This window comes from Streptomyces sp. NPDC048275 (assembly GCF_040652275.1).
GTDB lineage: Bacteria > Actinomycetota > Actinomycetes > Streptomycetales > Streptomycetaceae > Streptomyces.
This window is the reverse complement of sequence record NZ_JBEZLR010000038.1, coordinates 1-57,671: the sequence shown is the minus strand read 5'-3', so window position 1 is coordinate 57,671 and position 57,671 is coordinate 1. Positions and strand designations below refer to the sequence as shown.

Annotated in this window: 47 protein-coding genes and 4 pseudogenes (1 of these 51 running past the window's edge); 32 read left to right on the top strand and 19 right to left on the bottom strand. The window is 68.9% G+C overall.

Annotated features, from left to right (window positions below; all coding sequences use genetic code 11):
• Window positions 1-457, bottom strand: partial view of an NAD(P)-dependent oxidoreductase gene (locus AB0D57_RS22870; RefSeq protein WP_362075825.1) — the 5' portion only. It extends 353 nt beyond the left edge of the window; only the first 457 of its 810 coding nucleotides appear in the window; its start codon is at window positions 455-457; the stop codon falls past the left edge of the window.
• A gap of 280 nt (window positions 458-737) precedes the next feature.
• On the opposite strand from AB0D57_RS22870, the gene AB0D57_RS22865 reads away from it, so the two are divergent.
• Both AB0D57_RS22865 and AB0D57_RS22860 read left to right on the top strand, forming a co-directional pair.
• Window positions 738-1,703: a 5-dehydro-4-deoxyglucarate dehydratase gene (locus AB0D57_RS22865; RefSeq protein ID WP_362075822.1), complete on the top strand. Its 966-nt coding sequence runs from the start codon at window positions 738-740 to the stop codon at window positions 1,701-1,703.
• Window positions 1,700-2,899: a hypothetical protein gene (locus tag AB0D57_RS22860; protein WP_362075819.1), complete on the top strand. Its 1,200-nt coding sequence runs from the start codon at window positions 1,700-1,702 to the stop codon at window positions 2,897-2,899. Before AB0D57_RS22865 ends, AB0D57_RS22860 begins: the two co-directional genes overlap by 4 nt.
• Before the next feature lie 138 nt (window positions 2,900-3,037).
• On the opposite strand, the gene AB0D57_RS22855 is transcribed toward AB0D57_RS22860, so the two are convergent.
• Entirely contained in the window at window positions 3,038-4,261 is a 1,224-nt protein-coding gene (locus AB0D57_RS22855; protein WP_362075816.1) for an MFS transporter, read from the bottom strand.
• 454 nt (window positions 4,262-4,715) lie between these two features.
• On the opposite strand from AB0D57_RS22855, the gene AB0D57_RS22850 reads away from it, so the two are divergent.
• The 16 genes from AB0D57_RS22850 (at window position 4,716) to AB0D57_RS22775 (ending at window position 23,479) form a co-directional block, all read left to right on the top strand.
• Window positions 4,716-5,381, top strand: a complete 666-nt coding sequence (locus AB0D57_RS22850; RefSeq protein WP_362075813.1) for a GntR family transcriptional regulator — start codon at window positions 4,716-4,718, stop codon at window positions 5,379-5,381.
• Complete coding sequence (locus AB0D57_RS22845) at window positions 5,381-6,289, top strand: dihydrodipicolinate synthase family protein (RefSeq protein ID WP_362075810.1); 909 nt, start codon at window positions 5,381-5,383, stop codon at window positions 6,287-6,289. Before AB0D57_RS22850 ends, AB0D57_RS22845 begins: the two co-directional genes overlap by 1 nt.
• On the top strand, window positions 6,286-8,031 hold the full coding sequence (gene araD / locus AB0D57_RS22840) for an L-arabinonate dehydratase (protein ID WP_362075807.1): 1,746 nt from the start codon (window positions 6,286-6,288) through the stop codon (window positions 8,029-8,031). The genes AB0D57_RS22845 and araD overlap by 4 nt, the downstream gene beginning before the upstream one ends.
• Window positions 8,032-8,178: 147 nt before the next feature.
• The gene (locus tag AB0D57_RS22835) at window positions 8,179-9,114 is read left to right on the top strand and encodes a sugar ABC transporter permease (RefSeq protein WP_362075804.1); all 936 of its coding nucleotides are present in this window, start codon (window positions 8,179-8,181) and stop codon (window positions 9,112-9,114) included.
• Window positions 9,111-10,013: a carbohydrate ABC transporter permease gene (locus AB0D57_RS22830; protein WP_362075801.1), complete on the top strand. Its 903-nt coding sequence runs from the start codon at window positions 9,111-9,113 to the stop codon at window positions 10,011-10,013. Before AB0D57_RS22835 ends, AB0D57_RS22830 begins: the two co-directional genes overlap by 4 nt.
• Window positions 10,014-10,033: 20 nt before the next feature.
• Window positions 10,034-11,302 (top strand): pectate lyase, encoded by a 1,269-nt coding sequence (locus AB0D57_RS22825; RefSeq protein ID WP_362075885.1) that lies wholly within the window; start codon window positions 10,034-10,036, stop codon window positions 11,300-11,302.
• Window positions 11,299-12,477 carry a Gfo/Idh/MocA family oxidoreductase gene (locus AB0D57_RS22820; protein WP_362075798.1) on the top strand — a complete coding sequence of 393 codons (1,179 nt, stop codon included), beginning with the start codon at window positions 11,299-11,301 and terminating at the stop codon, window positions 12,475-12,477. The genes AB0D57_RS22825 and AB0D57_RS22820 overlap by 4 nt, the downstream gene beginning before the upstream one ends.
• Window positions 12,474-13,328 (top strand): PmoA family protein, encoded by an 855-nt coding sequence (locus tag AB0D57_RS22815; RefSeq protein WP_362075795.1) that lies wholly within the window; start codon window positions 12,474-12,476, stop codon window positions 13,326-13,328. The genes AB0D57_RS22820 and AB0D57_RS22815 overlap by 4 nt, the downstream gene beginning before the upstream one ends.
• Window positions 13,325-14,860, top strand: coding sequence for a family 43 glycosylhydrolase (locus tag AB0D57_RS22810; protein ID WP_362075792.1), 1,536 nt, complete (start codon window positions 13,325-13,327; stop codon window positions 14,858-14,860). The genes AB0D57_RS22815 and AB0D57_RS22810 overlap by 4 nt, the downstream gene beginning before the upstream one ends.
• Window positions 14,861-14,897: 37 nt before the next feature.
• The gene (locus tag AB0D57_RS22805) at window positions 14,898-16,070 is read left to right on the top strand and encodes a pectin esterase (RefSeq protein ID WP_362075789.1); all 1,173 of its coding nucleotides are present in this window, start codon (window positions 14,898-14,900) and stop codon (window positions 16,068-16,070) included.
• 74 nt (window positions 16,071-16,144) lie between these two features.
• A complete protein-coding gene (locus AB0D57_RS22800; protein WP_362075786.1) occupies window positions 16,145-17,503 on the top strand; it encodes a sugar ABC transporter substrate-binding protein in 1,359 nt (452 codons plus the stop codon).
• A gap of 140 nt (window positions 17,504-17,643) precedes the next feature.
• Window positions 17,644-18,447: a rhamnogalacturonan acetylesterase gene (locus tag AB0D57_RS22795; RefSeq protein ID WP_362075784.1), complete on the top strand. Its 804-nt coding sequence runs from the start codon at window positions 17,644-17,646 to the stop codon at window positions 18,445-18,447.
• Between the two features lie 53 nt (window positions 18,448-18,500).
• Complete coding sequence (locus AB0D57_RS22790) at window positions 18,501-19,820, top strand: pectate lyase (RefSeq protein WP_362075782.1); 1,320 nt, start codon at window positions 18,501-18,503, stop codon at window positions 19,818-19,820.
• Window positions 19,821-20,168: 348 nt separating this feature from the next.
• Complete coding sequence (locus AB0D57_RS22785; protein WP_362075779.1) at window positions 20,169-21,290, top strand: pectinesterase family protein; 1,122 nt, start codon at window positions 20,169-20,171, stop codon at window positions 21,288-21,290.
• 1 nt (window position 21,291) lies between these two features.
• Window positions 21,292-22,317, top strand: coding sequence for a pectinesterase family protein (locus AB0D57_RS22780; protein WP_362075777.1), 1,026 nt, complete (start codon window positions 21,292-21,294; stop codon window positions 22,315-22,317).
• A gap of 49 nt (window positions 22,318-22,366) precedes the next feature.
• Window positions 22,367-23,479 carry a pectate lyase gene (locus AB0D57_RS22775; protein WP_362075774.1) on the top strand — a complete coding sequence of 371 codons (1,113 nt, stop codon included), beginning with the start codon at window positions 22,367-22,369 and terminating at the stop codon, window positions 23,477-23,479.
• Window positions 23,480-23,486: 7 nt separating this feature from the next.
• Here the strand turns inward: AB0D57_RS22775 and AB0D57_RS22770 are convergent.
• Both AB0D57_RS22770 and AB0D57_RS22765 read right to left on the bottom strand, forming a co-directional pair.
• Window positions 23,487-24,114, bottom strand: a pseudogene (locus tag AB0D57_RS22770) (family 43 glycosylhydrolase); the annotation flags it as partial.
• A 215-nt stretch (window positions 24,115-24,329) separates the two neighbouring features.
• A pseudogene (locus AB0D57_RS22765) lies at window positions 24,330-25,665 on the bottom strand (glycoside hydrolase family 43 protein); the annotation flags it as partial.
• A gap of 246 nt (window positions 25,666-25,911) precedes the next feature.
• On the opposite strand from AB0D57_RS22765, the gene AB0D57_RS22760 reads away from it, so the two are divergent.
• Entirely contained in the window at window positions 25,912-27,069 is a 1,158-nt protein-coding gene (locus AB0D57_RS22760; protein ID WP_362075771.1) for a right-handed parallel beta-helix repeat-containing protein, read from the top strand.
• A gap of 145 nt (window positions 27,070-27,214) precedes the next feature.
• On the opposite strand, the gene AB0D57_RS22755 is transcribed toward AB0D57_RS22760, so the two are convergent.
• The 3 genes from AB0D57_RS22755 to AB0D57_RS22745 form a co-directional block, all read right to left on the bottom strand.
• A complete protein-coding gene (locus AB0D57_RS22755; protein WP_362075768.1) occupies window positions 27,215-28,045 on the bottom strand; it encodes a pectate lyase in 831 nt (276 codons plus the stop codon).
• A gap of 102 nt (window positions 28,046-28,147) precedes the next feature.
• Complete coding sequence (locus AB0D57_RS22750) at window positions 28,148-29,017, bottom strand: hypothetical protein (protein ID WP_362075765.1); 870 nt, start codon at window positions 29,015-29,017, stop codon at window positions 28,148-28,150.
• On the bottom strand, window positions 29,014-29,580 hold the full coding sequence (locus AB0D57_RS22745) for a SigE family RNA polymerase sigma factor (RefSeq protein ID WP_362075762.1): 567 nt from the start codon (window positions 29,578-29,580) through the stop codon (window positions 29,014-29,016). The genes AB0D57_RS22750 and AB0D57_RS22745 overlap by 4 nt, the downstream gene beginning before the upstream one ends.
• 259 nt (window positions 29,581-29,839) lie before the next feature.
• Between AB0D57_RS22745 and AB0D57_RS22740 the strand changes: the two genes are divergently transcribed.
• Entirely contained in the window at window positions 29,840-31,288 is a 1,449-nt protein-coding gene (locus AB0D57_RS22740) for an NCS2 family permease (protein WP_362075759.1), read from the top strand.
• A gap of 166 nt (window positions 31,289-31,454) precedes the next feature.
• Here AB0D57_RS22740 and AB0D57_RS22735 read toward each other — a convergent pair whose 3' ends face one another.
• Window positions 31,455-32,906: a penicillin-binding transpeptidase domain-containing protein gene (locus tag AB0D57_RS22735; RefSeq protein WP_362075756.1), complete on the bottom strand. Its 1,452-nt coding sequence runs from the start codon at window positions 32,904-32,906 to the stop codon at window positions 31,455-31,457.
• An 88-nt stretch (window positions 32,907-32,994) separates the two neighbouring features.
• Window positions 32,995-33,768 carry an IclR family transcriptional regulator gene (locus AB0D57_RS22730; protein WP_362075753.1) on the bottom strand — a complete coding sequence of 258 codons (774 nt, stop codon included), beginning with the start codon at window positions 33,766-33,768 and terminating at the stop codon, window positions 32,995-32,997.
• Between the two features lie 131 nt (window positions 33,769-33,899).
• Here AB0D57_RS22730 and AB0D57_RS22725 point away from each other — a divergent pair, with 131 nt between their 5' ends.
• Window positions 33,900-35,429 (top strand): aldehyde dehydrogenase (NADP(+)), encoded by a 1,530-nt coding sequence (locus AB0D57_RS22725; RefSeq protein ID WP_362075750.1) that lies wholly within the window; start codon window positions 33,900-33,902, stop codon window positions 35,427-35,429.
• 41 nt (window positions 35,430-35,470) lie between these two features.
• Window positions 35,471-36,079, top strand: a complete 609-nt coding sequence (locus tag AB0D57_RS22720) for a DUF1349 domain-containing protein (RefSeq protein ID WP_362075747.1) — start codon at window positions 35,471-35,473, stop codon at window positions 36,077-36,079.
• A 394-nt stretch (window positions 36,080-36,473) separates the two neighbouring features.
• Here AB0D57_RS22720 and AB0D57_RS22715 read toward each other — a convergent pair whose 3' ends face one another.
• The 3 genes from AB0D57_RS22715 to AB0D57_RS22705 form a co-directional block, all read right to left on the bottom strand.
• Window positions 36,474-36,770, bottom strand: a complete 297-nt coding sequence (locus AB0D57_RS22715) for a hypothetical protein (protein ID WP_362075744.1) — start codon at window positions 36,768-36,770, stop codon at window positions 36,474-36,476.
• Between the two features lie 231 nt (window positions 36,771-37,001).
• A complete protein-coding gene (locus AB0D57_RS22710) occupies window positions 37,002-38,243 on the bottom strand; it encodes a helix-turn-helix transcriptional regulator (RefSeq protein WP_362075741.1) in 1,242 nt (413 codons plus the stop codon).
• 264 nt (window positions 38,244-38,507) lie between these two features.
• A complete protein-coding gene (locus AB0D57_RS22705) occupies window positions 38,508-39,899 on the bottom strand; it encodes an IS701 family transposase (protein WP_362075738.1) in 1,392 nt (463 codons plus the stop codon).
• A 190-nt stretch (window positions 39,900-40,089) separates the two neighbouring features.
• Between AB0D57_RS22705 and AB0D57_RS22700 the strand changes: the two genes are divergently transcribed.
• The 6 genes from AB0D57_RS22700 (at window position 40,090) to AB0D57_RS22675 (ending at window position 46,866) form a co-directional block, all read left to right on the top strand.
• The gene (locus AB0D57_RS22700; RefSeq protein WP_362075735.1) at window positions 40,090-40,935 is read left to right on the top strand and encodes an IS5 family transposase; all 846 of its coding nucleotides are present in this window, start codon (window positions 40,090-40,092) and stop codon (window positions 40,933-40,935) included.
• A gap of 805 nt (window positions 40,936-41,740) precedes the next feature.
• A complete protein-coding gene (locus AB0D57_RS22695) occupies window positions 41,741-42,172 on the top strand; it encodes a hypothetical protein (protein ID WP_362075732.1) in 432 nt (143 codons plus the stop codon).
• 10 nt (window positions 42,173-42,182) lie between these two features.
• Window positions 42,183-42,815, top strand: a complete 633-nt coding sequence (locus tag AB0D57_RS22690) for a hypothetical protein (RefSeq protein ID WP_362075729.1) — start codon at window positions 42,183-42,185, stop codon at window positions 42,813-42,815.
• 450 nt (window positions 42,816-43,265) lie between these two features.
• Window positions 43,266-45,653, top strand: a complete 2,388-nt coding sequence (locus AB0D57_RS22685) for a glycoside hydrolase domain-containing protein (RefSeq protein ID WP_362075726.1) — start codon at window positions 43,266-43,268, stop codon at window positions 45,651-45,653.
• Window positions 45,654-45,667: 14 nt separating this feature from the next.
• Window positions 45,668-46,180, top strand: coding sequence for a hypothetical protein (locus AB0D57_RS22680; RefSeq protein ID WP_362075723.1), 513 nt, complete (start codon window positions 45,668-45,670; stop codon window positions 46,178-46,180).
• Window positions 46,177-46,866: a hypothetical protein gene (locus tag AB0D57_RS22675; RefSeq protein WP_362075720.1), complete on the top strand. Its 690-nt coding sequence runs from the start codon at window positions 46,177-46,179 to the stop codon at window positions 46,864-46,866. The genes AB0D57_RS22680 and AB0D57_RS22675 overlap by 4 nt, the downstream gene beginning before the upstream one ends.
• Before the next feature lie 387 nt (window positions 46,867-47,253).
• Here AB0D57_RS22675 and AB0D57_RS22670 read toward each other — a convergent pair.
• Window positions 47,254-47,424 (bottom strand): annotated as a pseudogene (locus AB0D57_RS22670) (ISKra4 family transposase); the annotation flags it as partial.
• Between the two features lie 231 nt (window positions 47,425-47,655).
• On the opposite strand from AB0D57_RS22670, the gene AB0D57_RS22665 reads away from it, so the two are divergent.
• The 4 genes from AB0D57_RS22665 (at window position 47,656) to AB0D57_RS22650 (ending at window position 51,338) form a co-directional block, all read left to right on the top strand.
• Window positions 47,656-48,384 carry a DsbA family oxidoreductase gene (locus AB0D57_RS22665; protein ID WP_362075717.1) on the top strand — a complete coding sequence of 243 codons (729 nt, stop codon included), beginning with the start codon at window positions 47,656-47,658 and terminating at the stop codon, window positions 48,382-48,384.
• Window positions 48,385-48,479: 95 nt separating this feature from the next.
• Window positions 48,480-49,529, top strand: coding sequence for an aminotransferase class V-fold PLP-dependent enzyme (locus AB0D57_RS22660; protein ID WP_362075714.1), 1,050 nt, complete (start codon window positions 48,480-48,482; stop codon window positions 49,527-49,529).
• A gap of 95 nt (window positions 49,530-49,624) precedes the next feature.
• A complete protein-coding gene (locus AB0D57_RS22655; protein WP_362075711.1) occupies window positions 49,625-50,212 on the top strand; it encodes a sigma-70 family RNA polymerase sigma factor in 588 nt (195 codons plus the stop codon).
• 25 nt (window positions 50,213-50,237) lie between these two features.
• Window positions 50,238-51,338 carry a maleylpyruvate isomerase family mycothiol-dependent enzyme gene (locus AB0D57_RS22650; RefSeq protein ID WP_362075708.1) on the top strand — a complete coding sequence of 367 codons (1,101 nt, stop codon included), beginning with the start codon at window positions 50,238-50,240 and terminating at the stop codon, window positions 51,336-51,338.
• 16 nt (window positions 51,339-51,354) lie between these two features.
• Here AB0D57_RS22650 and thpD read toward each other — a convergent pair whose 3' ends face one another.
• The 6 genes and pseudogenes from thpD to AB0D57_RS22620 all read right to left on the bottom strand — a co-directional run.
• On the bottom strand, window positions 51,355-52,242 hold the full coding sequence (gene thpD, locus AB0D57_RS22645; RefSeq protein WP_362075705.1) for an ectoine hydroxylase: 888 nt from the start codon (window positions 52,240-52,242) through the stop codon (window positions 51,355-51,357).
• Between the two features lie 5 nt (window positions 52,243-52,247).
• Window positions 52,248-52,652 (bottom strand): ectoine synthase, encoded by a 405-nt coding sequence (locus AB0D57_RS22640; protein ID WP_362075702.1) that lies wholly within the window; start codon window positions 52,650-52,652, stop codon window positions 52,248-52,250.
• Between the two features lie 18 nt (window positions 52,653-52,670).
• Entirely contained in the window at window positions 52,671-53,942 is a 1,272-nt protein-coding gene (ectB, locus tag AB0D57_RS22635) for a diaminobutyrate--2-oxoglutarate transaminase (protein ID WP_362075699.1), read from the bottom strand.
• Window positions 53,943-53,970: 28 nt separating this feature from the next.
• Window positions 53,971-54,510 carry a diaminobutyrate acetyltransferase gene (gene ectA, locus AB0D57_RS22630; RefSeq protein ID WP_362075696.1) on the bottom strand — a complete coding sequence of 180 codons (540 nt, stop codon included), beginning with the start codon at window positions 54,508-54,510 and terminating at the stop codon, window positions 53,971-53,973.
• Window positions 54,511-54,877: 367 nt separating this feature from the next.
• Entirely contained in the window at window positions 54,878-55,402 is a 525-nt protein-coding gene (locus tag AB0D57_RS22625) for a DinB family protein (protein ID WP_362075693.1), read from the bottom strand.
• A 159-nt stretch (window positions 55,403-55,561) separates the two neighbouring features.
• A pseudogene (locus tag AB0D57_RS22620) lies at window positions 55,562-57,577 on the bottom strand (hypothetical protein); the annotation flags it as partial.
• Between the last annotated feature and the right edge of the window lie 94 nt (window positions 57,578-57,671).

The window sequence follows — 57,671 nt, the reverse complement described above, 5'->3', positions numbered from 1 at the left end:
AGTACAACTGGGCCAGATCCTCACCGAAGGACTTGGAGAGGCCGTAGAAGGTGTCCGGGCGGCGCGGGGTGTCGATCGGGATCAAGGGGTCGTCGCCCTGCGGGCGCGGCGTGAAGCCCACGGCGTGGTTGGAGGAGGCGAAGACGATGCGTCGTACGCCCTCCTCCAGTGCCGCCTCGTACAGGTTGTACGTTCCCTCGATATTGGCCTTGAGGATCTTGTCGAACGAGGCTTCCAGGGAGATGCCCGCGAGGTGGATGATCGCGTCGACACCGCGTACCGCCTCGCGCAGCGCGGCCCGGTCGGCGAGGTCCGCGGTGATCGCGTCCGGTGCTCCCTCGATGGGGAGCAGGTCGAGGAGGCGCAGCTCATAGCCGTAGTCCGGCAGCAGTCCGCGCATCAGGGTGCCGAGTCCGCCGGCGGCGCCGGTGAGCAGAACGGTGCGGGGAGCGGGCATGCGGGTGTCTCCTCGTACGGGTCGATGTGCCGCGTCCAGCGGACGTATTCGTGTACAGGGTTCACATCTGTGGACACGCTAGGGAGCCGGGGCCTGCCGCGTCAAGTGTCGCGCAGAGGTGGTGAATTCGCTGCCGTGTTGCGGGTTTGTGTGCTTGACCGGCCCTTAGGTCGCGCTTTAGCGTGGGAGCGTTCAGAAATATAGACATGGATCAGAAACATGCACCGATGTCGTGTGCGTGAGCACCTGCTTTCGTGAGCATCTGCTTTAGGGAGAGTCCGTGACGTCAGCCCCCCTTGCCGCCCGGCTCAACATCCCCAGCGGGCCACTGTTTTTCCCCGTGACGGCGTACGGCCACGACGGCGCCCTCGATCTCGACGTCTACCGCGCGCACGTCCGGCGCGGGGTCGAGGCCGGTGCCGCCGCCGTGTTCGCCTGCTGCGGCACCGGGGAGTTCCACGCGCTCACCCCCGAGGAGTTCCAGGACTGTGTACGGGCGGCCGTGGCGGAGACGGCCGGTCGGGTGCCGGTCGTCGCGGGCGCGGGGTACGGCACGGCGCTCGCCGTACGGTTCGCGCGGCTCGCCGAGGAGGCCGGGGCCGACGGACTGCTCGCCATGCCGCCGTACTTGGTGGTCGCGGATCAGGAGGGGCTGCTGCGGCACTACCGGGAGCTCGCCGCCGCCACCTCGCTGGACGTCATCGTGTACCAGCGCGACAACGCCGTGTTCACGCCCGAGACCGTGGTCGAACTGGCTCGCACGGAGCGGATCATCGGCCTCAAGGACGGGCAGGGCGATCTGGAGCTGATGCAGCGGATCGTGAGCGCGGTGCGCAGCGAAGTGCCGGGAGAATTCCTGTACTTCAACGGGCTGCCGACCGCCGAACTGACGGGGCTCGCGTATCGGGGGATCGGGATCACACTGTACTCGTCCGCGGCCTTCTGCTTCGCGCCCGAGATCGCGTCGGCGTTCCACCGCGCGCTGAACGACGGGGACGACGCTGTCGTGAACCGGTTGCTGGACGGGTTCTACCGGCCGTTCGTGGATCTGCGCTCCCAGGGGCGCGGGTACGCCGTGTCGCTGGTCAAGGCGGGGGTTCGGATGCGGGGACTGGACGTGGGCGAGGTGCGGCCGCCGCTGCGCGAGCCGACCGAGGAGCACGTCAAGCAGCTCGCACAGCTGATCGAGCGTGGGTACGCGTTGCTGGAGTCGGCGGGAGCCGAAGGGGCGGGGGAGGGCGCGTGAAGGCGTCGGCATTCGTCTATCCGTGGGACGTCGTCGGGGATCCGGAGGCGGCCGAGTGGATCGCCGGGCTCGGCGTGCAGCAGGTGACGCTCGCGTCCGCGTACCACTCCACGCGCGCGTTGACGCCTCGTCACCCCCGGCACCGGATCGTGACGGCGTCGCACGCGGCCGTCCTGTACCCGGTGGACGACGCGCGGTGGGAGGGACGCGCACTGCGGCCGTACGCCGCCGGGGACTGGGCGCCCGGCGACGCGTACGGGGAGGCCGCCGCCGCGCTCGCCGAAGCCGGGCTGGACGTCCACACCTGGGTGGTCCTCGCGCACAACTCCCGGCTGGGGGCGGAACATCCGGCCACGTCCGTCGTCAACGCGTACGGGGACCGGTACGAGTGGGCGCCCTGCATCGCCCAGGCCGATACGCGGGCCTATCTGACCGACCTGGCGGTGGAGGCGGCGGTGCGCCCCGGGGCCCGGGGTGCGGAGCTGGAGTCACTCGGCTGGTACGGGGTTTCGCATCTGCACGCCCACGACAAGATCGGCGGGGTGGGGCTCGGGGACGCCGGGCAGTACCTGATGTCGTTGTGCTTCTGCGCGACCTGCCGGGACGGGTACGGGGGGTACGGGCTCGACGCGGACGACTTGGCCTCGGCCGTGCGGGAGGCATTGGAACCGGTGTGGCGGGGTGCGGCGCCCTCGGACGGCGGCTGGCCGGAGATCGAGAAGCTCCTCGGAAGCGAGGTCGCGGGCGCCACGCGCGCGTGGCGTGAGGGCGTGGCCCGTTCACTCCAGGAGACGACCGTCGCGGCGGTACGAGCGGCCGCGCCGGCCGGGTTCCAGGTGCTGCTGCACGCCGATCCCGTGTCCTACCACTGCGGCGCGAACGCCGGGGTCGATCCCGGGCACATTCTGTCCGTGGCGGACGGGGTGGTGGTGCCGTGTACGGGCGGGGCGGGGGTGCTGACGCCGTTCGCCTTCGCGGAGCGGGGGCGGGGTGCTGCCGGTGGTGGTTCTGGAGCTGTGCTGGCCGCCAACTTCACGGTCGTGTCGGGGATGGGGGGCAGCCCGGGCACACTGGCGGAGGACGTCGCTCGGGCGGCTTCCCTGGGGGCGACTGAACTGCGGCTGTATCACGCGGGGTTGGCTTCGGACGGGGATCTTGAGGTGGTGCGGGGGGTGTTGGCGGGGGTGGTGGGCTGATCGCCGTTCTCGTAGTGCGCGGCTCGCCTCGGTGACAAGGCCACGGGGCTTGGGCCGGGCGCCAGGGAGCGCGCCGTCGGTGCGGATGCCACGGGGTACGGCCTCCGGCCCGCCTGCCCCGCTTCGGCCTGAGCCCTTCTACCCGCCATGTGCGACGGATGACGTGTCCGAGTGACCTGGGCCGAACCCCATGCCGCGCAGGAGAGGTGCCGGCGTCATGAGGAGGGTCAGGCCCAGCAGGACCAGCAGCAGCCGATAGTCGACCAGTTCGACCAGACCCGCGCCGACGGCGAGGCCGAGGGCGTTCGGGGCGTATATGAGGGTGTTCGCGGTGGCGGTGGTGCGGCCGAGGAGCGGCGGCGGGGTTGCGCGCTGGACGGCGGTGTAGGCGGCGATCAGGACGCAGGGGAGGCCGACGCCGATCGCCGCGCTGCAGGTCAGGGCCACCGCGTCGGACGGGATCGCGCGGAGGGCGACCGCGACTGCCGTGAGGGCGATGCCGTACGCGGCGAAGCGGCGCTCGCCGAGGCGCCGTAGGAGGTGGCCCGAGGCCGGGCCGATCAGTACCGAGCCGGCGCCCTGGACGACGTAGAGGAGGCCGACGTACGTGGGGGAGTGGCCCAGCCCCTCGGCGACGGCGTAGATCGTGGCGCCGTTGAGGCCCGCGAACAGCATGGTCGTGCCGCCGGCCAGGACGAGCGGCCGGAGCCGCGGGTGGCGCCAGAGGTAGCGGGCGCCCTCGGCCGTCCGGGCCCGCCAGTCCGAGGTGTCCCGGGTGGGCGGGGCCTCGCGGACCCGCAGCAGCGCGCACATCCCGGCCGCCAGTGCGAACGTCGTGGCGTCGAGGAGCGCGACCCGTGCGCCGCCGTACGCCGCGTAGAGGCCCGCCCCGGCGAGCGGAGCCAGCAGCTTCATGCCCTCGTTGGCCGTCATGCGCAGGCCGTTGAAGTCCCCGAGGAGGGTCCTGTCGACCGCCGTGGCCACCAGGGCGGACTCGGCCGCGTCGTGGACGACGCCTACCGCGCCGTAGATCAGGAGCACGGTGAAGAGGATCCAGAGGCGGGCCGAGGTGTTCACGGTGCACAGGAGCGGCAGGAGCGCGGTCAGCATGAGGTTCGCGCCGATCAGGAGCGGTCGGCGGCGGGTGCGGTCCGCCAGGGTGCCCAGGAGGGGGCCGATCAGCGTGGGCGCCCAGAGGGCGAACGCGCACAGGGCCGCCAGGCCGTTCGAGCCCGTCAGGTCCTTGACCCAGATGCCCGACACCAGCCACATCGCCGACGTTCCGAAGCCGGAGACCATCACCGCGGCCAGGTACAACCCCGCGTTGCGGTCACGGAGGACGCGCGCCACTGTCCATGTCATGGCAGGTGATCGTGGTGCTAAGGCGGCGGTCCTGGGATCGGGCAAGTGCCTTAGACGGCGCGCCGCTGCTGGATCGGGTGATCGGGCTCAGCGGCCGCGACCCTGGCCGCAAGCCGTGACGAGACCGCGCGGGCGGAGGGAAACGAGGCCGATGCCGGGACCGGCGCCGGCCTCGTCGAGTTGCGTAGGCACATGAAACCGGCGCCACCAGGACGGGGTGTACGCCGGTCGGCATCGCGATCGTGAACGCGCGGAACACCTCGTGCTCGACGTCCCCGGACAGGGCCCGCGCCGTGAGTACTCCGTGAGTCGTCCCAACTTCTTTTGTCAGAAGCGTTGACGAAACACATGCGTGCTCCTACTTTCATCGCGTCGTACTTCGTACGTCATATATGAGACGCGATATGCGAGATCCCCTACGTGAGATCCGATCCGTGAGATCCGAGAGGCGCGCATGACCTCTGTGCCCATTCCGATCCCGTCCCGCACGCAGTTCGTGCTGGAGGGGATCAAACACCGCATCCTCACCGGGCAGTTGACCCCCGGACAGGCTCTCGTCGAGACCGAGCTCGCCGCGCAGTTCGGGGTGTCGAAGACGCCGGTGCGCGAGGCGCTCAAGACCCTGGCCGGTACCGGACTCGTCATGATGAGCCAGTACAAGGGTGTCACGGTGCGCATGGTGGACGCGGACATGGCGCGCGAGGTGTACGACGTGCGGTTGCTCCTCGAGCCGGAGGCGCTGCGCCGGTCCGTCCGGCGCGGGGCCTCGCTCACCGCCGCGCAGGACGCGCTGACCCGCGCCGACGATGCCTCCGACACCGCCGAACGCTCCCTGGCCAACCGGGAGTTCCACCGCGCGCTGTACATGCCCTGCGGCAATCCGCTGCTCGGCCGGATGCTCGACGAGGTCCGCGATCAGGCCGCTCTGGTGTCGGCCGTCGCCTGGGCCGCCGACCCGTCCTGGGAGCGGGAGGCGAGCGAGCACCGGGAGATTCTGCGCCTCGCCCTCGACGGTGATTCCGACGGCGCGGCCCGCGCGCTGCACGCCCACATCGCGTCGTTCGTGCAACGTGCCTTCCCCCAGCCCCGGGAAGAGGACCAGGAAGAGGATGGACAGTAATGACAGCGACGTACGAGACCCAGCGGGCGGCGCTCGCCGAGGTCGTGGCGATTCCCGTGACCCCCTTCGCGGAGGACGGGACGATCGACCGCGACACTCACCGGGCTTTGCTGCGTCGGCTGCTCGACGGTGGCGTCCGTACCCTGACCCCCAATGGCAACACCGGTGAGTTCTACGCCCTGACCCCCGAAGAGCGGCAGCTCGTCACGGAGTTGACGATCGACGAGGCGGGCGAGCGGGCCACCGTCCTGGTCGGGGTCGGACACGACGTGCCGACCGCCGTCGCGGCCGCACGGCACGCCCGTGGGCTCGGGGCACAGATGGTGATGGTCCATCAGCCCGTTCACCCGTACGTCTCGGAGGGCGGCTGGGTCGACTACCACCGGGCGATCGCCGAGTCCGTGCCCGAGCTGGGCGTCGTCCCGTACATCCGCAATCCGCTGCTTCCCGGCATGCGCCTCGCCGAGCTCGCCGACATCTGCCCGAACGTCGTCGGCGTGAAGTACGCGGTGCCGGACGCCGCCCGCTTCGCCGCCTTCGCCCGGGACGCGGGACTCGAACGGTTCGTGTGGGTCGCGGGGCTCGCCGAGCCGTACGCGCCCTCGTACTTCTCCGCGGGTGCCACCGGCTTCACCTCCGGGCTCGTGAACGTCGCCCCGTCCGTTTCGCTGAACATGATCGAAGCGCTTCGATCCGGCAACTTCCCGGCCGCCATGAAGGTCTGGGAGCAGATCCGCCGCTTCGAGGAGCTGCGCGCGGCCAACGCCTCCGCCAACAACGTCACCGTGGTCAAGGAAGCCCTCGCCTCGCTCGGCCTGTGCCGCCGCGAGGTACGGCCCCCGAGCAAAGAACTGCCCGAGTCCGAGCGCGCGGAAGTCGCCGCCATCGCCGCGGGGTGGTCCATATGAGCGCCCCTGAAGGACGTGAGCCGAAACGTCCGGAGGAACTCCGCAGCCACCAGTGGTACGGCACGGGCGGGCTGCGCTCCTTCAGCCACCGGGCCCGCACGCGCCAGCTCGGCTATCTGCCCGAGGAGCACCTGGGCAAGCCGGTCATCGCCATCCTGAACACCTGGTCCGACATCAACCCGTGTCATGTGCACCTGCGGGACCGCGCGCAGGCCGTGAAGCGGGGGGTGTGGCAGGCAGGGGGCTTTCCGCTGGAGTTCCCGGTCTCCACGCTCAGCGAGACCTTCCAGAAGCCGACCCCGATGCTGTATCGCAACCTGCTCGCCATGGAGACCGAGGAACTGCTCCGGTCGTACCCCGTGGACGGTGCCGTGCTGATGGGCGGGTGCGACAAGTCCACGCCCGCGCTGCTGATGGGCGCCGCCTCCGTCGACCTGCCGGCCGTGTTCGTGCCTGCCGGGCCCATGCTGCCCGGTCACTGGCGCAAGGAGGTCCTCGGCTCCGGCACCGACATGTGGAAGTACTGGGACGACAAGCGCGCCGGGCTCATCGGTGACTGCGAGATGACCGAACTGGAGAGCGGACTCGCCCGCTCGCCCGGTCACTGCATGACCATGGGTACGGCGTCCACGCTCACGGCCGCCGCCGAGGCGCTCGGGGTGACGGTTCCCGGCGCGTCCAGCATCCCCGCCGTCGACTCCGGCCATGACCGGATGGCGGCCGCGTCCGGCCTCAGGATCGTCGAACTCGTCCGTCAGGACCGGAAGTTGTCCGACATCCTCACCGAGGACGCCTTCGCGGACGCGGTGACGACGGTGCTCGGACTCGGCGGCTCCACCAACGCCGTGATCCATCTGATCGCCATGGCCGGACGGGTCGGCGTCACGCTCACGCTCGACGACTTCGACCGGATCGCGCGGACCGTGCCCGTGCTCGCCAACGTCCGGCCCGGCGGCGAGAAGTACCTCATGGAGGACTTCCACTTCGCCGGCGGTCTGCCCGGCTTCCTGTCGCGGATCACCGATCTGCTGCACCTGGACCGGCCGACGGTGTCGTACGACAGCATGCGCGAGCAGCTTGCGGGCGCCCTGGTGCACGACGACGACGTCATCCGGACCAGGGAGAACCCCGTCGCGGCCGAGGGCGGAGTCGCCGTCCTGCGCGGCAACCTCTGCCCCGACGGCGCGGTCATCAAGCACATCGCCGCCGAACCGCAGCTGCTCAAGCACACCGGGCCCGCGGTCGTCTTCGACGACTACAAGACCATGCAGCGGACCATCAACGACCCGTCCCTCGACATCACCGCGGACAGCGTGCTGGTGCTGCGGAACTCCGGACCCAAGGGCGGTCCGGGCATGCCCGAGTACGGGATGCTGCCGATCCCCGACCACCTGCTGAAGCAGGGTGTACGGGACATGGTGCGGATCTCCGACGCCCGTATGAGCGGGACGAGCTACGGCGCCTGTGTGCTGCACGTGGCGCCCGAGTCGTACGTCGGCGGACCGCTCGCCCTGGTGCGCAGCGGGGACACGATCACCCTCGACGTCGAGGAACGGTCGCTCCGACTCAACGTGGACGACGTGGAGCTGGAGCGGCGCAGGGCGGAGTGGACGGCGCCGCCCGAACGGTACGAGCGCGGCTACGGAGCGCTCTACAACGAGCAGATCACCCAGGCGGACACCGGCTGCGACTTCGCGTTTCTGGCCCGGCCGGGCAAGGTGCAGGACCCGTACGCGGGCTGACGGCACGTACGTACGCACGACCGCGCCCTACGTCGGCCGAGATTTCGAACACCGTATGCGAAGCGCTTCACCCATCTGTACCGAGCAAGCGCTTTCTGGAGCACCACAGCAAGCGTTCCACGGCACCCGCTAGAACGGAGAACTGTCATGGCCCAAGCCGCAGCCGTGGCGAAACAGCCCGCGCCACCCCGGCGGCGCCGTGGCTCGGCGACGCCCCGCAGGCTCCCGTATCTGCTGATCGCCCCCGCGGGGCTGCTGATGCTGGGCTTCATCGCCTACCCGGTCATCAGCGTCTTCTACTACAGCCTGCAGAACTACAACCCGACCAAGCCGTGGCGCAACGGCTTCGCGGGCTTCGACAACTTCGTGCACGCCTTCACCGACGACCCGCAGTTCTGGGACACGCTGACCTTCAGCGCCAAGTGGGTCGTCGTGGAAGTCGGGTTGCAGCTCCTCTTCGGGCTGGCGCTCGCACTCATCGTCAACCAGACCTTCGTCGGCAGGGCGGTCGGCCGCGCGCTGGTCTTCTCGCCGTGGGCCGTCTCCGGTGTGCTGACCTCCGCGATCTGGGTGCTGCTCTACAACTCCCAGACCGGCATCACCCGTTACCTCGCGGACGCGGGGATCGGGCAGTACGGCACCAGCTGGCTGTCGGACACCGCCACCGTCTTCCCGGCGGCCGTGGTCGCCGACCTGTGGCGCGGTGTCCCCTTCTTCGCGATCCTGATCCTCGCCGACCTCCAGTCCGTCTCCAAGGACCTGTACGAGGCCGCCGAGGTCGACGGCGCCAGCCGCTTCCAGCAGTTCCTGCACATCACGCTGCCGCACCTGAAGGACGCCATCATCCTGTCCACGCTGCTGCGCGCGGTGTGGGAGTTCAACAACGTCGACCTGCTCTACACCTTGACGGGCGGTGGTCCCGCGGGCGAGACCACGACACTCCCCCTCTACATCGCCAACACCAGCGTCGACGCGCACAACTTCGGCTATGCGTCCGCACTGACCACGGTCGCATTCGTGATTCTGCTGTTCTTCTCGATGGTCTATCTGCGACTGAGCAAGTTCGGAGGCGGGGACAAGTGATCACCGAGGACGCCACGATCAGCGCCCCGGCGGCGCCCGCCCCGATGGCCGACGAGCCCCGGCAGCGCCCGCGCAAGAAGCGCCGCGCCTGGGACGAGGTCCCGCGCTGGCACATCTACCTCCCGCTCGGCATCTATCTGCTCTTCACCCTGATCCCCTTCTACTGGATCCTGCTCTTCGCCCTGCGTCCGGCCGGCTCGACCTCGCTGGTGCCGTGGCCCATGACCTTCGAGCACTTCGACAAGGTGTGGACCGAGCGAAGCTTCGGGACCTACTTCCAGAACAGCGTGCTCATCGCCCTCGCCACGCTGGTGATGACCACCGTCGTCGCCCTCGCCGGCGGCTACGCCCTCGCCCGCTTCGACTTCAAGATCAAGCGCGGCTTCATGCTGGCGCTGCTCTGCTCGCAGTTCGTCCCGGGCGCGCTGCTCCTCGTCCCGCTCTTCCAGATCTTCGCCGAACTTCAGATGATCAACTCGTTGGGCAGCGTCATCATCGCCGAGACGGTCTTCCAGCTGCCGCTGTCGATGATCCTCATCAGCGGGTTCATCAGGAATGTCCCGTACTCCCTCGAAGAGGCCGCGTGGGTGGACGGCTGCAACCGCTTCACCGGTTTCCGGATCGTCGTACTCCCGCTGCTGCGGCCCGGGTTGATCGCTGTCGGTTCCTTCGCCTTCGTGCACGCCTGGAACCACTTCCTGTTCGCCCTGATGTTCCTCAGCGACCAGAGCAAGCAGACGATCCCCGTCGGCCTCAACACCCTGATGAGCTCCGACAGCGTCGACCTGGGCGCGCTCGCCGCCGGTGGCATCATCGCCGCGGTCCCCGTCGTCATCGTCTTCGCCTTCATCCAGAAGTGGCTGATCACCGGCTTCAGTGCAGGGGCGGTGAAGGGTTGAGAATCCATCGATTCGTGCCTGTGGTGGTCCTGGCGGGCCTGCTCACCGCACCGGGTGCGCACGCCGACGTCCGTGACATCAGCCGCGACACCCTCGCGGCCGACGACGGCTGGGCCGCCGCCGACGGCGGTACCACGGGCGGCGCCGCCGCCGACGACGCCCATGTGTTCACCGTACGCACCCGTGCCGAACTGGTCCGCGCCCTCGACGGCGGCAGCGCCACCCCGAAGATCATCAAGGTCGCCGGGACGATCGACGCCAACACCGACGACGCCGGCCGCCACCTGGACTGCGACGACTACGCGCGAGACGGCTACGACCTGAAGAAGTACCTCGCCGCGTACGACCCCCGCACCTGGGGCGCGGCGAAGCCGAGCGGCGCACAGGAGGAGGCCCGTTCGGCCTCCGCCGCCGCGCAGGCCGAGCGGATCGTGCTTCCCGTCGGATCGAACACCACGCTCGTCGGCCTCGGCTCCGGCGCCGTGCTCAAGGGCGCGAGCCTCCAGGTCAAGAACGCGGACAACGTCATCGTCCGCAACCTCGAACTCCGCGACGCCTACGACTGCTTCCCCGTCTGGCAGCCCAACACCGGCGGCCTGGGCGACTGGAAGACGGCGTACGACACCCTCTGGCTGAACGGCGCCACCCACGTCTGGGTCGACCACATCACGGCGAGCGACGAGGGCCACCCCGACGCGAAGGAGCCCACCTACTTCGCCCGCAACTACCTGCGCCACGACGGCCTGTTGGACATCACGAACGGCTCCGACCTGGTAACCGTCTCCTGGAGCCGGTTCGCCGGCCACGACAAGGCGATGCTCATCGGCAACAGCGACTCGGCCACCGGGGACCGAGGCAGACTTCGCGTCACCCTGCACCACAACGAGTTCGACTCCGTCGTCCAGCGCGCGCCGCGCGTCCGCTTCGGACAGGTGCACGTCTACAACAACCGGTACGTGGTCCCCGCCGACGCCGAGTACCGCTACTCGCTCGGTGTCTCCACCGAGTCGGCGCTCTACGCCGAGAACAACGCCTTCACCACCCCCGGCCACGTCGAGGCCGCCGACCTCGTGAAGAGCTGGAACGGCACCGCCCTGCACCAGACCGGGACGCTCTTCAACGGCTTCCCCGTCGATCTCCTGGCCATCTACAACGCGTACAACTCCGGCAGCGAGCGGGACCTGACGGCCGATGTCGGCTGGACACCCACGCTGCACGGGACCATCGACAGCGCCCGACAGGCCGACCGCGCCGTGGCGCGCGGCGCGGGCGCGGGGAGGATCCGATGAGCACCCGAGCACTGGACATGCCCCTGCCCGTCGTCCTCGCGGGCGCGCGAGGACACGGCCGCTGGCATCTGCAGAACATCCGCCGACTCCAGGACAAAGGGCTGGTGCGACTGGCGGGCATCTGCGAGCTGACGCCGCTCACGGACGAGGAACTCGACGGACTGGGGTCACCCGAACAGTCCGCCGACTTCGCCTCCCTCCTCGACTCCACGGGCGCCGCGATCGCCGTGATCTGCACGCCCATCCCGACCCACACCGACCTGGCGCTGATCGCCGCCGGCAAGGGCGTACATCTGCTGCTGGAGAAGCCGCCCGCGCCGTCGTACGCCGAGTTCCGGCGGATGGCCGACGGGGTCGCGGCAGCCGGGATCGTCTGTCAGATCGGCTTCCAGTCGCTCGGCTCGCACGCCGTGCCGGCGATCCGGGAGCTGATCGCGCAGGGCGTGGTCGGCACGGTGGCCGGGGTCGGCGGGGCCGGGGCCTGGGCGCGTGACGAGGCGTACTACCGGCGTGCGCCGTGGGCGGGCAGGCGCCGGCTGAACGGCGTGGACGTGGTCGACGGCGCGCTGACCAACCCCCTCGCGCACGCCGTCGCCACCGCCCTCGCGCTGGACGGTGCCACCCGGGCCGAGGACATCACCGCGATCGAGACCGAGCTGCTGCGCGCCAACGCCATCGAGTCCGACGACACCTCATGCGTCCGCGTCACCACCGCGCGCGGCCGCCGCGTCACCGTCGCCGCCACGCTCTGCGCCGAGCGGCCCGACGAGCCGTACGTCCTGGTGCACGGCAGCAGCGGCCGCATCACCTTCTGGTACAAGCAGGACCGCGTGCTCGTGCAGCGGTCCGGGCACGGTCCGCAGGAGATCGAGTACGGCCGCACGGACCTGCTGGAGAACCTGGTCGCGCATCTGACGGACGGCGCGGAACTGCTGGTCACGCCGGAGTCGACGGGCGCCTTCATGAAGGTCGTGGAAGCGATTCGACAAGCGCCCGACCCCCTTGCGCTGCCCGTCGAGGCCTGGGACCTGATCCCCGAGGAGAACCGCCGGGTCGTGCACGGCATCGACGGACTCGTCGCGGCCGCCGCCGACACCCTCGCCCTCTACTCCGAGCTGGGCGCCTCATGGGCGGTACCCGGTGAGGCACTCTCGAACGAGGTGAGCACCCGATGAACCAGACGATGAGCAATGACGCACTGGTCCTGCGTGTCGCGGGCCGCCCCGTCGGCCGCTACATCACCCGGCCCGAACTGCCGCCCCGGCTCTCGCCGCGTCCGTACGTCCATCCCGTCACCACGCTCGCCGGCACGGCTGTCACCGAGCTCAGCCCCGCCGACCACGCACACCACCTCGGCGTCGGTGTCGCCGTTCCCGACGTCGAGGGGCACAACTTCTGGGGCGGGCGCACCTATGTGCGTGACCAGGGGCCCACCGAGCTCGTCAACCACGGCGCGCAGCGGCACGCGGGTTTCCAGCTGCGCGACCCGGACGGCTTCGTGGAGGAGCTGCGCTGGGTGGCCGCGGGCGGCGAGCTGCTGCGCGAGCGCCGCACGGTCGCCGTGACCGAACTGACCGACACGGCATGGGTGTTGGACTTCACGTTCTCCCTCACCAACACCACAGACCACGGGCTCTCCATCGGCAGCCCCGCCACCAACGGGCGGCCCGGCGCGGCCTACGGCGGCTTCTTCTGGCGGGCCCGCAAGGAGGCCGAGGCGCCTCGTGTCTACACCGCCGACACCGAGGGAGAGGAGGCGGTGCACGGAACCCGCGCCGACTGGCTCGCCCTCGCGGGAGCCGACTGGACCCTGGTCTTCGCCGGGGCCACCGAGGCGACCCGCCGCGACCCCTGGTTCGTGCGCACCACCGAATACCCGGGCGTCGGCTCGTCCCTCGCGCACGACGAGCGGCTGCCGGTCGCGGCCGGCGAGACGGTCGTACGCCGTGTCGTCACCGTCGTCGCGGACGGCGGCCTCGACCGGGTCGAGGCCGCGGCCCTGGTCCGCAAGGCGGTGAGCCCGTGATCCCCTCCTCCGACCTCGGCGACGGCACCTACCGCAACCCCGTCCTCGACGCCGACTGGTCCGACCCCGACCTGCTCCGTGTGGGCGACGACTTCTACCTGACCGCCTCCAGCTTCGGCCGCGCCCCCGGCCTGCCGCTGCTGCACTCCCGCGACCTGGTCAACTGGACGCTCGTCGGCCACGCGCTGCAACGCCTGGAGCCCGCCCGCGAGTTCAGGAAGCCCCGGCACGACTGCGGGGTGTGGGCGCCGTCCCTGCGCCACCACGACGACCGCTTCTGGATCTTCTGGGGCGACCCCGACCACGGGATCTTCCAGGTCAACGCCCCCGAGATCAGAGGACCTTGGACCCGGCCGCACCTGGTCAAGGAGGGCAAGGGGCTCATCGACGCCTGCCCGCTGTGGGACGAGGAGAGCGGCGAGGCCTATCTGGTGCACGCCTGGGCCAAGTCCCGATCGGGCGTGAAGAACCGGCTCACCGGGCACCGTATGCGCCCCGACGGCACCGGGCTGCTCGACGAGGGCAAGGTCATCGTCGACGCCGACCGGATTCCCGGCTGGTTCACCCTCGAAGGGCCCAAGCTCTACCGGCACGACGGCTGGTTCTGGATCTTCGCGCCCGCCGGTGGAGTGGAGACCGGCTGGCAGGGCGCCTTCCGCTCGCGCGGCTTCTTCGGCCCGTACGAGGAGCGGATCGTCCTCGAGCAGGGCGAGACGGACGTGAACGGCCCGCATCAGGGGGGCTGGGTCCGCACGGCGGTCGGCGAGGACTGGTTCGCGCACTTCCAGCAGCGCGGCCCGTACGGGCGTGTCGTCCACCTCCAGCCGCTGCGCTGGGGCCCGGACGGCTGGCCGGTGCTCGGCGACGAGGGCGCCCCCGTCGCCGTACACGGGAAACCGAATCTGCCGCGCCAGCCGCTGTCGGCACCGGCCACCGACGACGACTTCCCCGGCGGCCGGTTCGGGCGGCAGTGGCAGTGGACCGCCAACCCGCAGGACGGCTGGGCCACCCAGCACTCCGGCGACGGGCTGCGACTGAGCTGCGTACGGACGGTGGACGCGCACGATCTGCGCAAGCTGCCGAACGTCCTCACCCAGCGGCTGCCCGGGATCGCCGCCACCGTCGAGGTGGAGTTGCGACTCGACAGCGCGGAGCCGGGTGCACGGGCGGGGCTCGCCGTCCTCGGGGACGCGTTCAGCTGGATCGGGCTCCAGCGTGAGACCGACGGCTCGGTGCGACTCGTGCACCGGTTCGCCGAGTCCGTCGCCGAGCAGGAGCGCGACGCGGCGCATCCGCAGGTGGCCCCCGACGGGCGGGCGCGGCTGTGGATCGAGACCGGCGCGGGAGCGCGCTGCCGCTTCTCCTACGACGTCGGGGGCGGCCGGCAGCCCTCGGGCCCCGTCTTCGCCGCCACCCCCTGGCGCTGGGTCGGCGCCCTGCTCGGACTCTTCGCGCTCGCGCCCGTCGGCGGGGGACACGCCGGCGCGGCCTCGTTCACGCAGTTCCGTATCACCGCAAACCCGGCCCGCTGAGGGGCCGTATCCACTCGTCCGCCTGTTGGGAGCCGCAATGACGCACCTCCATAGCAAGCGCTTGCCAGGACCGGGGTACGGGAGGGTCCTGGCCGCCGTCGTGGGCCTCGTCGCCGCCCTGTGCCTCGGAGCCGTGGGAGAGGCGAGGGCCGGGACCCCCGCGCCGAAGGAGTCCCGCTGGAGCGACCGGCCGCACGGCTTCGCCTCCCTCGCCGGAGGCACCACCGGCGGCGCGGGCGGCAAGGTCGTCACCGTCACCGACCCGGTCTCGCTGGCCCGGTACGCGGCGGCACCGGAGCCGTACGTCATCCGGGTCTCGGGGGCCATCGCCGTCGAGCCCTTCGGCTCCGACATCGTCGTGACCTCGAACAAGACGATCATCGGCGTCGGCGACACCGGCGAGATCGTCCACGGGGAGCTGCACCTGAACCCCGGTACGCACAACGTGATCATCCGCAATCTGACGATCCGGGACTCGTACGTCGAGGGCGACTGGGACGGCAAGACCCAGGACTTCGACGCGATCCAGATGGACACCGTCGACCACGTGTGGATCGACCACAACCGGCTCACGCACATGGGCGACGGGTTGCTCGACATCCGCAAGGACAGCCAGTACATCACCGTCTCCTACAACCAGTTCAGCAACCACAACAAGGCACTCGGCATCGGCTGGACGACCGACGTCAAGACGCAGATCACCATCGACCACAACTGGTTCAGCGGCACCAAACAGCGCAATCCGTCCGCCGACAACTGCGCCTACGCGCACCTCTACAACAACTATCTGTCGGCGCAGGTAGCGGATGGCGACCCGGTCTGGACGTACGGCAACTGGTCGCGCGGGCAGACCAAAATGGTCATCGAGAACAGCTACTACGACGGGGTCCAGCATCCCTATCAGGCCGATGCCACGGCCGAGTTGGTGCAGCGCGGGTCCATTCTGAAGGGCACGAGCGGGCGCCACGACGCGTGGGGTACGGCCTTCGACCCGCGCGACTTCTACGCCTACCGGCTGGATCCGGCCGCGGCCGTCCCGGCCCTGGTGACGCGCTACTCCGGGCCGCAGAAGCGGATCGGCGGCACCGTCGAGCCGCACGTACCCGCCGAGTACCCCACGGTCCAGGCCGCCGTGGACGCGGCCACGTACACCGTCGCCGACCACCTGGCTGGCACGGACGGTTGGGCGCCGCACGCCCAGCACCGCTGAGCGCCGTCGCTCGGCGGTCCACAGACCCCCACCACTTCACCACCTCGTTGAATCCAGAAGAAGAGAGCCGACCAATGAAGATCAGCATTCGCAGAAGCAGCACAGGCGGGCGCCGCATACCGGTCGCCGTCGCCCTGAGCGCCGTGCTCGCGCTGACCGCCACCGCCTGCGGTGACGACGGCAGCGGCGCGGGCGGTGACGCGGGCGAGGAGGGCAGCGGCAAGGGAGAGATCGTCTTCTGGGACAACAACGGCGGTGTGCGCACCGACATCTGGAAGGAGGTCATCGCCGACTTCGAGAAGGCGAACCCGGACATCCACGTGAAGTACGTCGGGGTCTCCTCCACCGAGGTGCAGTCCAAGTACGACACGGCCATCCAGGGCGGCGGGCTGCCGGACGTCGGCGGCGTCGGCGCGGCGATGCTCGCCGGGATCGCCGCCCAGGACGCGCTGGAGCCGCTGGAGGACCGCCTCGCCCAGTCCCCCCTGAGCGGCAAGCTCAACGAGAGCATGATCGAGTCGGTGAAGTCGGCCGGAGGCTCCGAGGAGCACATGTACTCGATCCCGACCTCCGCCAACAACGGTGTCCTCTACTACCGCACCGACCTGTTCAAGGCGGCGGGCCTTGAGGCGCCGACGACCTGGGACGCGTTCTACGAGGCCGCCGACAAGCTCACCGACGCGGGGGACAACAAGTTCGGCTATACGATCCGCGGCGGCGCCGGCTCCATCGCGCAGGCGCTGGACGCGGCCTACGGACAGTCCGGCATCACGTCCTTCTGGGACGCGAGCGGTGAGAAGACCACGCTCAACGACCCGAAGAACGTGGCGGCGCTGGAGAAGTACGCGGCCCTCTTCAAGAAGACCACTCCGTCGGCCGACCTCAACAACGACTTCACCAAGATGGTCGCCCAGTGGGACTCCGGCACCATCGGCATGCTCAACCACAACCTGGGCTCCTACCAGGACCACGTGAAGGCGCTGAGCACGGAGAAGTTCCGCGGCATTCCGCAGCCCACGGGCCCCGGCGGCAAGCGCGTGCAGGTGTCCAACCCGGTCGACGGCCTCGGCCTGTTCAAGAGCTCCAAGAACAAGGAGGCCGCCTGGAAGTTCATCGAGTTCGCGTCCTCGCACGCCGAGAGCTCCAAGTTCAACGAGTCGGCGGGCCAGATCCCGGCCAACAACGAGGCCGCCAAGGACGAGTGGATCAGCAAGGCCGAGCCGACCAAGCTCGCGGCCGGGGCCCTCACCGACGGCTCCACCACGATCGTCCAGCTGCCGTACTACCTGCCGGACTGGAACACCCTCTCCAAGACCGACAACGAGCCGAACTTCCAGAAGGTCCTGCTCGGCGACATGAGCGCGAAGGACTTCCTGGACACGATGGCCGAGCAGCTCAACACGGCGCAGGAGGAGTGGAAGCAGCAGCAGTAGCTCCGCGGGATTGGCTGTCATTCGGCTGCGGGCCCGCTGTGGCTGGTCGCGCCCACGCGGCGGAGCCGCATATGTGAGAGCCCCGCGCCCCTGACAACGGGGCGCGGGGGACCATCCCCTCTTCTGAAAGGCACACCGTCGTGTCATTAAGTCGCAGACAGGTCACCTCGGCGGCGCTTGCCGCCGTCCCGCTCGCTGTCGCCGCGTCGGCACCCGCGTTCGCGGCGCCCGCCCCCGGAAAGCACCGCACCCTCTACATCGCCGGTGACTCCACCGCCGCCCAGAAGTACGCCGACGCCGCGCCCGAGACGGGCTGGGGGATGGCACTCCCGTTCTTCTTCCGGGGGGACCTGAAGGTCTCCAACCACGCGCTGAACGGCCGCAGTTCGAAGAGCTTCATCGACGAGGGGCACCTCGACGTCATCTTCGAGGCGATCCGGCCCGGTGACTTCCTCCTCATCCAGTTCGCCCACAACGACGAGAAGTCCGCCGACCCGACGCGCTACACCGAGCCCTGGACGACGTACCAGGACCATCTGCGGCAGTACGTCGACGGGGCGCGGGCCCGGGGCGCGCGGCCGGTGCTGGCCACCGCCGTGGAGCGCAGAAAGTTCGACGTGGACGGCAACGCCGTGGCGACCCACGGCGACTACCCGGCGGCGATGCGCGCCCTGGCCGAGGACGGGCTCGTCGCGCTGCTCGACGTCCAGGCCCTGTCGCTCGCGCTGTGGCAGAAGCTCGGCGTCGAGGAGACCAAGGCGTACTTCAACTGGACAGCGACCGAGCAGGACAACACGCACTTCAATCCGCCGGGTGCGATCGCCGTGGCCCGGCTCGTCGTGGCCGAGCTGCTGCACCGGAGGGTGCTAGCGCCCCGGGATGTGCGCCGGCTCGACGAGGACGTCCCGGAGTCCTGGATCACCTGGCCGGACGCCACCGCGTAACCCCCGTTCCGCGCTTTCGCACTTCCCCGCTTCCGCAGAAGGAGAGCCGCACAGTGAACACACACATATGGCATGGGCATGCCATGGCAAAGGTGGGGGTGCTGATCGGGTGCACCGCGCTCGTGCTCGCCGTCACCGGTACCACCGCTCAGGCGCAGCCCCGCGACCCCGGCCGCCAGACGCTCGCCGCCGGTGACGGCTGGGCCTCCGACGGCACGGGCACCACCGGCGGTGCGGCCGCCGACGCCGCGCACGTCTACACCGTCACCACCTGGGCCGAGTTCAAGGCCGCGCTGGAGGACGGCGGCACCGCGCCGAAGATCATCCGGGTCAAGGGCACGATCGACGCGGTCGCCGAGGGCTGCGACTCCCTCGCGGCGCCCGGCTACGACTTCGACGCCTACCTGGCCACGTACTCCCCGGAGAGCTGGGGCCTGGACACGGACCTCAGCGCCGAGCCGGACGACAGCCCCGAGGGGCTGCGCCGGGTCTCCGCCGCCCACCAGTCCACGTCCATCAAGGCGAACGTCCCCGCCAACACCACCATCATCGGCGTCGGCAAGAACGCCGGGTTCAAGGGCGCCAGCCTCCAGATCACCCGCGTCGACAACGTCATCGTCCGCAATCTCACCTTCGAGAGCCCTGTGGACTGCTTCCCCCAGTGGGACCCCACCGACGGCTCCACCGGCAACTGGAACTCCGAGTACGACACCGCCGTCGTCTACGGCTCCACCCATGTCTGGCTGGACCACAACACGTTCACCGACGGCGCCCACCCCGACAGCGCGGCGCCGACCTACTTCGGCATGCTCTACCAGCAGCACGACGGCGAGCTGGACATCGTCCGGGGCGCCGACTACGTCACCGCCTCCTGGAACGTCTTCACCGAGCACGACAAGACGATCCTGATCGGCAACAGCGACAGCGAGTCGACGGCCGTGGGGGACCGGGGGCACCTGAAGGTCACCTTCCACCACAACCTGTTCTCGGGCCTCGTCGAGCGCGCACCCCGGGTCCGCTTCGGCCAGGTCGACTCCTACAACAACCACTTCGTGGCCGACGACACGTACGCCTACAGCTTCGGCATCGGCAAGGAGTCCCAACTCGTCGCCGAGCACAACGCGTTCACGCTGCCGGACGGGATCAGCGCCGCGAAGGTCCTGAAGAAGTGGAACGAAGCGCCGGTCACCGCCGCCGACAACTACGTCAACGGGGCGCCGACGGACCTGATCGCCGTCCACAACGCGGGAATTCCCGCGGAGACGCTGCAGTCCGGGGCAGGATGGACGCCGACGCTGCGGACGAAGGTCGACTCGCCGAAGGCCGTGCCGCGGATCGTCGATCGCGGCGCCGGCGCCGGAAAGATCTGCTGACCCGCCTCCGGCCCGCTTCCTGGTCGGGCCGGAGCGGTTCCGCACCCGCCCGTCACCCACGGGCACGCCGCTCCGGCCCCTGGGGCCTGTCCGGCGGATCATGCCGCAGACGCGGGGCTTGGCACGCCCATCTGCGGCGTTGTCGTCGGTCAACGACTCCCCCACTCTCGACTTCGCTCGAGCGGGGGGACCCCCATCGCGTCGCCTCCCTCCTCCGCCTTGCAGCTGCACGCACCAAACCCCGCTCACCGGCACCTACGAGGTGCCGGTGCTTCCCTGCAACCTGATCCGCCGGACAGGCCCCAGCCCCGAGGCTCTTGAGCCGCCGTACAGCGAAGGAGCATCGCCATGCTCTCCCGCACCACCACGCCCAACCGCAGAACTTTCCTGATCGCGAGCGCCGGAGCCGCCCTCGCGCTCGGGCTCTCCGCGACTTCCCCCGCCCACGCCGGCGCGCGCAGGCCCTTCGGGCGCTACGGTTCGCCCTCGGCCCGCCTCAACGAGCGGACCCTGTACGTCCATCCCGACGGCCTCGGCGACCACACCACCGTCCAGGCAGCCGTGACCGCGGCGAGCGGCAGTGGATACACGCTGGTCATCGCCCCGGGGGCGTATCGCGAGACGGTCGCCGTCAGCGTCGCCCGCACCGAGATGACCTGGATCGGCGCCTCCGAGAACCCGCGTGACGTCGTCATCGTGTACGACAACGCCAACGGCACCCCGAAACCCGGCGGCGGCACCTACGGCACCACCGGGTCGGCCACCACGACCGTGCAGGCCGACGGCTTCACCGCCCGCTGGATCACCTTCGCCAACGACTTCCTGCGCGCCGACCACCCCGAGATCACCGGCACCCAGGCCGTCGCCATCAAGGTCCAGGGCGACCGTTCGGCCTTCGTGGAGTGCCGGTTCCTCGGCCACCAGGACACGCTGTACGCCGACACGACGGCGCTCGGCACGTTCGCCCGCCAGTACTACCGCGACTGCTATGTGGAGGGTGACGTCGACTTCGTCTTCGGCCGGGCCACGGCCGTGTACGAGCGCTGCCACTTCCGCACCATGAACCGCACCGACCTGGCCGGGGCCCCGTACGGCTTCGTCTTCGCGCCGTCCACCGCCGGCGCCAATCCGCGTGGCTACCTGGTCACCCACGGCCGGATCAGCAGCGAGGCCCCGGACGCGTACTACAAACTGGCCCGCCCCTGGGTGCCCAGCTCGGACCTCACCGCCCGGCCGATGCTCACCGTCCGCGACACCCGCCTCGCCGCAGGGATCGACGCGGTGGCGCCCTACACCAACATGTCGGACAGCTACCCGTGGCAGGCCCAGCGCTTCGCCGAGTACCGCAACACCGGGCCGGGGGCTGCGATCAGCGTCGCGGAGAACAGGCCCCAACTCACCGACGCCGACGCCCGGTCGGCCACCCGCGAGGCCTATCTCGGGGACTGGACTCCGTGGAAGGGGTGCTGAGATGCGCCGACGCGCCTTTCTCACGGCAGGGGCAGCGGGCGTCGCACTGACGGCTCTCGGTGCGACGCCCGCCTTCGCCGGCGGACGCCGGGTGACGCACGTCCGCCCCGGCGACTCCGTACAGGCCGCCGTGGACGCGGTGACCGGCCCCGGCCGGACGATCGTCGTGCACCCGGGCACGTACCGCGAAGTCGTCAACATCCCGGCGGACAAGGAAGACCTGACCCTGCGCGGCGCCACCCGCGACCCGCGCGACGCGGTCATCGTCCACGACCGTGCCAACGGCACGCAGAAGCCGGACGGTTCCGGGACGTACGGCACCGCGGGCTCCGCCACCTTCACCTCGGCGGCGCCCGGGCTGACCGTCCACGGGCTGACGCTCGCCAACGACTGGCTGCGCGCGGACCACCCGGAGATCACCGGGACGCAGGCGGTGGCGGCGTACATCACCGGAGACCGCTCGCACTTCTCGCGGGTACGGCTGCTGGCGCACCAGGACACCCTGTTCGCGGACACGACGGCGCTCACCGCCTTCGACCGCCAGTACTACCGCGACTGCTACATCGAGGGCGACGTCGACTTCGTCTTCGGCCGGGCCACGGCCGTCTTCGAACGCTGCCACTTCCACACCCTCGACCGGGACGTCACCTTCAAGCCCGAGGGGATGGTCTTCGCGCCGGCCACGGCCCGCGCGAATCCATACGGCTTCCTGGCGATCCGGAGCCGGGTCACCTCCGGTGCCGAGAACGGGGCGTACAAGATCGCGCGGCCGTGGGTGCCGTCGTACGAGACGACGGCCTGGCCGTCGCTGGTCGTACGGGAGACGGAGCTGGGTCCCGGCATCGACGCGGTGACGCCGTACATCAACATGCGGGAGGCCTATCCCTGGCAGACCATGCGCTTTCGCGAGTACCGCAACTCGGGCCCCGGCGCGGAGATCACCGTGCCGGAGAACCGTCCCCAACTCACGGATGCGGAGGCCGAGTCGCACACCCGTGCCACCTACCTCGGCGACTGGTGTCCGTGACGCCCCACCGGTAGCTCCCCGAACCCCGTCGACGAAAGGACCGCACTCCATGACTCGTCGTACCACTCTCACCCTCGGCGCCGCCCTGGCGCTGGGCGCCGGCCTGGCCGCACTCCCCACCCAGGCCCAGGCCGCCACGGTCGTCGTCAGTACCTCGGCCGACCTCACCAGCGCACTCAAGAACGCCACCGCGGGCACCGTCATCCAAGTGCGCGGCGGCACCTACTACCCGACGGCCACGCTCCAGTCGACGGCCAACGGCACCTCGTCGAGCCCGGTCACCCTCCAGCCGTACGGCTCGGAGACGGTGAAGATCGACGGCTCGTCGCTCCCGGCCGGCGACTGGATCTTCAAGCTGACCGCCGACTACTGGAACGTCTCCAACATCACCTTCCAGAACTCCCCGGACAGCGCCGTCGTCTGCCAGTCCTGCACCGGCACGAACTGGAACAACATCAAGACCATCAACGGCGGTGACTCCGGCTTCACGCTCACCGGCGACGGCACCGTGAACAACACGGTCAGGAACATCGACTCGTACGGCCATTACGACGCCGCCACTCATGGCGAGAACGCGGACGGCGTGGCCGTGAAGTTCGGCTCCGGCACCGGCAACCTGATCACCGGCGCGCGCCTCTACAACAACTCGGACGACGGACTGGACTTCTGGTCCTTCTCGTCCCCCGTCACCATCGAGCACACCTGGGCCTTCGGCAACGGCAAGAACCGCTGGTCCGACTCGGCCTTCGCGGGCGACGGCAACGGCTACAAGCTGGGCGGCGACGGCGAGGTGGTCGCGCACGTCGTCAACAACTCCGCCGCCTGGGACAACGCCGGCAACGGTTTCACCGAGAACAGCAACACCGGCGCCATCGTCATCAACCGCACCACGGCGTACGCCAACGGAAAGTACGGCTACTACTTCGCCACGGGCGCTGCCCGGCTCGGCAAGAACCTGGCCGTGTCCAACGGCAGTGCCCTGGTCAGCAAGGGCTCCTCGGTCGTCTCGGCGGGCAACAACTGGGACTCCGGCATCGCCACCCCGTCCTTCGTCTCGACCAACGCCGCGACGACGTACAACGCCCGCCAGTCCAACGGCGCACTGCCCGTGACCACCTTCCTGACCACGGGCAGCAGCACCATCGGCGCCACGATGAACTGATCGGAGGCTATCCCCGCACGGGCCTGATCGACCCCAGCGTCGGCACCACCGGCAGAATCGAGCCGTCGGCCGCGAACTCCATGCGGTCGATGGTCGTCTCGCGGTGGGTGCCGTCGCCGCCCGCCGTCTTGGGGCCGTTCAGTGCGAACCGGTGGTAGACGATGTACCAGTCGTCGGTGCCGGGGACGTTCACCACGGAGTGGTGGCCGGTGCCCTTGATGCCGTACTCCGGGCGCTTGGACAGGATCGTGCCCCGCTTGGTCCACGGGCCGAGCGGGGACGGTCCCGTGGCGTACGCGACGTGGTAGTTCTCACTGCGGGTGTCGTCCTCGGACCACATGAAGTAGTACGTGCCCTGCCGCTCGACCACGAAGGATCCCTCGCGGAAGTCCGCCTGGGTGATGTCCTGCACCTTCGTCGCGTCGAACGACACCATGTCGTCGTTCAGCGGGACGACGTATCCGCGCCTGTTGCCCCAGTACAGGTACGTCTGGCCGTTGTTGTGTGTGTAGACAGCCGGTCATCATACGGCGCCCGTGACTGCCCCTTGACGCCTCAAGGGCTTGTCGAAGCGTCCTTGAAGGCCTGGCGGGGCAGTCCACGGCGGCGATGCCGGTCTGCTGCTCGGCGCAGAATTGAAGTTCTCTCCTGGACGAATCCGGGAGATTCTCCCCTGGATCGCTCCGGGGAGTTTGACAGGTCATGCCTGTCCAGCGACGACCCTTCCGGCCGCCGGAGCAAGTGCGAGACTCGCTCGGATAGTTGAGGACGTGGCTGCCACCCTCGACCATGACCGAGTGTAGCAGGTTCTTCACGTACAGATATGGCGGTGCTCTTCTGAAGGCAAGTCGCGGGTGCGCACCGCCTCGACCGTCCAGGTGCGGCTCGTACCGTCGGCGGCCGTGACGGTGTACGTCTGCGGCGTACGGAAGTCACGCCGCGTACCCGACCGCGGGCTGGCCGCCGCGCCCTCGTACACCCACAACTCCGTTGCCAGGTGGGCAAGATCGGCGTGCGGGTCCATCGGCAGGACCACCCTCGACGCGGACTCGGTGACGACCGCGTATCCCTTCTGTCCCTTCGCCGTCGCGTCCACGACCGAGGTTCCGCTCACCGGGTACGCGGCGAGCAGGCGGTCGTACTCCGCCTGTGTCACCGGCATCACGGTGCCGTGCCGCGGGCTGGCCGGCAGTTGGTAGTCGGTCGACATCGTCCACTCGCCGGAGTCGAGGTCGGTCGTCTCGAAGGGGACATAACCGCGGCCGCCGTACTCGTCGATGAACAGGTACCACTTGTTCTCGGTGTTGGACTTGAAGACCGTCGGGCCCTCACCGCGGTCGATCGAGCCGCTGCCGATGCAGTCGGAGACGAAGTCGTACGACGTGTCGGTGAGACTGGTCGACTTCTCCCCGGTGATGAACTTCGAGCAGGGGCTGGACGAGCTGGGGTCGCGTTCGTCCTTGGTGTAGCGGTAGTAGCTGCCCTTGTCCTTGATGACCGTCGAGTCGATCACCGAGTAGCCCGGGTCGTCCCAGACCTTCGGCTTGCTGAAGGTGCGGAAGTCCTTCGTGGTGGCGTACAGAATCTTGTTGTACGTCGATCCGGTGTGGTCCGGGTCGTCGTCCGCGTAGAGCTTGGAGGCCCAGAAGACGACGTACTCACCGAGCGTGTCGTCCCAGTAGGCCTCGGGCGCCCACGTGTTGCCCGCCGAGTCGGGAGCGACCTTCACCAGGCGCTGGTCGGTCCAGTTGACCAGGTCGGTGGACTCCCAGATCATGATCGACTTGCTGCCGTGCCGCTGGACGTGGTCCCAGCTGCCGCTGGAGCTCTGGTACATCTTCAGGTCGGTGGCGATCAGATAGAACTTGTCGCCTTCGGGGGAGCGGATCACGAACGGGTCGCGCAGCCCCTTCTCGCCGATGGTGGAGGTGAGCACCGGCTGCCCGGCGTTCAGCTCACGCCAGTGCAGCGCGTCGTTGCCGCGGCTGAGGGCGTAGCGGATCTGCTCGCCGTCGGCGGTGCCCTCGCCGGTGAAGTAGGCGAAGAGATAGCCGGCGTACTTCTGCTTGTTCACGGGTGGTGCTCCGGAGTGTGCGGGGCTGGGCGGCGCCGCGAGCAGGCCCAGCAGCAGGGCGAGGAGGGGGGGCCAGGGGGATCAGGAGCGTGCGGGCGGTGCGGGATCGCATGACACATCCTGTGGGAGTCTGGTGGATTCTGTGGGGTGAACTGGCTCCGGAGTGTTGTCACTTGGGGACCGTGCGTCAATTGGTGCGGGCGGGGTGCGGGCGATCGAAAATTTCGATCGCTTTCGTGCGGGCCTTGGCAACCTTTCCGTTCGAGGCGGCGACCAGGAAGCAGAAGCGGGCCGGGGCGGCCCCTCCGGCCCGCTTCGCTGCAGCAGCACCCCCATTTGCCTAGGAAAGGAACGCCCCGTGCGTCAGAGCATCGGACGCCACCGCAGGACCCGCACGCTTTCGATCGCCGCCGCGGTGGCCGTCGCCGCGGGGGCGGGTGGCGTCTTTCTCGGCCTCTCGGACAACGGATCGGCGCAGGCCGCCTCCACCACGGTCACCGTCTCCACCACCGCCCAGCTCCAGACGGCCGTGGCGGGCGCCGCAGCCGGTACGACCATCCAGGTGCGCGGCGGCACGTACTACCCGACGGCCACCCTCAAGTCCACGGCGAACGGCACGAGTGCGGCCCGGATCACGCTCGCCGCGTACGGCAGTGAGAAGGTGAAGATCGACGGCTCCAAGCTGGCCGCCGGCTCCTGGCTGGCCGGGATCTACGGCGACTACTGGACCGTCCAGAACATCACCTGGCAGAACTCTCCGGCGCAGGGCTTCGTCGTCACCTCGTCCGTCGGTGGCGTCTTCAAGAACCTGGTCACCGCGAACAACGGCGACTCCGGCTTCACCTTGCGCGGCGACGGCACGACGAACAACCTCGTGCAGAACCTCGACAGTTACGGCAACTACGACGCCGCGGGCCACGGCCAGAACGCCGACGGCATCGCCGTCAAGTTCGGCTCCGGCTCCGGCAACAAGATCACCGGCGCCCGCCTGTACAACAACTCGGACGACGGCCTCGACCTCTGGCAGTTCTCCTCGCCCGTGACCATCGAGCACTCCTGGTCCTACGGCAACGGCAAGAACCGCTGGAACGACAGCGCCTTCGAGGGCAACGGCAACGGCTACAAGCTCGGCGGCGGAGGCGTCACGGTCGCGCATGTCGTCAACAACAACGCGGCCTGGGACAACACCCTCAACGGCTTCACCGAGAACTCCAACCCCGGTGCCATCGTGCTCAACCGCAACACCGCGTACGCCAACGCCGAGGCCGGCTTCTACTTCGCCACCGGCAAGGCGCGCCTCGCGCGAAACCTCGCCGTGAGCAACAAGGGCGGCCTGGACAAGCTCGGCCCGTCCACCGTTTCCGCGGCCAACAACTGGGACAGCGGCGTCTCGACTCCGTCCTTCAAGTCGACGGACGCGACGACGGCGTACGGGGTCCGCTCGTCGAGCGGTTCGCTGCCGGCGACGACGTTCCTGACGACGGGCTCCACGACGATTGGCTCCACGATGAACTGACGCCCGCCGCGATTCGGCGAGTGAGCCGAAGGGGCGCGCCGGTGTCGAGGGGGCGAACGCGCGGAGGCCCGAAGGGCTGAGCACGATCGGCCCCTCGACACCGGCTGTAGCGCCCCGGAGGCGAACCGAGCCCTAAAAAGAGGAGTCACTCGTAGCTGATGTCGGACGTCGTGAACTTGCAGGTCTTGCCGTCCGGGCCGGTGCTGAGTTCGGTGGGCTCCTTGCCGGTGTTGTTGCCCTGGAAGCTGACGCATGTCTTGATCTTCTTCTTGCTGTCCCCGTGGATGCGGATGTTGCGCAGCGCGGCCGTGTCGCCGTAGTTGGCGTTGACGCCGACGATCGCCTTCATCGGCGCCGTCACATCCACGTCGTTGATGATGATCGTGCGCTTGTACTGGGTCTTGCAGTTGCCGCAAGAGCGCACCAGCTTGCCGGAGTTCTCGACCTGGAACTTGCTGACGACGAGCTTGCCCGCGCCGTTGAACTGGAGCACCTTGTCGTCGGCTCCCTTGGCACCGCCGCCGTAGACCGTGTACACGGCCGACGACGACTTGCCCTTGAAGCTGGCCGCGTCCTCGCCGACATCGAGCCACCACACGTTCTGCAGCGTGCAGCTGCCCAGGCAGTGGACGCCGTCGGCGGCGGGGGTGCCGATGATGACGTTCTTGAGGGTGGCACCGTCGGCGAGCTCGAAGACCGGGTCTTGGCTCTCGTCCTGGCCGGAGGTACCGAGGGCGCCGCTGCCGTAGAACTTCGTCAGCTTGCCGTCGTACGTGTCCGACACCGGGATCGTCTTCGAGACGGCCTTGCTGCCCTTGGCCGTGGGCCAGACGGAGCTCGCGCCCGCCGTGGTCAGCATCGACGTGGTGACCAGCGCTGCTCCGGTGAGGCCGAGGGCGGTGACGCCGCCGATCACGGCACGCCGCTTGGTGACCCGGCGGCGGTGTCGGACGCGCTGTTCAACTCGTGCAGTCATGACGCGGTTTCCTTGCGTGGAGGAGACAGGTGCGTCTGATGGTTGCCGCAGGTGAGGAAAGGGTTGCCGCGTCCGAAGATTTTTTACCGAGGTGACCGGTGGCTACGAGTCGCCGTCGTCGCTGGTGTTGGTCGCGAAGTTGCCCGCCACGCTCCGCTGTTCGTCCGCCGTCCGCGCGCTCGCCGAGTAGCTGTCGTCCTTGGCGTCCCGGCCGCCGCGCGTGTGGTCGTACTGGCCCGCGAACACCCACTCGCCGGCAGCGAGGGTGCGGCCGTCCTTGAGCACCCAGGTGTAGACGAGGAAACCGTCCCGCTCGACGACCGTCGTCGTGAAGTCGCTCTCGGGCGCCGAGCGCCAGGAACCCGCGTCGCTGACCCCACCGGTCTGCTTGATCTTCAACTCGACGGTGAGCGAGGTGACTTGCTCGGTGTTCTTGAGGGTCACATTGGACTGCGCCCAGAAGTCGTTGCTGTGCGGATCGATCGAGCCGTCGGACCACAGCGAGCCGTCCTGATGACCCGAGGCGGGTGCCTGGGGGGTTGCGGCGGGCGCGGAGCTGGGGGCTTTCGGGGTGTCCGAGGGGGGCGAACTCGGCTTCTCCGAGGGCGACTTCGACCCACCCGAAGTGTGGGTCGGCTGCGGTGGGACGGGCGCACGGCTCGTCGCGTCCGGCGAGTCGACCGGGGTCGGCGGCACCGAGACCGTCTGCTGCGGCCGCTGGTCCTCCTTGACCGCCGAGGCGACCGCGTAGCCGCCCACCGCGAGGACACCCGCGACCGCGGCCGTGGCGCCCACGACCCGCGCCCAGCCGAGCATCGGCAGACGCGCCGCACGTCGGGGGCGATACTCGGTGGCGCCGGACATCCCGCGCTCGACCCGGGCCAGGATGCGCGCGCGGTCGGGCTCGTGCGCCTCGGCCGCCTCGTGCAGCCTGGCGCGCAGCTCGTCGTGCACGTCCTGCGCCTTCCTCATCGGGCCCTTCCTCCGGCTCCACCCGTGGGCAGCACCCCTGCGTGCACCCGCATCGGGGCCTCTTCGGTGCCGAGGAGCCGCTTCAGTTCGGCCATGCCCTTCGACGTCTGAGACTTAACCGTACCCACGGAAACACCGAGGGCGAGAGCCGTGTCCTTCTCCGAGAGATCGAAAGCATGCCGTAGCACGACACACGCACGCTTACGGAACGGCAGTCTGCGCAGCGCTTCCTGAACATCGACCTTGCCCGGTACGTCGGGGTTCTCGGTCTTGTCCTCGCGCTGTGACCAGAACAGCGTGATCCGTCGGCGTTCGCGCACCGCGCTGCGGATCCGGGTTTTGGCCAAGTTGGCGACGACCCCACGGGCGTACGCCACCGGGTGGTCGGCCGCGCGCACCCGGTCCCAGCGGTGCCACAGGGCGAGCAGCGCGTCGGCCGCCAGATCGTCGGCGGCGTCCGCCTCGCCCGTCAACAGGTGGGCCAGACGCGAGAGTTCGGCGTAGTGCTGCTCGAAGAAGGCGTGGAACTCCACGGAGGCTGCGTCGTCGACGACAGTGCCCACGGGCTACCTCTCCTTGCTGCGGCTCTGAGCAACCGGTGCGGGTGCGTGCGTATACGGCCCCATGCGTCACCTGTGAAGAAAGGGTTTTCCGGTGGGGCAAGATGCGAGAGCGTACCAGCGTTCCGTACAGGCCTTCGAACGACGTGGGGCAGGCCGAACTCGATTCCGTAACACGGGGAAAACCTGCCCGCGGTTCAACGCGGGAACAATCCAGCCAACATCCGCACACCCCAGCACGCAGGTTACGAGGAGTATCGCCATGTCCGAAACCCAGAAGGTGGCCGACCGGCCAAGTGCCGCACCACCAGCGGCGAACAGCGTCGACCGGTTCTTCAAGATCTCCGAACGGGGCTCCACCTTCGGCCGGGAGATACGCGGCGGATTCGCCACGTTCTTCACGATGGCCTACATCCTTGTCCTGAATCCCATCATCCTCGGCAGCGCCAAGGACAAGTTCGGCCAGCAGCTCGACGCCGTCCAACTGACCACCGCCACCGCCCTGGTGGCCGCGGTCATGACGATCATCATGGGCGTCGGCGGCAACCTCCCGCTCGCCCTCGCCGCGGGCCTCGGCCTCAACGCGGTCGTGGCCTTCCAGATCGCCCCGCTGATGAGCTGGGACGACGCGATGGGCCTGATCGTCCTGGAGGGCCTGCTCATCTGCGTGTTGGTGGTGACGGGCCTGCGGGAAGCGGTGATGCACGCGATACCGCAGCCGCTGAAGCAGGCGATCAGCGTCGGCATCGGCCTGTTCATCGCCTTCATCGGCTTCGTCGACGCCGGGTTCGTCACCCGCATCCCGGACATCGCGAACACGACCGTACCCGTGCAACTCGGCGGAACGGGAGCGCTGGCGGGCTGGCCGGTGCTCGTCTTCTGTCTCGGCGTGCTGCTGACCATCGGGCTGCTCGCGCGCAAGGTCAAGGGCGCGATCCTGATCAGCATCGTGACCATGACGATCGTGGCGATCGTCATCAACTCCATCGCCGACATCAAGAGCTGGGGCCTGACCACGCCGGAGGTCCCCGACGACGTCGTGGCCTCGCCGGACTTCGGACTGCTCGGTCACTTCAGTCTGTTCGGCGCGTTCGGCGAGGCCGGCGCGATCACGGTCGTCCTGCTGATCTTCACGCTGATCCTGTCGGACTTCTTCGACACCATGGGCACGGTCGTCGGCATCAGCGCCGAGGCGGGGCTGCTGGACGAGGAGGGCAAGGTCCCCCACCTCGGCCGCGTGCTGCTCATCGACGGCGCGGCGGCGGTGGCCGGCGGCGCGGCCTCGGCCTCGTCCTCCACCTCGTACATCGAGTCGGCGGCTGGCGTCGGCGAGGGCTCCCGTACGGGCTTCTCGAACCTGGTCACGGGCGGCCTCTTCGCCCTCGCGCTCTTCCTGACCCCGCTGCTCACGATCGTCCCGCTGCAGGCCGCCGCCCCGGCCCTCGTCGCGGTCGGCTTCCTGATGATGACCCAGGTCAAGCACATCGACTGGGACAAGTACGAGATCGCCATCCCCGCGTTCCTGACGATCGCGGTGATGCCGTTCACGTACTCGATCACCAACGGCATCGGGGCGGGGTTCCTGGCCTACGTCCTGATCAAGACGGTGCTGGGGAAGGCGAAGGAGATCCACTGGCTGCTGTGGGGGGCCTCGGCGCTGTTCCTGGTGTACTTCGCGATCGATCCGTTGCAGCAACTGCTCGATGTGTAGGGAGTAGCGGTCGGCTGCGGATTGTTCGTGGCTGACCGCGCCCACGCGGCGGAGCCGCACATGTCACAGCCCCGCGCCCCTTACGGGGCCCGAGCACCCGATAGGGGCGCGGGGAACTGCGCGACCAGCCACAGGCGACCCGCAGCCGACCGACGACCCGCGCCGCTCAGTCCGCCAGCGCCACCCGCATCATCGCCTTGGCCACCGGCGCAGCCAACCCGTTGCCGCTGACCTCCGACCGGGCCGCGTCCGACTGCTCGACCATCACCGCGACGGCGACCTCCTTGCCGTTCGAGTCGGACTTCGCGTACGACGTGAACCAGGCGTACGGCGTCTTGCTGTTGTTCTCGCCGTGCTGGGCCGTACCCGTCTTGCCGCCGACGGTCGCGCCGGCGATCTGCGCGTTCGTCCCGGTGCCGTCCGTGACGACCGTCTCCATCGCGGACTGCAACTGCTCGGCGGTCGAGGAACTGACGATCTCCTTCGTCTCCGTGCTGTCGTCGTAGTCCTGCACCACATTGCCGTCGGAGTCACTGGTCTGCGACACCATGTGCGGCGAGACGAGCTTGCCGCCGTTGGCGATGGCAGCCGACACCATGGCCATCTGGAGCGGGGTCGCGGTCACGTCGTACTGGCCGATGCCGGTCAGCGCCGTGAACGCCTTGTCCATGTCCGAGGGGTACACGCTCGTGTACGCCCGCACCGGCACGTCCTGCGTCTTGTCGTTGAAACCGAACTTCTCGGCCATCGCCTTGACTTTGTCCTGGCCGAGGTCGACGGCCATCTTCCCGAAGACGTTGTTGCACGAGTACTGGAGCGCCACGCGGATCGAGGCGTTCTCGCAGGGCGCGTTCGGGTTCTCGTTCGTCAGCTCCCGGGTCGTGCCGGGCGGCGTGTACGGGTTCGGGCTCTCCGTCTCCGCATCCACGTCCGAGTACAGCCCGTTCTCCAGCGCGGCCGCCGCGACGACCAGCTTGAACGTCGACCCCGGCGGCAGCGGCTGGCGCAGCGCCCGGTTCGTCATCGGCTTGTCCGAGTCCTTGGTCAGCTTCTTCCAGGCGGCGCTGTCGCCGGTGCTGAGCCGCGAGGGGTCGTACGACGGCGTGGAGACGACCCCGAGGATCCTGCCCGTGGTCGGGTCGATCGCGACGGCCGCGCCCTTCTTGTCCCCGAGCGCTTCGTACGCCGCCTTCTGCACGTCCGGGTCGATCGTCGTGACCACGTCACCCGCGGCGGCACGCTTGCCCGTGACCGTGTCGAGGGGGTCCTTCAGCTGGTTGTCCGTGCCGTCGAGCAGGTCCTGGTAGATGCCCTCCAGCTGGGTCGCCCCGAACACCTGTGAGCTGTAGCCCGTGACGGCCGCGTACAGACTGCCGTCGGTGTACGTGCGCTTGTACTTGAGGTCGCTCCCCGTCGTCTGCGCGGAACCGGTGATCGCCTCACCGGCCACGATGATGTTCCCGAGCGGGTTCGCGTACTGCTCGATCGCGTTCCGCCGGTTGTCCTTGTCGTCCGCGAGTGCCTGGCCGTTGTAGAACTGCACCCAGGTCGCCCTGATCAACAGGGAGAGCACGAGCAGCAGAGTGAAGACGGCGGCACGCCTGATCGTCTTGTTCATCCCATTCAGGGGGACGAGCGGGGCCGGGCGAATCGTTCCCGGCCCCCGGATTTCTCATGCGCCCTTCATGAGCCCTGCCTACGGCTGGTCACAGTCGCCGGGTCGCGAGCGTCAGCCGGTCGCGGGCGTCGAAGAGGGCGTCCTTGACCATCTGCTCGTGCGCCGGCGTCAGCCGGGCCACCGGGACCGAGCAGCTGATCGCGTCACGGGCGGGGGTGCGGTAGGGGATCGCGACGCCGAAGCAGCGCAGCCCCAGCGTGTTCTCCTCACGGTCCACGGCGAAGCCCTGCTCCCGCACCTGGTGCAGCTCCTCGATGAGCTTCTCCCGGTCGGTGATCGTGTGCTCGGTGAGGGCGGGGAGCGTCTCGGGCAGCATCTTGCGGACCTGCTCGTCGGTGTGCGTGGCGAGCAGTGCCTTGCCGAGCGAGGTCGAGTGGGCGGGAAGGCGGCGGCCCACCCTGGTGAAGGGGCGCAGATAGTGCTGGGACTGGCGGGTGGCGAGGTAGACGACGTTCGTGCCGTCCAGGCGGGCGAGGTGGATGGTCTCCGTCGTGTCGTCCGAGAGCCGGTCCAGGGTGGGCCGGGCCGCGGCGACCACCTCGTCGCCGTCGATGTACGAGGTGCCGACGAGCAGGGCCCGTACGCCGATGCCGTACCGCGTGCCCGTCGCGTCCGTCTCGACCCAGCCGAGCTCCACGAGGGTGCGCAGCAACATATAGAGGCTGGACTTCGGATAGCCGACGGCTTCCTGGACCGCGGCCAGGGAGTGCATTCCGGGCCGGCCGGCGAAGTACTCGAGCAATTCCACGGTCCGCACCGCGGACTTGACCTGCGCCCCGCCGCCTGTCTCGGCTGCCGACATCGCCCTTGACCCTTTCGTTCGACGGGAAATAGTCTCCAACAGCATATTCACCATCAGAGACAGTGTTCAGCATATCGAACGCGCTGGTGAGTGACACAAGAACTGCGGCATTACATCTGGAGGGACCCGCGGTGTCAGCAGCACCAGTCTGGAGTGTCGACCCCCGAAACGGGAAGCAGCGCGAGCAGGTTGCGGTGGAGGCCACGGCCCAGGAAGTGGACGAGGCCGTCCGCGCCGCGCACGCCGCCCGAGGCGCCCTCGCCGACCGCACCGTGCGTGCGGCCTTCCTGCGCACCGCCGCGGACCTGCTCGAAGGGGCCAAGGAACAGCTCGTCGAGGCCGCCGACGCGGAGACCGCGCTCGGCCCGGTCCGGCTCACCGGCGAACTCGCCCGCACCTGCTACCAATTGCGCGCCTTCGCGGGCATCGTCGACGAGGGTGCGTTCCTCGACGTCGTGATCAACCACCCCGACGACACGGCGACCCCGCCGATCCCGGACCTGCGCCGCTACAAGGTGCCGCTGGGCGTCGTCGCCGTCTACTCCGCCTCGAACTTCCCCTTCGCCTTCTCGGTCCCGGGCGGCGACACCGCGAGCGCGCTGGCGGCCGGGTGCCCGGTCGTGGTCAAGGCGCACCCCGACCACCCGGGGCTCTCCGAGCTGGTCGCGGCCGTACTGCGCCGGGCCGCTGCCCAGCACGACATCCCGGCGGGTGTCGTCGGTCTCGTGCACGGCTTCGAGGCGGGCGTCGAGCTGGTCAAGCACCCGCTGATCACGGCGGCCGGCTTCACCGGTTCCGTCCGCGGCGGACGGGCGCTCTTCGACGCGGCGGCCGCGCGCCCCGTACCGATCCCGTTCCATGGCGAACTCGGCTCGCTCAACCCGGTCGTCATCACCGAGGCCGCGGCGGCCGAGCGGGCCGAGGCGATCGGCGCCGGGCTCGCGGGCTCGATGACGCTGGGCGTCGGCCAGTTCTGTGTGAAGCCGGGCCTGGTACTGGCACCCGCGGGCGCGGCGGGGGACCGCCTGCTCAAGTCCCTCACGGATGCCGTCAGCGACACCGACGCGGGCGTGCTCCTGGACCACCGCATGCGCGACAACTTCATCGCCGGGGTCGCCGAGCGCGCCGAACTCCCCGAGGTGGAGGCACCGGTGACTCCAGGCTCGGGCGGTGACCACACGGTGAGCCCCGGCTTCCTGACGGTCCCCGCGCAGAAGCTCGCAGCCTCCGGTGAGCACGACCTGCTCCTGGAGGAGTGCTTCGGCCCGCTCACCGTGGTCGCCCGCTACGAGGACGAGTCCGAGGCCAGCGCGGTCCTCTCGCGCCTCCCCGGCAACCTCACCGCGACCGTCCAGCTCTCCACCGAGGAGGCGGCGGGCGAGGGGCGCGGCGCGGAGATCCTCGCCGAGCTGACGCCGCTCGCCGGGCGCGTCCTGGTCAACGGCTGGCCGACGGGTGTCGCCGTCGCCCCGGCCCAGCACCACGGCGGGCCGTACCCGGCGACCACGTCCACGTCGACCTCCGTCGGCGGGACGGCGATCGAGCGGTGGCTGCGGCCGGTGGCGTATCAGGGTGCCCCCGAGGCGCTTCTTCCGCCGGAGCTGCGGGACGACAACCCGCTGGGGCTGCCCCGCCGGTACGACGGCCGACTGGAGCGGTAGGGGTCGTCAAGGGCGCGGCACTGACCTGAGAGACTCACTCAATGGATGTCGAACTCCCCGAACTCCCTTTCCCTCTCCGCACGTACGGGCCCGACGGGCACTGGTCGTACGAGGACGGGATGCTCACCGGCTGGGCGGGTCCTCGCCAGGACCGCTTCGTGCCGCCCACCGGTGAGGCGCTGGACCCGGCCTCCGACGCACCGCGCCTCCTTGGTGCGCCGGAGGGCGACTTCCAGCTGATCGCCCGCGTCACGGTCGGCTTCGCGGGTTCCTTCGACGCGGGTGTCCTCTACGTCCACGTGGGGGAGCGGGCCTGGGCGAAGCTCTGCCTGGAGTACTCCCCGGATGTGGCCACCGTCTGCACGGTGGTCACCCGGGGGCACTCCGACGACGCGAACTCCTTCACGGTGGAGGGCAGTTCCGTCTGGCTGCGGATCAGTCGGACCGGCCGCGCGTTCGCGTTCCACGCCTCCCGCGACGGCGAGAAGTGGACCTTCATCCGCCTCTTCACCCTGGGTGACGAGAAGGAGACCTCCGACGCGCTCGTCGGCTTCATGACGCAGTCGCCGTTGGGGGAGGGCTGCGTGGTCACGTACGACGGAATCGAGTTCCGCCCCAACTGGCCGAAGGACTTGAGGGACGGCAGCTGATCTCGCCCCCGCCGCCCCTACCCGTCCTATCCCTGGGGGCTCCGCCCCCAGACCCCCGCCTTCGCCCGAAGGGCTCGTCCTCAAACGCCGGACGGGCTGGATATCCCCGGCCGGGGTGTGATCTTTCAGCCCGTCCACCGGATACTCGTAACTGGTAGTTCTGTGACAGGGCTGAAGGGACCCCGCCCGCCACATGGCCGAACGTCACGACTCGGCGGAAGAGGCCATGACTGGTGCGTCCGGTGTGGCGCAGACACCAGTCCTGCGCCGTTTCTTGCTCTTCCCGCGAGCCAATTTTCGTCGCAGCCAGGTGTCACGCAGAAGGCTTCGAAGGTGACTCCGCCTTCCGGTTCATGACGGATCGTGTGGGGGGCGTAGCGCAGAACGGCACGGCTCATGCGGACGCCTCAGCGGGTTGTACGGAGCTGTCGTCGGCTTCGTCGTCCTCTTCGTCTTCGCTGCTCTCGGGCACGGACAGGCGAAGTCCTCGGCTCTGTGCGATCCGCAGTGCGTCAGTCAGACACTCCGTCAGACGCAGCAGCGTGTAGCGCACCTCGGCATGTGTGGACATGGGGTCGTCCAGCACCTTGGATGCTTCCGTGAGTGTGTCCGCGCCCAGGGCGAGCTGCGCGGCTTCGAAGTCGTCGGCAAGCCGGGACATGAACCCGCCTTCGTCGTCGGTGCTCAGCAAGCATCGCTTGCCGTCCTCTGTTGTCCAGGGCAGTAACCGGGGTCGGTGTCCCGACGACACATCGGCAAGGTCACGCCGCTGCTGCCGGTCGCTGTCCGTTCTCTGCATCGCTTCGGCCCCCTCTACTGGTTACTCGGTAGAGGGAACCTACGGGCGCTCGGAAGCTCAATCCATGTGCTCGCAGCGGTAGTTCAGCGCCTTGCGCGACCGATCTACCACGCTCCGTAGCGTCTACCCGGCAACCCGAAGATGAGCCGCCATGCTGCGTATGTCTTCCGTCAGCGTCCGCTTGCGGGTCTTGAGGATGTCCGCCATCACGCGCCGGGCCATGGGCTGATGGGTCATCCACTCGCTGGACGTACGGCGGATGCGGGTCAGCTCATCCATGGCGTCTTGGTGCGACCCGAGCACGACGTGAGCGCGGGCAACGTCCAGCCGGTGACGGCCCCAGTTGTTGGGGCTCAACGTCCCGTAGTTCCGTACCGCTTTGGCGCTCAGCGGTCCGTCATCGGCCCGACGGAGCACGCCCCGCGAATCGCCGATCAGCGACAGGTCTTCTACGGCTTTCGCCTCAACGGTGACGGGACCGAACGCACCCCAGTGAGAAGGGAAGTCGAGGTGTTCACCGTCCAGCGCGCCCCCGGCGGTTCGTGCCATCCTGCGGGCTTCCTGCGCTACGTCCGGCCGGTTGTTGCGCACTGATGCCGCCGCAACCCTCAGCCACAGTTCACCCCACACAGCGAGGTTCGCGGGTGTTGCTCCGGACATGCGCGGTTCGATCTCCGCTGCCGTCTGCGCTGCAAGCTGTTCGGACTCGTCGAATCGGTCCTGTCGTAGCAAGAGCCAGCACAGCCCCACAACTCCCGTTGCCGCCAACTGGGTCTGGCCGGTCTCGCGGGCAAGGCGGATGGCCTCAGCGAGCGCGAAATAGGCCATGTCGTACTGCCGGACCTGAGTCAGGTACTTGCCTGTGAGCAGCAGCGCATGAGCCCGCGCGATCGTGGCGTGCTGTTGCTCCTCGCCTTCGAGGGCGGCAACGGCGGCCTCGGAGGAACGCAGCAGGTCGGGCAACTTGCGTGCTACAGACGTGTACCGGTCCGCCTGGTAGAGCGCGTGACCGTCCTGCACGCCTTGGCGGATGGCGGACAATTCCCCGGCATCACCGGGTTCAGAAAGGGGCACCGAAAGCCCGACGGGAGGCATGAGAGCCCGCCTCAGCTCCGCCAGGTAGCGACGGTTCGCCTCATCCTCCTTGCCAAGTACGGACTTCGGGGCTTCCGTGGCGAACAGGGCAGACGTCGAGACCCCCAGCGCGCGGGCAAGGGCAGCAAGCGTGTCCATGCTGACGTGCCCGCCTTGCTCTGCCTTGCGCACGGTGCTCAGCGAGAGATCCGCCGCTTCAGCCAAGCCCTCTTGGCTCAGTCCAGCCGTACGGCGGAACTTCCTGACGTTGTCTGCCAACCCTGTGGACATCGACACTCACCTCACGTCAAGCGTATGCCCCCGCCGTCGACGGGCAACTCTGATCAGTCAAGCCGGACCGCTCGCCAGATCATCTGATGCGCCGCCAGAAACGGAGAAAGCCCCGCACTCAACTCCCTCGGACAGGGAAGTGAGTACGGGGCTTTACTGTCAGCGCTGTCAGCCGTTCACAACACCTGTCAGCCGTGCGGCGGCCTTCCCGCCGAACAGTGCGAGACCGCAGTACCGGTAGTTCGTTAAATCCGGCAGTAGAGGTCAAGACCGTGTCCGGTAGTGACCGCGTTGATCAGGGACTGGAGCTCGGAGGGCGGGTCCGTGTCCGTCCAGGCTCGCTACCACCGGTTGAGGGTGATGGCGGGGGTGAGCCAGGAACGAACGGCCCATAAGGCCTGGGGCCAGCAAGGAAGTTGGGGCTGTTGGGGTATGGCTGGGCCCCCTCTCTGGCCCCTTGTGGGGGCACGGGTCCGGCGCGGTGGCATCCAGGGGCCCGGGTGGTGCGAACCACTGGTCCCAGCAGAAGGAGAAGGCACAGTTGACCAGGGTCTGGTGGCGGCGGATGGCGCGGTCGGTGCGGACCTGGAAGTCGGCCCAGCCGAGTTCGTCTTTGACCTGCTTGTAGCTCTGCTCGATCCACGGCCGCAGTCCGTAGAGGCGGACGGTCTCGGCGAGGTCGGCCGGCGGGTGCGGGCTGGTGGCGGCGTGGGGGGCTTCAGGGTGGGGCAGGTTGGTGGCCAAGTACCAGGTGGCCTTCTCCGGCAAGCCGGCCGGGTCGGTGGTGGCCACGACCAGCCGACAGGGTGAGTTGGGGCCGTAGCCGCCCGGGCGGGCGTCAGCGGCCCACCAGGTCTCGGTGTGCCCGTCGCGGAAGTGACGCTCCACGGCCGTCCAGTCGCCGGGACGACCGGCATCCCTCCAGGCCAGGGCGTGGGCGGCCTCAACGGGGGTGTGCGGCTGGTCGACCAGGGCCCAGACACCGTTGCGAGGCTTGAGCGTCACCACATAGGCCAGGCCGGCCTCGCGCAGTGCGAGATACCAGTCGTCGCTGACCGAGTAGGCGCAGTCGGAGACCACAGCCCGGCAGTCGAAGCCCGCCTCCTTCCCGCGGGCCGCGAGCGCAGCGGCCAGCTGCGGTTTCGTGCGAAAGGCCGGATCGGACCGGCCGCGGGCGAAGTGGTGGGCGGGGGTGTAAGGAGTCGCGTGCAGCGGGTAGTACACGCGGCCGTCGGTCCACACCGTGGTCACCGTGACGATGCCATTGTCGGTCTTGCCATACCGGCCCAGCCACTGCCGGCCCACGTGCGCGGTGGCTGTGCCGTCCTTGCGGTCCCCGGAGTCGTCGATCACGATGACCCCGCCGTCGTGCGGAGCCGTCGCCGGCTGCTCGCGCAGCAGTTCAAGCAGCCGGTCGTTGACCTGTTCGGCGTCCCAGGGGGGACTTGGACAGGAGGCTGCAGCCGCTGCACCCCCGGCATCCCCACGCCTGTCACCGGCTCCGCGCCTGCCAGGCAGGTGATCGTCTTGTTGCGCTCCCGCGGCGCCAGCAGCCCGGTCAGATACTCGCGAAACCCCCGCCGCTGCGCGAGACTGAAGAAGAGGTCGTCGAACCGGTCCGCGTACTCTTCCAACGGCCCCGGCGCGGGCGGACACGGACGGCGAGCGGTCATCTGCAGCCTCCAGCAGAGCAGTTGACTCCTAACACCGACCTACGACCAACCCGACCTGCCGTCAACCCGCACCACCGCCGGATTTAACGAACTACCGGTAGAGGGCGTCTGAAAAGCCTGTCAGCGGGCAAGTTGCCTGGTAGCCGGGCGGTGGCGCATTTTCGGGGGCTGGGGTGTGCGGGCTGCGTACCCGTCACTCGACGGATCTTTCTGATGCGGAGTGGGAGATTCTTTTTCCGCTGGTTCCGGCGGTCAAGTCTGGTGGGCGACCAGCGAAGCACTCGCGGCGGGAGATCCTCAACGCGCTGGCCTACTGGCTGCGGGCCGGCTGCGCCTGGAGACTCTTGCCGCATGATTTACCGCCGTGGCAGACGGTTTACCACTACTGGCGGCGCTGGCAGAAGGATGGCGTGTGGGAGCGGATGTTGACGGCACTGCGTGAACGCGAACGGGTGCAGCTTGGCCGTGATCCCACTCCCAGTGCCGCCATTGTGGACAGCCAGAGTGTTCGGGCCAGTGAGCGCGGTGGCCTGCACGGTTACGACGGCGCCAAGAAGGTCAGCGGCATCAAGCGCCACCTGCTCGTCGACACCCGCGGCACCGTCCTGGTCACCTGCGTGAGACCGGCCAACGTCGGCGACCGCGATGGTGCTGTGGTGCTGTTCTCCCGCGCTGCCGATGCCTTTTCGCGTCTGCGGCACGTGTGGGCGGACCAGGGCTACCGCGGCGCTGACTTCCACGCGTGGGCACTGGAAGCCACAGGTATCACTGTGGAGGTCGTGCAGCGCCGCGACGGTGGATTCCGCTCAACCTGGGCCCGGGTGGGGGCACCGCCACCGGCCGTGCCCCAGTTCGCGGTGGTCCCCCGGCGTTGGGTGGTAGAGCAGACGTTTGCCTGGCTGGGGCGATGCCGTCGCCTGTCGAAGGACTACGAATACCTGCGCGTCTGCTCGGAGAACGCCATCTACCTCTCCATGGCCATGCTCCTCGTGCGCCGCCTCGCAAGACCAGCCCGCTGACAGGCTTTTCAGACGCCCTCTAGTCACTCGGCGGACGAGATCGTGCCATGTCTTCCCAGTGTGCGGAGCGCTCGCTCGTTTGAGATAGCGGAACTGCGTCCCAGTCAGGGTGTTGCTTACCCTCCGGTGTCTTGACGCTCCCCTGCAGACTACTGTGGCGAATCCTCCGAAATTCCAGCCATATGCAGATTAATGCGCCCGAACCGCTGCCACTTCGGGGCATTACTCGCAGCGTGAGAAGTGCGTCGAGTCTCAGCCACATTTTGGTTCCGCGGGAATCATGGGAAATCCGTGCATCCCTTGATTCCCGGCGGTTTTCGGATGTTCCCCGCGCTGTGCCGTTGACCGATGTCACGCCATGCGGGTCAAGGATCACTTTCGCAAGCTTGATCGAACAGGCATGGGTCTATATAAATGACGAGGGCTGCGTGGTCTGAACCACGTGGCATGGGGGCGCTGCTTGGGCAAGCATTCGACGCCACATGTCCGGCGCGCTGAAATCGGGCATTTCGCGTGCAATCGCGTACTGCCCGAAAGGCACTGGCAAAGGATCGCAAGCGCTGACACCCGCAGCGCTGTCCCGCCCGAAACCGTTTCCCGACGCAAGCCCATGAAGAAAGGGCCTCCCGGCCTGGCCGTCAACCGATGACCGGGGAGCCCTTTCAGGTTGGAACACCCAGATTTCAAGAGGAGAATCATGCGTTCCACTGCCACTATACGCAGAGTTGTTGCCGGAGCAGTATTCGCTGGTGCTGTTCTGGCGACGAGCCCGTACTCGGCAAGCGCGGACTCGACTCCCGACGTCATGATCGCATCCACCGTGGGCGTCGATGCCAGGGCGTACGCGGAGGCCCACCCTGGCGAGATGCAGACGATGGCTTCACTCTGCGGATCCTCCTACGACGTGATCGTCCTCGGCCTGCGTCTCCCGACGGACGCGAGTCGCCTGGGCACCCTGTGGGTCTACTCGAACACATCGGCGCCCAGCAACGGCCAGAACACCTGCGCCCTGTTCGACAACAACACAGGCAGCGCCAAGTGGATGAAGCTCGAACTCTGCGACAACTACACCGCCACTCCTTGCGAGGTCGACCAGGGCACGTTCAGTCAGTACGCCGGCCCGGTGTGGCAGGAACCCGGCGGCTGCGGCAAGGTGACCGCGCTCATGAAGGACTCCTCCAGCTCCACCACCTACATCATCAACCGTGTGATCACCAACGTCACCGGTTGCAACTGAGGAAGAATCCGTGACAGATCGAACTACCGCTGTGCGTCGCCTCGGGGCGGCGCACAGCGCCCCACTGGCGTCCGCGCTCGGTGCCGCCCTGCTGTGCGCCCTGATCACCTCCTGCGGCAGCGACACAGGGCGCCCCGCCGAGGCCGGAGCGTCGGTGTCGGCCCCGGCCGCGGAGCCGTCCCCGTCCGAACCGCCCCCCTCCGGACCGGCGGTGGCCGTCGGCCCTGGCGGAGAAGACAAGGAGGCTCAGGAGGAGGCGGCCCGTGAACGGGCAGCCGCTGCGGCGAGCGGTGACCCGGTCTCGCCCCAGCCATATGACCCGTCCAGGGAGGATTTTCAGGACCCGGTTCTGACGGAAGGCGACGTGACCGTCTACCGCCCCACGGTCACGGACTCGAGGGTGACCGTCCCAGTCGCCGTCGTCAACCGGGGCACGGAAACGTCCTTCTACGACGTCGCTTTGAAGGTCACCGGCCCCGGCGGGTTCGACGCCGATCTAAACGTCCGTATCAGGGGCGCCGGACTCGCCCCCGAAGCATCCTGGCCCACCGAACTCACCGCCACCGACCCGGGCAAGCCCGTCCCCGCCAAGCCGGTCATCAGCATCAAGAGGATCGACAAACGACCGTACGGCAGTGACTGAGGCCCGTCGGCCGGGTTGGCCATGAGGCGCTGCGCCTGCACCTCGGCTGCCGCGCTTGCGGACTGGCACATACCGGCTCAGGTGATGCTCGGCATCACCGCGGAGGGAGTCGAACATGCGGCAGGCGACCCGGTTAGTCGTGCCGGGTGTCACGGTTAACCCGCTGGTCGGAAACTTCTACGCGTCTCGTACTGAGCGACCGAGGGCTTCCCATGTGATTTCTGCCCATCGCACACATTGAAGGGGAACTCGAATGCCGATCACTGTCAGGACCGCCCCGCACGCGGCTCCAGCCGCCGCCACCGCGCGCTGACCAGAGCGTTTCATTTCCTCCGGTGAGGTCGGCCTGAGCGCCGCCCAGAGCCCGGCCACTGTTCCGGCGGATCGGCAATCTTTGTCGCCGGCTCTTGTTTAACACCGCGCACACCACACGGAAAAGGATGCCCTGCCATGGCTGACGAGATGGTCCTGAAGGCTCAGAAGTGGGTCAACTCGACCTATCAAGGTGTCTCCGGATACAACGCGTGTCCGGAGAACGGCAAGACCGGCTGGTCCACCATGTACTCCCTGATCCGTGGCCTCCAGCATGAATTGGGTATCACCACACTGTCCGACACCTTCGGACCCACCACGCTGGCCAAGCTCACTGAGCACGGCGGCTTCGCCGACAGCGAAGAGAACACGAACATCATCAAGATTGTTCAGTCCGCATTCTTCTGCAAGGGCTATCACGCGGGGGACATCGACGGATATCAGGGATCCGCCACTTTCTCGGCCATCGAGGACATGCAGTCCGACATGGGCTTGGAGGGAGCCTCCGGGGGCTATATGCCTCCCAAGGCCGTGAAGGCCCTGCTGACCATGGATGCCTATGTGCTCGTCTCCGGTGGCACCGACAAGGTTCGCGGAATTCAGCGCTGGCTGAACCTGAGGTACTGGCAGAAGTCGACCTTCTACTTCATTCCCTGCGACGGAATTTACTCCCGCGACGTACAGACAGCCCTCATGAAGGCCATTCAGTACGAGATCGGTATACCGGAGGACTCCGCCACCGGCAACTTCGGGTCGGGCACCCAGGCTGGGCTGAGGGCGCATCCCCTCTCCGCGGGAAGCACGGGAATTTTCGTCGAGCTGTTCTCCGCCGCCGCCGTATTCAACGGACCTGCCTGGTACAAGACCAGTGAGGGCGAGGATGCGACCCGTGAAGCGTCCTCCACCAGCACCTACGACGACCAACTGCAGTCCTACATACGGGCGTTCCAGGAATTCTCCCAGCTCCCCAAGAATGGCGACGGCAACTACCAGACCTGGGCGCAGCTGCTCGTGTCCATGGGCGATCCCGACCGGGCTGCCACGGCCTGTGACACCCGGTTCACCATCACCGCCTCACGTGCCGCCGCGCTCAAGTCAGCCGGATACGACTGCGTGGGCCGCTATCTGGACGAGGAGCCGAGCGGCACCCTGAACAAGGAAATTCAGCCGGGCGAACTCAGCGACATCTTCGGGGCGGGAATGCGCTGCTTCCCCATCTTCCAGTACGGGGCCCGCGTACTCGCCGACTTCTCGTACTCCTCCGGGTATCAGCATGGACTGAAAGCCCACGAGCGTGGCAAGTACTACGGCTTCAACCGTGGCACCGTGATCTATTTCGCGGTCGACTACGACGCCACCGACCCCGAGATCACCAGCAATATCCTGCCGTACTTCTACGGTGTGCGGTCGGCGCTCGCCTCGCAGGGCGGGCACTATGTGCCCGGCGTCTACGGCTCACGGAATGTCTCTGGCCGCGTCACCAACGAGGCGTATGTGCGGTGGGCGTTCGTCTCCGGCATGTCCTGGGGTTTCTCCGGCAACCTCGGCTTTCCGCTGCCGAAGAACTGGGCGTTCAACCAGATCAAGGAGTTCCAGTTCACGGCGGGGAGCGACACCTTCGACCTCGACCGCGTCGTGCACAAGACGGGCGCCGACTTCGGGGTCTCGTCGGTCAATGCCGCGAGCACTCCCACCGACGATTTCATCAGCTATATCGCCGAGCTGTACCGCCTGGCCCAGGCCTACGGGTCAGGTGACCCGAACCTTGCTGTCATGGACTTTGTCCGGCACGAGGAGTACAACGACATTCAGTGGAAGGCACTGATCGGCACCGCGGACGCGGGCTTCATCAGTTACGCCAAGTCCAACGGCATGAGCGTCAGATCCAGCTTCGTCGACAGCTTCACCGGAACCGAACTCGGCGCGGAGCATCTGCTCGCGACCATGTGCGGTCACTACAAGAGCGTCCAGCCCGGCGGCAATCTCACCAACCGCGGCGATGTGGCCGGGTGGGGCGGGGATCTGGCGACCTTCTACGGCGAGTGGCGGCGCGACGCGGGCGAATACGCCGACGGCCGCTCCTACTGCGCCGCCCGGCTGGCCAAGCCGGACGTCCTGTCGTCCTTCGGTTACTCCGACCTGATCGAGGACGCCGACGGATACCTGATCGCCAAAGCGGTCAAGGGCGGCAAGGACATTGTGACCGCGTTCCGTGACCATTACGTCTACGGCGGCAACCTCACCCGGTTCAAGCGCTACTACAGCGAGCGTTTCCACGGATCCAGCCAGGGAGTCGTCGACGTCTCCTACAACATGCTGGCCCAGCAGGACGACAGCCTGATCATCGCGGGTATCACGTACCTCATCAACAGCACCGGTGGCTACCCCACCGTCGCGCCCGGGGCGCTCGCCTACGCGAAACTTGAGTTGTACCTGCTGGGCTTCGCCGACGCGGTACAGGAGCGCGTCGGTTCCGAGAACCGTCTGCGCGCCGCCTACGTGGCCCGTCACGGCGACCCCCGTTAAGAGAAAGCGGCCCATTGAACGTCGACCCCGGGAGCGCGCTTGTCGTCGTAGCGTTCGTCGCCCTTCCCCTCGGCATCGGACTGCTCGTGGTCAAGGCCCTCCATCTGCTCGCCGCACGACGCTGGTTCTTCTCCCGTACCGCCGAGGGGCCCGGGCGCGGGCTGGAGCTGATCGCTCTCGGTCTCGGCGCGGGTCTGCTGGCCTACGCGGCGGGACTGTTCGTCGGCTTCGACACTGGCGGATCCCATGACGCCTGTGTGCGAGCCTCGGGCAGCCCCCCGAAGGGCGAGGGCCCGCAGGGCGACCTCACGCTCGTCGAAGGTTTCCTGCCACTGTCACGCGACTGCCGCTGGAGCGACGGCACGCATATCGACCTCGTCCCGGTCTGGGTGAACGTCGTGATCTTCGCGGCCCTCGCCGGGATCGCCGTCGGCACCGCCCTCGCCGTCCGAGGAAGCATGCGCCGTCGCACAGCCCGTACCACCGCACCCCGAACCCGTCACCAGGCCCAGGAGCGAACACGATGAAGAGTCTGACCAGACGCCGCGTCCTCACAACCGGACTGGGCCTCGCGGGAGGCCTGGGACTGGCCGTCACCGGAGGCACCGGGGCGGCCCATGCGGCGGGCCGCTCGCAGCCCTCGGCGCAGACTGAGGAGTGGACGCGGAAGACCACCGCCAACGGCTGGGCCGTCACCGGCTACGAGGGCATCGCCCCCCACAAGGTCGAGGGGTCCCCGGTGACGGTCGCCCTGCGCGGTGGAGCGGTAGCGACGGTGCTGACCTATGTCGCCCGCCGGTTCTTCTACGAGATCGACTCCAGCCTCTCGTCCGAAGACATCACCGGCCATACCTCGCGTCGCGACATCGCCGCCGCGTTCGAAAGCAACTATCTGTCCGGCACCGCGATCGCCATCCGGCCCGGTGCCTACCCGCTGGGGGTCAAGGACGGTCTGTTCCCTCACGAGATCGTCGTGGTGCGTGACATCCTCGCCGAATGCGACGGCGTGGTGCGCTGGGGCAGGGACGAAGAGGTGCCGAAGGAGTCCCACTTCCAGATCGACCTCGCGCCCGGGGACAAGCGCCTGAAGGCCCTCGCCGCGAAGATCGACCAGTGGAACCGGACCCCCGGCCAGGGCGCCGGCTCCGTGGACGCCTCCCTCCCCGCCCGCCGCCAGGCCGCCCGCGCCCTGGAACGGCGTCAGGCCCGCTGACGCGGAACGCGCCCGGGCACGCAGGGGGCGGCGAAACCCCTGCGCTCCAGGTGAGAACAGCTGCTGGACCAACGAGGAACATCGGCGGGTACCGGGCTGAGAATGTACAGTCCGGTACCCGTGAAATCACCGGCCAGTAAGGTCACTCGGACCGCAGCCCTCCGGCCGCATCATCCGCCACAGCGGAGGCATGCCGGCCAATGGCACCAGCAGAATCATCGCGGCGCCCGCGCCCGCGAAGGGCGCGAAGACCCACCAATCCTTGACCGGTTTGACGATGGGTGCAGATCTATTGAGGCTTCCAGTGATCAGGCCCCGGCGTGTCTCGGAGCGGGCCTGGTGGTTGCGGGTGAACTCCTGTTCCTCGTGCCAGGCCCAGTTTGCACCGAAGTCGCCGTTGCTGTGCAGGGCACGGAGATTCAGAACAGCCTCGGCGCCGGAAGGGCCCGAGCGGGCTCCGGTGATCTTGAGTCGTTCTTTGACCAGGTGACAGCACGCCCCCTCGGTGATCCCGGTGGCGATCGGGAACCCCTCGTTCAGAGCAAGGTCGTAGCGCAGGGAGGCGGCCTTGTTCTTCAGTAGCCGACGGCGTCGTCAATGCCCTTGCGTAAGCAGGGCCTGAGTCCGGTGTCGCCAGCAGTCCGCGCGCCGGTACTCATCTGGTGCTGCGCCTTGCCGTGGCCGAGCTGGGCGTGGGGAATCAGTAGGTGCGGTTGAACGTTGAACAGGATAGTGGAGGGTCGCTTAGGGTCCCTCCGTAGTGCCGAGATCCTGGAGAGAAGAAGAGACATGCGCGTCGAGATCTGGAGCGACATCGCCTGCCCCTGGTGCTACGTGGGCAAGGCCCGTTTCGAGAAGGCGCTCGACGCCTTCCCGCACCGCGACGAGGTCGAGGTGGTGCACCGTTCCTTCGAGCTCGACCCGGGCCGGGCCAAGAGCGACATCCAGCCCGTCCTCACGACGCTGACCAAGAAGTACGGCATGAGCGAGGCACAGGCGCAGGCCGCCCAGGACAACCTGGGCACGCAGGCCGCCGCCGAGGGCCTGAAGATCCGCACCCGGGACCGCGACCAGGGCAGCACCTTCGACATGCACCGCCTCCTGCACTTCGCCAAGGAGCAGGGCCGCCAGGGCGAGCTGATCGGCCTGCTGTACAAGGCGAACTTCGCCGAGGAGCGGACCGTCTTCGGCGACGACGAGCGGCTCGTGGAGCTGGCCGTCACCGCCGGGCTCGACGCGGACGCCGCCCGCAAGGTCCTCGCCGACCCGAAGGCGTACGCCGACGACGTGCGCGCCGACGAGCGCGAGGCCGCGGAGCTGGGCGCGAACGGCGTGCCGTTCTTCGTCCTCGACCGCAAGTACGGCGTCTCCGGCGCCCAGCCCGCCGAGGTCTTCGCGCAGGCGCTGACGCAGGCGTGGGGCGAGCGCCCGCCGCTGAAACTGATCCAGGACGCTTCCGCCGACGGCGCGAACGCGGAGGTCTGCGGCCCGGACGGATGTGCCGTACCGCAGCAGTGAAAGCGCAGGTCGGGGCGGATGTATAAGCGTTCCTTAGCGGAACCGGGCAGAATTCCGCAATGGACGAGGGGTTCGCGGGGCAGCACAGTGGTCCCATGGAGACCTTCGAGACCCTCGTCCGTGCTGAGTTCGCTCCGAAGAACACCTACCTGAACACCGCGAGCACCGGGCTCCTGCCGGCCCGCGCGGTGGCCGCGATGCGCACCGCCGTGGAGAGTGTCGCCGCCGGGCAGCCGTCCGACATGTTCGCGGACGTCGAGGCCGCCCGCGCCTCGTTCGCACGTCTGGTCGGGGTCCCGGGCCGCCGGGTGGCGGCCGGGGCGTCGGTCGCCGTCTACACCGGACTGATCGCCGCCTCGCTGCCCCCGGGCGCCGAAGTCCTCACCGCCGAGGCGGACTTCAGCTCCACCGTGAACCCCTTCCACATCCGCGGCGACCTCAAGGTGCGCGCCGTCCCCCTGGAGCGGCTCGCGGACTCCGTACGCCCCGGCACCGCGCTCGTCGCGGTCAGCGCCGCACAGTCCGCGGACGGCCGGGTCGCCGACCTGCCCGCGATCCGCGAGGCGGCGCGGGCGCACGGGGCGCGTACCTACGTCGACGTGTCCCAGGCGGCCGGATGGCTGCCCCTGGACGCGGACGCGTACGACTATGTCTCCTGCGTCGCCTTCAAGTGGCTCGTCTGCCCCCGGGGCGTGTCCTTCCTGGTCGTCCCGGAGGACCTCGGGGGGCTCAATCCGGTGTTCGCCGGCTGGATCGCGGGTGAGGCCCCCTGGGACAGCTGCTACGGCCCGGTCGAGGAACTCGCCCACTCCGCCCGGCGCTTCGACGAGAGCCCCAGCCTCTTCTCGTACGCGGGTGCCCGGCATTCGTTGGAGCTCGTCGAGCAGCTCGGCGTCAAGAACGTACACGCCCACGACCTCGCCCTCGCCGAGCGCTTCCTGGCCGGCCTGCGCGAACTCGGCCACGCACCGGTGCCCGCCCCCGGCTCGGCCATCGTGTCGGTGCCCGGACTCGGCCACCGGCAGCCCGGTCTGAGCGAGGCGGGAGTCGAAGTGTCCGACCGCGCGGGCAACTTGCGAGCGGCCTTCCACCTGTACAACACGCCGGCCGATGTCGACCGGCTGCTGGACGTCCTGTCCGGATGAGCCCGGTTGGCCCCGGATGACTCCGGTTGCCCTCTGGCGCGGACTTCGGCGGGGCGCTAGGAAGGCACCACGAGGTGGTGGTGCCGGTGGAGCCGATGCTCGAAGAACCTCCCGTGGACGCGGAGTTGCATCGACGGCTGGTGTACGGGGACGAGTCCGCGCTGAGCGAGGCCTACGCCGCGTACGGCGGTCTGGTGCGGCGCGTCGCCGTCCGCGTCACCCGTAGCCCGGCCGCCGCCGAGGACGTGGCACAGGAGGTCTTCGCGCAGTTGTGGAGCAGGCCGTACGCCTTCGACGCGCGCCGCGGCTCGCTGCGCACCTGGCTGTCCATGCTCGCCCACCGACGGGCCGTGGACTGGGTGCGCAGCGAGGCCCGGCATCGCAAGGACACCCGTGCGGACGACTCCGCGCTGCACGCCATCCCCGACACCGGACCCGGCCCCGACGAGACGGTCGTCGACCGCGAACGCTCGCTGCTGCTGCACACCGCCCTGGCCGAACTCCCGCAGCCCCAACGGGAGGTGGTCCACCTCGCCTACTTCGCGGGCCGCACCTACCGCCAAGCCGCCGTGGAGTTGGGTATCCCGGAGGGAACGGCGAAGACCCGGCTGCGCTCGGCGCTGCGTAAATTGGCCGAGTCTTTGGCCGACCCGCCCGATCCGGCACTGGAAAGAGGCGCATGATGGCGACAGGGGAAGGAGGCGCGGCGTGAGCACCGACCACGACGACGTACGTGACCTCCTGGCGGCCTGGGCCTTCGGGGCCCTCCTGCCGGCCGACGAGAAAACGGTCCCGCCGCACCTGGCCGAGTGCGAGTCCTGCGCCGCGGAGGCGCGGCGACTGCGCGAGACGGTACGGCTGCTGGACGGGACGCCGGGAGCACCGAACGCTTCGCTCAACGGGACCCGCGGGCACCGACGTGATCCAGCCACCGACCCGCGACCGGCCGGGACGAGCGCAGGCTCACCCGCCCCCGCCCTCCTCGCGCTCGCCCTCCGCTCCCGCCCCGCTGCGCCCCGAGTCGCCCCGCATGCCGCCCCCTACGCCGCCGCCGTCGCCGGCCTACGGGCGCTGCTGCGGGAGCTGGACGGGGCGGACGGGCACGGACCGTGGGGCACGCCGGTCGTGCACGACTGGGATGTGCAGAGCACGCTCGCCCATCTGATCGCCGCCGACGAGCCGCTGGCGGGCCGGCTGGGCCTCGCCGCCTGCGTTCCGGCGGAGCCGGTCGCGGAGGGGGCGGGGTGGGAGGACGCCTGGGCCGCTCGGACCGCCGAGGTGATCGCGTACGAGCGGCGGCGCCCGCCCGAGGAGACGGCCGCCGCCTGGACCGCGCAGGCCGGGGCGCTGCTCGCCACGCCCGAGGCCCAGGACCTCGAACGGGCCTCCCACGCCACGACGTTGATGGGCGTACGGCTGCCCGTCGCCGACCATTTCCTCGTGCGCGCCTTCGAGACGTGGATCCACACGGACGACATCGGGCGGGCCCTCGGACTCGCCGTACCCCCGCCGCCCGACCCCCACCTGTGGCAGCTCGTCCATCTCGCCGTGCGGATCCTCGGCACGGCACTGGGGCCCACCGCGCCCCCGGTGCTCCTCGCGGTGACCGGGCAAGGAGGCCGGGACGCCCAGTGGGTGCTGGGCTCCGAGGACGAGCCGGTACGGGCCGAACTCGTCCTGGATCCCGTCGACTTCTGCCTCCTGGTGGGCGGCCGGTACGCGCCCGACGAGGTGCCCCGGGGTGCGTCGGGCGACGACGGCGCCGTACGCGACGTACTGGAGCGGGCGGCCTCGCTGGCGTGGCTCTAGGAGGGGGCAGGGCCCGTCACCGCACCGGTGTGAAATCCCTCGACCCGATGAACGAGGGCCGGGGTACCGGTGCCGCGAACGGCTCCACCGCCGCGTTCTCCACGCTGTTGAACACGATGAAGACGTTGCTGCGCGGGAACGGGGTGATGTTGTCCCCGGAGCCGTGCATGCAGTTGCAGTCGAACCAGGTCGCCGAACCGGCCCGGCCCGTGAAGAGCTTGATGCCGTGCCGGTCGGCGAAGCGGGTGAGCGCCTCGTCGGACGGGGTGCCCGCGTCCTGCATCTGGAGCGACTTCTTGTAGTTGTCCTGCGGGGTGGCGCCCGCACAGCCGAGGAACGTCCGGTGCGACCCCGGCATGATCATGAGGCCGCCGTTGGTGTCGTGGTTCTCGGTCAGCGCGATCGACACGGACACGGTCCGCATGTTCGGCAGGCCGTCCTCGGCGTGCCAGGTCTCGAAGTCCGAGTGCCAGTAGAAGCCGCTGGCCCCGAAGCCCGGCTTGACGTTGATCCGCGACTGGTGGACGTACACGTCCGAACCGAGGATCTGCCGGGCCCGCCCGACGACCCGCTCGTCGCGTACGAGCCGTGCGAAGACCTCGCTGATCCGGTGCACCTCGAAGACGGACCGGATCTCCCGCGACTTCGGCTCGACGATGGAGCGCTCGTCGGCGCGGATCGCGGGGTCCCGTATCAGACGCTCCAACTCGGCGTGGTAGACCGCTACTTCGTCCGGAGCGAGCAGTTCCTCCATGGCGAGGAAACCGTCCCGCTCATACGTGTGGAGGTCGCCCGCGGTGAGGGGGCCGGGCGTGTCCGGAGTACCCCAGACGACCGGGTCCTGACGGGGAATCGCCACTTCGGTGGTGCCACGGCTCGGGTACAGGTCGGTGATCGTGGTCATGGACCTCAGACCTCCTCGGGTTCGGTCAGCAGCGGGTAGACGCCGTTCTCGTCGTGGTCCTCCCGTCCGGTCACGGGCGGATTGAAGACGCAGAGACAGCGGAAGTCCTCCTTGATCCGCATGGTGTGCCTCTCGTGCCCGTCGAGGAGGTACATGGTTCCGGGCGTGATCGTGTACGTCTTTCCCGTCTCGTTGTCGGTGAGCTCGGCCTCGCCCTCGACGCACACGACGGCCTCGATGTGGTTCGCGTACCACATCGACGTCTCCGTACCCGCGTACAGGATCGTCTCGTGGAGGGAGAAGCCGACCTTCTCCTTGGCGAGGACGATGCGCTTGCTCTCCCAGGTGCCCGATGCCGACCTGACGTGCCGGTCGGTGCCTTCGATGTCCTTGAACGAACGGACTATCACGGTGCTGTTGCCTCCTCGTCAAACGGTTTCGCGTAGGGCGCGGGCGAGGGTGCGCAGCCCCTCGTCCAGTTCTTCGGGGGTGATGGTGAGCGCGGGGAGCAGTTTCACGACCTCGCTCTCCGGCCCGGACGTCTCGATGAGCAGTCCGAGTTCGAAGGCGCGACGGGCCACGCGGTCCGCACGCTGCTTCTCGTGGAACTCCAGGCCCCAGACGAGCCCCCGCCCCCGGTACTCCTTGGTGTCGGCGAGGTTCTCCTCGGTGATGGAGATCAGGGCCTGCTCGATCTGCTCGCCGCGGGCGCGGGTCTGCTTCTCCATGGCGGACCCGTCGGACCAGTACGCCTCCAGGGCGGCGGTGGCCGTGACGAACGCGGGGTTGTTGCCGCGGAAGGTGCCGTTGTGCTCGCCCGGCTCCCAGATGTCCAGCTCGGGCTTGAACAGGCACAGGGACATGGGCAGTCCGTAGCCGCTGATGGACTTGGACACGGTCACGATGTCGGGCACGATCCCCGCCTCCTCGAAGGAGAAGAACGCGCCCGTCCGCCCGCAGCCCATCTGGATGTCGTCGACGATGAGCAGCATGTCGCGCCGTTTGCAGAGGTCGGCGAGGGCGCGCAGCCACTCGGGCCGGGCCACGTTGATGCCGCCCTCGCCCTGCACGGTCTCGACGATGACCGCGGCGGGCTGGTTGAGCCCCGACCCCTGGTCCTCCAGCAGCCGCTCGAACCAGAGGAAGTCCGGGACCTTGCCCTCGAAGTAGTTGTCGAACGGCATCGGGGTCCCGTGCACGAGCGGGATACCGGCGCCCGCCCGTTTGAAGGCGTTGCCGGTGACGGCGAGCGACCCGAGCGACATCCCGTGGAAGGCGTTGGTGAACGACACGATCGCCTCGCGCCCCTTCACCTTGCGCGCCAGCTTCAGCGCGGACTCCACGGCGTTGGTGCCCGTGGGTCCGGGGAACATGACCTTGTACGGCAGGTCGCGCGGCCGCAGCACGAGACTCTGGAAGGTCTCCAGGAAGGTGCGCTTGGCGGACGTCGACATGTCGAGACCGTGGGTGACGCCGTCGCGTTCGAGATAGTCGATCAGGGCGCGTTTGAGTACGGGGTTGTTGTGGCCGTAGTTGAGGGAACCGGCGCCGGCGAAGAAGTCCAGATAGGCGTGGCCGTCCTCGTCGTACATCCGGCTGCCCCGGGCCCGGTCGAAGACGGTGGGCCAACTGCGGCAGTAGCTGCGTACCTCCGACTCCAGGGTCTCGAAGACGCTCAGGTCGGGCTGGGTGATGGTCACGGCGTAACTCCTCGGAAGCGTGGGGGGTTCAGAGCGACAGGGGGCCGATGCGGTACAGCACTTCGGGGTCGTGCCCGCCGTCGGGGAACTGCCCTGTCTCGAACAGGACTTCGCGTTCCACGGGTGCGCCGTGGCGCCGCGCGAAGGAGGTGAACAGGCGCTCGGACGCGGTGTTGTCGGGGGTGATGGTCGTCTCGACGACGGACAGCCCGCGCTCGCCCGCGACCCGCGCGGTCAGTCCGTCGAGCAGGGCCGCGGCCAGCCCGCGCCCGCGGTACGCCGCGTCGACGGCCACCTGCCACACCAGCAGGGTGCCGGGGCGCTCGGGTCGTACGTACGCGGTGATGAACCCGACAGGCCGGCCGTCGGCGGCGCGTGCCACTACCGAGGTGCCGGCGAAGTCACGGCACCACAGCAGATAGCTGTACGAGGAGTTCAGGTCGAGGGTCTCGGAGTCCTTGGCGATGCGCCAGAGCGTGGCCCCGTCAGCCACCTCAGGACGGTCGATCCGTAGTCCCTCGGGCATTTCCAGGAATTCCGCTTGCAGGTCTGCTTGTGCGGCGGTCATGCGGATTGAATTTACCGAGAGAAAAGTGAAATTGCATCGCTGGACGGGGTTACGTGCGGGCCGGCCATGTGTTATCACGCGGGTGCATGCGCCCGCGCGAGGGCATACCGAAAGATCCCGGTATGCCCGGCATGAAAGGGATGAAACGAGCGCGGTGTGGAGTCGATCACATGCACGTAACCGTCACGAGATCTGCCCGAATTACCATGGTTGGCGTTCGCGAAATCTTGGCGTTTAGGGCCGAGGAAAGCGGGCAGACGAATACGGGAAGCTGCGTTGAATTAATAGCGGAATGAGAAGGGCTGAATGGGGAGGCGGAATGAGGGGGTGGAATGAGAAGGGTGGAGAAGCCCTGTGATTCCCGGAATCAGGCGCCGGCGACTCCGTCGATACGCTCGCGGACGATGTCGGCGTGTCCGTTGTGGCGCGCGTACTCCTCGATCATGTGGAGGTAGATCCAGCGCAGGCTGACCTCGATGCCGGCCATCGGCATCCCGTCCGGGATCCGCCCGATGTCGTCGAGCGACCGCCCGGCGCACACCTCCTGCCCACGGGCGATCTCCCGCCGCCAGACCGCGAGAGCGTCGTCGAGCCCCCGCTCGGGACTGAGCCGGTAGCCGGACTTCTCGTCGTACACCGCAGGAAGCTTCTCGCCGCCGGCCACCCGCTGGAACCAGGTGCGTTCCACCTCGGCGAGGTGCTGGACGAGCCCCAGCAGGGTGAGCTGGGAGGGCTCCGCGGAGGCGCACCGTAACTGCTCGTCGTCGAGCCCCCCACACTTCTGCTCGAGGGTGGCCCGGTGAAAGGCGAGCCAACTCTCCAGCATGGGCCGCTCGTCGGCGGTCAGGAGGGGGATGGGGCGGCCGTCGGGAAGCGTGGCGTAGGTCGTCATGGGGGGAGTCTTGCACGGTGCGGTCGCGCTTCGGGGAGTACTCGGTCCCCTCCGGCGGACGCGTGTCCTTCCGGTCCCCGCGGTTTGCTCGGGCTCACCTCACGAGGGCGCACGTAGGGGGCATGGACCGTCCGGTCCCTGCCCCCTACGCAGGGTGGTTTACGGCGCGTCCACCACCGTGCCCGTCAGCATCGGGTGGCCGGGAAGCGGCTCGCCCTCGTAGTCGGTCAGCGCGACGCCCACCGACTCGGCCGGCTCGGCCAGCTGGTCCTTCACCGTCGGCAGGGAGAATTCGGCGGTGGTGCTCCCGGCCGAGATGTCCGCCCATGCCCACAGGTTCGCCTGGGAGAGCGGGCGCTCGGGGTCGGCGAGTTCACCGAAGTAGTCCATCAGCCACTGCGGGTCCACGTCCTTGGTGGACAGCTCGGCGCCCTCGGTGACCGGAAACACCCGGACCGGCTGCCAGATGTCCGCGTCGGCGGGCTCGGAGAGGGAGATCTGCCAGGTCAGCGTGTCTCCCTCGATCCCCTGGTCCTTGACCGGAGTCAGGGTGACCGCGGGCTCGGGGTCGTCGTTCAGCGCGGTGACCCCGCCCCGGTACGAGCCGATGACGGCGCCGCGCACGGCCTTCGCGATGACGTCGTACTGCTCGTCGTAGCCGAAGCGTGTGTCGCCCTTCACCTCCACGGGTACGTCGATGGGCTTGCCGCCGGGCCGGACCGTGACCACTTTGTCCGTGGACTCTCCGGTGTCGGGGTCGAGGACGGACAAGCGGACCTTGCCGCTGCCGCGTCCGGAGACCTGGACCGGGACGTGGTACGTGAGGGTGCCCGAGTCGCCTTCCTTGGCGGTGAGCCGGCCGATGTCGACGCGGGGCAGCGCAGCGGCCTTGACCGCCGGGGTGCCGGGGGCCCAGCCCCAGGCATCCATCAGCCAGGCCTGCCCGGACGATGAACGCGGAGTCAGCTCAAGGGACTTGACGTGCCCCAGGTCGAGTCGGGCGCGGGTGGCCGCCGTCAGCGGGACACGCAACTCGCGCGCCCAGTAGGAGGAGGTGCGCGCGCTGCCCGGCAGCCCGTCGACCTGGACCTGGCCGAGCTCGGCCCGGCGGCCGGAGGAGTCGGTGATGGTCACGTCCAGCTTGGTGCCCGTCGTGTTCGGCGGCACGAACACCCGCAGCGCCAGGCTCTTGGCTCCGGAGAGGGAGACCGGAGCGGCAGGGCTGACCTTGGTCGCCGTGCCCGGCGCCGACCACTTCAGCGCGACCGCGCTGCGGCCGGCCTCCTTGTCCTTCCACCACCACGCGAAGTGCGGCGACGAACCCTCGGTGTCCGGGCCCAGGCAGGCCACGGCAGGGTCGGGGTCGAGCGCCGAGCACAGCCTGCCGCCGGTCACCTTCACCGGGGCGTCGGGCAGGAAGCCGCCGGTGCGGCGGGCGCCGACCGCGTGGGTCAGCACGCGGGCCGGGTCGGCGGACGGGGCGCGCCGGCCCGAGCCGTCGAGCAGCGGGCGCACCCGGTCGTCGCCGGCGACGAACAGCCGGGCCGCGGCGGCGATGTAGGTGGCGCCCGCCTGGTGCTGCTGGTCGGCGGTCAGCCGGGTGCGGGTGCCCGTGGAGCACACCGGGTCGGGCCCGTCCTCCGGGAACTCCCAGAAGTCGTCGTAGGAGGGCGCCTCGGACTGGCCCGGCGTCCACTCGGTGTTGAAGAAGTTGTGGTTGGCGCCGACCATGTAGACGGCGCTGTGCAGGGCGGTGCCCCGGCTGACCCCGCGCGTCCCGTCGACGTACACCTCGCCCTGGAGGTCGGAGACGTCACCGTCGCAGCCGGGCAGGATCGTCGTGGACGGCACGTCGGCGACCGGATTCTGGCCGAAGATCGTCGGTCCGATGAGGACGGTGCCGCGGATCTTCCAGCGCACGGGGCCCCGGTAGCCGTCCTGTGCGGCGGGTGGCGGGTAGAGGCTGTCCATGGCGGCCCGGTTGACGCCCTCGCCGCCGCGCGAGTGGCCGACGAGCAGGACGCGGGACAGGTCGGCCTTGGCTGCGTCGGGCACGGTCGCCGGGGCGGTGCCCGGGTGCGCTGCCCAGCCGGCCCACTGGGCGAGGTGCTGCCTCACCAGCGAGGAGCGCGCCTGCGCACCCGCGTCCTCGGCGTCCGCGTCCTGGCCGTTGACCTCATGTGTTCAGCTGAGGCCGTGACCTGACGCTCCGGCGGAAGAAGGGTGCCTCCCACCTGCGATGATCTGGACTGTCTAGATCAAAACCGTC

Coding starts and splice junctions, on each gene's coding strand:
- araD (WP_362075807.1), top strand. CDS start 6,286: ATGAGCGCCCCTGAAGGACGTGAGCCGAAACGTCCGGAGGAACTCCGC.
- AB0D57_RS22780 (WP_362075777.1), top strand. CDS start 21,292: ATGCGCCGACGCGCCTTTCTCACGGCAGGGGCAGCGGGCGTCGCACTG.
- AB0D57_RS22720 (WP_362075747.1), top strand. CDS start 35,471: ATGGATGTCGAACTCCCCGAACTCCCTTTCCCTCTCCGCACGTACGGG.
- AB0D57_RS22850 (WP_362075813.1), top strand. CDS start 4,716: ATGACCTCTGTGCCCATTCCGATCCCGTCCCGCACGCAGTTCGTGCTG.
- AB0D57_RS22730 (WP_362075753.1), bottom strand. CDS start 33,768: ATGTCGGCAGCCGAGACAGGCGGCGGGGCGCAGGTCAAGTCCGCGGTG.
- AB0D57_RS22775 (WP_362075774.1), top strand. CDS start 22,367: ATGACTCGTCGTACCACTCTCACCCTCGGCGCCGCCCTGGCGCTGGGC.
- AB0D57_RS22710 (WP_362075741.1), bottom strand. CDS start 38,243: ATGTCCACAGGGTTGGCAGACAACGTCAGGAAGTTCCGCCGTACGGCT.
- thpD (WP_362075705.1), bottom strand. CDS start 52,242: ATGACCACGATCACCGACCTGTACCCGAGCCGTGGCACCACCGAAGTG.
- AB0D57_RS22785 (WP_362075779.1), top strand. CDS start 20,169: ATGCTCTCCCGCACCACCACGCCCAACCGCAGAACTTTCCTGATCGCG.
- AB0D57_RS22685 (WP_362075726.1), top strand. CDS start 43,266: ATGGCTGACGAGATGGTCCTGAAGGCTCAGAAGTGGGTCAACTCGACC.
- AB0D57_RS22845 (WP_362075810.1), top strand. CDS start 5,381: ATGACAGCGACGTACGAGACCCAGCGGGCGGCGCTCGCCGAGGTCGTG.
- AB0D57_RS22835 (WP_362075804.1), top strand. CDS start 8,179: ATGGCCCAAGCCGCAGCCGTGGCGAAACAGCCCGCGCCACCCCGGCGG.
- AB0D57_RS22815 (WP_362075795.1), top strand. CDS start 12,474: ATGAACCAGACGATGAGCAATGACGCACTGGTCCTGCGTGTCGCGGGC.
- AB0D57_RS22625 (WP_362075693.1), bottom strand. CDS start 55,402: ATGACGACCTACGCCACGCTTCCCGACGGCCGCCCCATCCCCCTCCTG.
- AB0D57_RS22750 (WP_362075765.1), bottom strand. CDS start 29,017: ATGAGGAAGGCGCAGGACGTGCACGACGAGCTGCGCGCCAGGCTGCAC.
- AB0D57_RS22655 (WP_362075711.1), top strand. CDS start 49,625: ATGCTCGAAGAACCTCCCGTGGACGCGGAGTTGCATCGACGGCTGGTG.
- AB0D57_RS22675 (WP_362075720.1), top strand. CDS start 46,177: ATGAAGAGTCTGACCAGACGCCGCGTCCTCACAACCGGACTGGGCCTC.
- ectA (WP_362075696.1), bottom strand. CDS start 54,510: ATGACCGCCGCACAAGCAGACCTGCAAGCGGAATTCCTGGAAATGCCC.
- AB0D57_RS22820 (WP_362075798.1), top strand. CDS start 11,299: ATGAGCACCCGAGCACTGGACATGCCCCTGCCCGTCGTCCTCGCGGGC.
- AB0D57_RS22805 (WP_362075789.1), top strand. CDS start 14,898: ATGACGCACCTCCATAGCAAGCGCTTGCCAGGACCGGGGTACGGGAGG.
- AB0D57_RS22665 (WP_362075717.1), top strand. CDS start 47,656: ATGCGCGTCGAGATCTGGAGCGACATCGCCTGCCCCTGGTGCTACGTG.
- AB0D57_RS22740 (WP_362075759.1), top strand. CDS start 29,840: ATGTCCGAAACCCAGAAGGTGGCCGACCGGCCAAGTGCCGCACCACCA.
- AB0D57_RS22755 (WP_362075768.1), bottom strand. CDS start 28,045: ATGACTGCACGAGTTGAACAGCGCGTCCGACACCGCCGCCGGGTCACC.
- AB0D57_RS22695 (WP_362075732.1), top strand. CDS start 41,741: ATGATCGCATCCACCGTGGGCGTCGATGCCAGGGCGTACGCGGAGGCC.
- AB0D57_RS22735 (WP_362075756.1), bottom strand. CDS start 32,906: ATGAACAAGACGATCAGGCGTGCCGCCGTCTTCACTCTGCTGCTCGTG.
- AB0D57_RS22855 (WP_362075816.1), bottom strand. CDS start 4,261: ATGACATGGACAGTGGCGCGCGTCCTCCGTGACCGCAACGCGGGGTTG.
- AB0D57_RS22660 (WP_362075714.1), top strand. CDS start 48,480: ATGGAGACCTTCGAGACCCTCGTCCGTGCTGAGTTCGCTCCGAAGAAC.
- AB0D57_RS22800 (WP_362075786.1), top strand. CDS start 16,145: ATGAAGATCAGCATTCGCAGAAGCAGCACAGGCGGGCGCCGCATACCG.